At 70.1% G+C, this 50,913-nt stretch carries 45 protein-coding genes (1 of these 45 only partly in view); 35 read left to right on the plus strand and 10 right to left on the minus strand.

What is annotated here, in order from left to right; all coding sequences use genetic code 11:
* Nucleotides 1–1,956, plus strand: partial view of a threonine--tRNA ligase gene (gene thrS / locus ACIQBL_RS41635; protein WP_401952351.1) — the 3' portion only. 21 nt of this gene lie to the left of the window's left edge; only the last 1,956 of its 1,977 coding nucleotides appear in the window; the start codon falls outside the window, past its left edge; the stop codon is at nt 1,954–1,956.
* Between the two features lie 44 nt (nt 1,957–2,000).
* Here the strand turns inward: thrS and ACIQBL_RS41640 are convergent, their stop codons facing one another.
* On the minus strand, nt 2,001–2,657 hold the full coding sequence (locus ACIQBL_RS41640) for an ion channel (RefSeq protein ID WP_401952353.1): 657 nt from the start codon (nt 2,655–2,657) through the stop codon (nt 2,001–2,003).
* A 67-nt stretch (nt 2,658–2,724) separates the two neighbouring features.
* Between ACIQBL_RS41640 and ACIQBL_RS41645 the strand changes: the two genes are divergently transcribed.
* Nucleotides 2,725–3,285 carry an HIT family protein gene (locus ACIQBL_RS41645; RefSeq protein ID WP_400977942.1) on the plus strand — a complete coding sequence of 187 codons (561 nt, stop codon included), beginning with the start codon at nt 2,725–2,727 and terminating at the stop codon, nt 3,283–3,285.
* Nucleotides 3,286–3,302: 17 nt separating this feature from the next.
* Here ACIQBL_RS41645 and ACIQBL_RS41650 read toward each other — a convergent pair whose 3' ends face one another.
* The gene (locus ACIQBL_RS41650) at nt 3,303–4,970 is read right to left on the minus strand and encodes a hypothetical protein (RefSeq protein ID WP_401952356.1); all 1,668 of its coding nucleotides are present in this window, start codon (nt 4,968–4,970) and stop codon (nt 3,303–3,305) included.
* A gap of 153 nt (nt 4,971–5,123) precedes the next feature.
* Nucleotides 5,124–7,322 (minus strand): elongation factor G-like protein EF-G2, encoded by a 2,199-nt coding sequence (locus ACIQBL_RS41655; RefSeq protein ID WP_401952358.1) that lies wholly within the window; start codon nt 7,320–7,322, stop codon nt 5,124–5,126.
* Between the two features lie 232 nt (nt 7,323–7,554).
* On the opposite strand from ACIQBL_RS41655, the gene pgsA reads away from it, so the two are divergent.
* From pgsA to ACIQBL_RS41730, 15 genes are all read left to right on the plus strand, one after another.
* On the plus strand, nt 7,555–8,289 hold the full coding sequence (gene pgsA / locus ACIQBL_RS41660) for a phosphatidylinositol phosphate synthase (protein WP_401952692.1): 735 nt from the start codon (nt 7,555–7,557) through the stop codon (nt 8,287–8,289).
* Nucleotides 8,286–9,197, plus strand: coding sequence for a phosphatidylinositol mannoside acyltransferase (locus tag ACIQBL_RS41665; RefSeq protein WP_401952361.1), 912 nt, complete (start codon nt 8,286–8,288; stop codon nt 9,195–9,197). The genes pgsA and ACIQBL_RS41665 overlap by 4 nt, the downstream gene beginning before the upstream one ends.
* A complete protein-coding gene (locus ACIQBL_RS41670) occupies nt 9,194–10,354 on the plus strand; it encodes a glycosyltransferase family 4 protein (RefSeq protein ID WP_401952363.1) in 1,161 nt (386 codons plus the stop codon). Before ACIQBL_RS41665 ends, ACIQBL_RS41670 begins: the two co-directional genes overlap by 4 nt.
* Nucleotides 10,355–10,801: 447 nt before the next feature.
* Nucleotides 10,802–11,344: a hypothetical protein gene (locus tag ACIQBL_RS41675; protein ID WP_401952366.1), complete on the plus strand. Its 543-nt coding sequence runs from the start codon at nt 10,802–10,804 to the stop codon at nt 11,342–11,344.
* 305 nt (nt 11,345–11,649) lie between these two features.
* Nucleotides 11,650–12,561 (plus strand): pyridoxal 5'-phosphate synthase lyase subunit PdxS, encoded by a 912-nt coding sequence (gene pdxS, locus ACIQBL_RS41680; RefSeq protein WP_401952368.1) that lies wholly within the window; start codon nt 11,650–11,652, stop codon nt 12,559–12,561.
* A gap of 20 nt (nt 12,562–12,581) precedes the next feature.
* Complete coding sequence (gene pdxT, locus ACIQBL_RS41685; RefSeq protein ID WP_401952371.1) at nt 12,582–13,187, plus strand: pyridoxal 5'-phosphate synthase glutaminase subunit PdxT; 606 nt, start codon at nt 12,582–12,584, stop codon at nt 13,185–13,187.
* Nucleotides 13,188–13,238: 51 nt separating this feature from the next.
* Nucleotides 13,239–13,991 carry a YebC/PmpR family DNA-binding transcriptional regulator gene (locus tag ACIQBL_RS41690; protein WP_401952373.1) on the plus strand — a complete coding sequence of 251 codons (753 nt, stop codon included), beginning with the start codon at nt 13,239–13,241 and terminating at the stop codon, nt 13,989–13,991.
* A gap of 138 nt (nt 13,992–14,129) precedes the next feature.
* Entirely contained in the window at nt 14,130–14,714 is a 585-nt protein-coding gene (gene ruvC / locus ACIQBL_RS41695) for a crossover junction endodeoxyribonuclease RuvC (protein ID WP_401952695.1), read from the plus strand.
* On the plus strand, nt 14,711–15,319 hold the full coding sequence (gene ruvA, locus ACIQBL_RS41700) for a Holliday junction branch migration protein RuvA (protein WP_401952375.1): 609 nt from the start codon (nt 14,711–14,713) through the stop codon (nt 15,317–15,319). Before ruvC ends, ruvA begins: the two co-directional genes overlap by 4 nt.
* A gap of 11 nt (nt 15,320–15,330) precedes the next feature.
* Nucleotides 15,331–16,401, plus strand: coding sequence for a Holliday junction branch migration DNA helicase RuvB (gene ruvB / locus ACIQBL_RS41705; RefSeq protein ID WP_401952377.1), 1,071 nt, complete (start codon nt 15,331–15,333; stop codon nt 16,399–16,401).
* A 164-nt stretch (nt 16,402–16,565) separates the two neighbouring features.
* Nucleotides 16,566–17,072: a preprotein translocase subunit YajC gene (gene yajC, locus ACIQBL_RS41710; RefSeq protein ID WP_401952379.1), complete on the plus strand. Its 507-nt coding sequence runs from the start codon at nt 16,566–16,568 to the stop codon at nt 17,070–17,072.
* Nucleotides 17,073–17,215: 143 nt separating this feature from the next.
* The gene (gene secD, locus ACIQBL_RS41715; protein WP_401952382.1) at nt 17,216–19,012 is read left to right on the plus strand and encodes a protein translocase subunit SecD; all 1,797 of its coding nucleotides are present in this window, start codon (nt 17,216–17,218) and stop codon (nt 19,010–19,012) included.
* 1 nt (nt 19,013) lies between these two features.
* On the plus strand, nt 19,014–20,138 hold the full coding sequence (secF, locus tag ACIQBL_RS41720) for a protein translocase subunit SecF (RefSeq protein WP_401952385.1): 1,125 nt from the start codon (nt 19,014–19,016) through the stop codon (nt 20,136–20,138).
* Nucleotides 20,135–20,674: an adenine phosphoribosyltransferase gene (locus tag ACIQBL_RS41725; protein WP_401952387.1), complete on the plus strand. Its 540-nt coding sequence runs from the start codon at nt 20,135–20,137 to the stop codon at nt 20,672–20,674. Before secF ends, ACIQBL_RS41725 begins: the two co-directional genes overlap by 4 nt.
* 714 nt (nt 20,675–21,388) lie before the next feature.
* Nucleotides 21,389–23,929 carry a RelA/SpoT family protein gene (locus tag ACIQBL_RS41730; RefSeq protein ID WP_401952390.1) on the plus strand — a complete coding sequence of 847 codons (2,541 nt, stop codon included), beginning with the start codon at nt 21,389–21,391 and terminating at the stop codon, nt 23,927–23,929.
* Nucleotides 23,930–24,007: 78 nt separating this feature from the next.
* Here ACIQBL_RS41730 and ACIQBL_RS41735 read toward each other — a convergent pair whose 3' ends face one another.
* On the minus strand, nt 24,008–25,237 hold the full coding sequence (locus tag ACIQBL_RS41735) for a DUF349 domain-containing protein (RefSeq protein WP_401952392.1): 1,230 nt from the start codon (nt 25,235–25,237) through the stop codon (nt 24,008–24,010).
* Between the two features lie 135 nt (nt 25,238–25,372).
* Complete coding sequence (locus tag ACIQBL_RS41740; protein ID WP_401952395.1) at nt 25,373–26,197, minus strand: peptidylprolyl isomerase; 825 nt, start codon at nt 26,195–26,197, stop codon at nt 25,373–25,375.
* Nucleotides 26,198–26,376: 179 nt separating this feature from the next.
* Here ACIQBL_RS41740 and ACIQBL_RS41745 point away from each other — a divergent pair, with 179 nt between their 5' ends.
* Together ACIQBL_RS41745 and hisS are read left to right on the plus strand one after the other, a co-directional pair.
* The gene (locus tag ACIQBL_RS41745) at nt 26,377–27,087 is read left to right on the plus strand and encodes an MBL fold metallo-hydrolase (RefSeq protein ID WP_401952397.1); all 711 of its coding nucleotides are present in this window, start codon (nt 26,377–26,379) and stop codon (nt 27,085–27,087) included.
* A gap of 13 nt (nt 27,088–27,100) precedes the next feature.
* On the plus strand, nt 27,101–28,363 hold the full coding sequence (gene hisS, locus ACIQBL_RS41750; protein WP_401952400.1) for a histidine--tRNA ligase: 1,263 nt from the start codon (nt 27,101–27,103) through the stop codon (nt 28,361–28,363).
* A gap of 218 nt (nt 28,364–28,581) precedes the next feature.
* On the opposite strand, the gene ACIQBL_RS41755 is transcribed toward hisS, so the two are convergent.
* Genes ACIQBL_RS41755 through ACIQBL_RS41770 form a run of 4 tightly spaced genes read right to left on the minus strand, consistent with a single transcriptional unit; the run spans nt 28,582 to nt 32,112 of the window.
* Nucleotides 28,582–29,205 (minus strand): response regulator, encoded by a 624-nt coding sequence (locus tag ACIQBL_RS41755; RefSeq protein WP_401952403.1) that lies wholly within the window; start codon nt 29,203–29,205, stop codon nt 28,582–28,584.
* A complete protein-coding gene (locus ACIQBL_RS41760; RefSeq protein WP_401952405.1) occupies nt 29,202–30,401 on the minus strand; it encodes a sensor histidine kinase in 1,200 nt (399 codons plus the stop codon). The genes ACIQBL_RS41755 and ACIQBL_RS41760 overlap by 4 nt, the downstream gene beginning before the upstream one ends.
* Nucleotides 30,398–31,249, minus strand: a complete 852-nt coding sequence (locus tag ACIQBL_RS41765) for an ABC transporter permease (RefSeq protein ID WP_401952408.1) — start codon at nt 31,247–31,249, stop codon at nt 30,398–30,400. Before ACIQBL_RS41765 ends, ACIQBL_RS41760 begins: the two co-directional genes overlap by 4 nt.
* Nucleotides 31,246–32,112, minus strand: coding sequence for an ABC transporter ATP-binding protein (locus ACIQBL_RS41770; RefSeq protein ID WP_401952411.1), 867 nt, complete (start codon nt 32,110–32,112; stop codon nt 31,246–31,248). The genes ACIQBL_RS41765 and ACIQBL_RS41770 overlap by 4 nt, the downstream gene beginning before the upstream one ends.
* Before the next feature lie 142 nt (nt 32,113–32,254).
* On the opposite strand from ACIQBL_RS41770, the gene ACIQBL_RS41775 reads away from it, so the two are divergent.
* From ACIQBL_RS41775 to rpsD, 3 genes are all read left to right on the plus strand, one after another.
* On the plus strand, nt 32,255–32,911 hold the full coding sequence (locus ACIQBL_RS41775) for a vitamin K epoxide reductase family protein (RefSeq protein WP_401952413.1): 657 nt from the start codon (nt 32,255–32,257) through the stop codon (nt 32,909–32,911).
* A gap of 46 nt (nt 32,912–32,957) precedes the next feature.
* Nucleotides 32,958–34,313 (plus strand): replication-associated recombination protein A, encoded by a 1,356-nt coding sequence (locus ACIQBL_RS41780; RefSeq protein ID WP_401952415.1) that lies wholly within the window; start codon nt 32,958–32,960, stop codon nt 34,311–34,313.
* A 316-nt stretch (nt 34,314–34,629) separates the two neighbouring features.
* Entirely contained in the window at nt 34,630–35,244 is a 615-nt protein-coding gene (rpsD, locus tag ACIQBL_RS41785) for a 30S ribosomal protein S4 (protein WP_365308108.1), read from the plus strand.
* 31 nt (nt 35,245–35,275) lie between these two features.
* Here the strand turns inward: rpsD and ACIQBL_RS41790 are convergent, their stop codons facing one another.
* A complete protein-coding gene (locus ACIQBL_RS41790; protein ID WP_401952418.1) occupies nt 35,276–37,447 on the minus strand; it encodes an ATP-binding protein in 2,172 nt (723 codons plus the stop codon).
* A 152-nt stretch (nt 37,448–37,599) separates the two neighbouring features.
* Between ACIQBL_RS41790 and ACIQBL_RS41795 the strand changes: the two genes are divergently transcribed.
* The 13 genes from ACIQBL_RS41795 (at nt 37,600) to nusB (ending at nt 50,702) form a co-directional block, all read left to right on the plus strand.
* Entirely contained in the window at nt 37,600–38,040 is a 441-nt protein-coding gene (locus tag ACIQBL_RS41795) for a DUF948 domain-containing protein (RefSeq protein ID WP_401952421.1), read from the plus strand.
* A 7-nt stretch (nt 38,041–38,047) separates the two neighbouring features.
* Entirely contained in the window at nt 38,048–38,407 is a 360-nt protein-coding gene (locus tag ACIQBL_RS41800; RefSeq protein ID WP_401952424.1) for a hypothetical protein, read from the plus strand.
* On the plus strand, nt 38,407–41,079 hold the full coding sequence (alaS, locus tag ACIQBL_RS41805; RefSeq protein WP_401952426.1) for an alanine--tRNA ligase: 2,673 nt from the start codon (nt 38,407–38,409) through the stop codon (nt 41,077–41,079). Before ACIQBL_RS41800 ends, alaS begins: the two co-directional genes overlap by 1 nt.
* A 15-nt stretch (nt 41,080–41,094) precedes the next feature.
* Entirely contained in the window at nt 41,095–41,559 is a 465-nt protein-coding gene (gene ruvX, locus ACIQBL_RS41810; protein WP_043683963.1) for a Holliday junction resolvase RuvX, read from the plus strand.
* A gap of 122 nt (nt 41,560–41,681) precedes the next feature.
* Nucleotides 41,682–43,436: an endolytic transglycosylase MltG gene (gene mltG / locus ACIQBL_RS41815; RefSeq protein ID WP_401952430.1), complete on the plus strand. Its 1,755-nt coding sequence runs from the start codon at nt 41,682–41,684 to the stop codon at nt 43,434–43,436.
* Nucleotides 43,417–44,256: a shikimate dehydrogenase gene (locus ACIQBL_RS41820; protein WP_401952432.1), complete on the plus strand. Its 840-nt coding sequence runs from the start codon at nt 43,417–43,419 to the stop codon at nt 44,254–44,256. The genes mltG and ACIQBL_RS41820 overlap by 20 nt, the downstream gene beginning before the upstream one ends.
* Nucleotides 44,257–44,602: 346 nt before the next feature.
* Entirely contained in the window at nt 44,603–45,787 is a 1,185-nt protein-coding gene (gene aroC / locus ACIQBL_RS41825) for a chorismate synthase (protein ID WP_401952435.1), read from the plus strand.
* The gene (locus ACIQBL_RS41830; protein ID WP_401952438.1) at nt 45,784–46,302 is read left to right on the plus strand and encodes a shikimate kinase; all 519 of its coding nucleotides are present in this window, start codon (nt 45,784–45,786) and stop codon (nt 46,300–46,302) included. Before aroC ends, ACIQBL_RS41830 begins: the two co-directional genes overlap by 4 nt.
* Nucleotides 46,299–47,390, plus strand: a complete 1,092-nt coding sequence (aroB, locus tag ACIQBL_RS41835; RefSeq protein WP_401952441.1) for a 3-dehydroquinate synthase — start codon at nt 46,299–46,301, stop codon at nt 47,388–47,390. Before ACIQBL_RS41830 ends, aroB begins: the two co-directional genes overlap by 4 nt.
* A gap of 164 nt (nt 47,391–47,554) precedes the next feature.
* On the plus strand, nt 47,555–48,385 hold the full coding sequence (locus tag ACIQBL_RS41840; protein WP_401952444.1) for a Pro-rich N-terminal domain-containing protein: 831 nt from the start codon (nt 47,555–47,557) through the stop codon (nt 48,383–48,385).
* Nucleotides 48,386–48,524: 139 nt separating this feature from the next.
* Entirely contained in the window at nt 48,525–49,637 is a 1,113-nt protein-coding gene (locus tag ACIQBL_RS41845; protein WP_401952446.1) for an aminopeptidase P family protein, read from the plus strand.
* A 61-nt stretch (nt 49,638–49,698) separates the two neighbouring features.
* Nucleotides 49,699–50,265 (plus strand): elongation factor P, encoded by a 567-nt coding sequence (gene efp / locus ACIQBL_RS41850; protein WP_043683951.1) that lies wholly within the window; start codon nt 49,699–49,701, stop codon nt 50,263–50,265.
* Nucleotides 50,266–50,267: 2 nt separating this feature from the next.
* A complete protein-coding gene (gene nusB / locus ACIQBL_RS41855) occupies nt 50,268–50,702 on the plus strand; it encodes a transcription antitermination factor NusB (protein WP_200712616.1) in 435 nt (144 codons plus the stop codon).
* The last annotated feature ends 211 nt before the right edge of the window (nt 50,703–50,913 follow it).

Raw genomic sequence — 50,913 nt, forward strand, 5'->3', positions numbered from 1 at the left:
ATCCAACGCGATTCCGAGCGGGAAGAGCGCACGGTGACGACGGGCACGACGGCCGCGGAGCTCTTCGCCGGCGAGCGCTCGATCATCGCCGCGCGCGTGGCCGGAGAGCTCAAGGACCTGGCGTATGTCGTCTCCGAGGGGGACGCGGTCGAGGGCGTCGAGATCTCCTCCGCCGACGGCCTGAACATCCTGCGCCACTCCACCGCGCACGTCATGGCGCAGGCCGTGCAGGAGCTGTTCCCCGAGGCCAAGCTCGGCATCGGCCCGCCGGTCAAGGACGGCTTCTACTACGACTTCGACGTCGAGCGGCCGTTCACGCCCGAGGATCTCAAGGCCGTCGAGAAGAAGATGCAGGAGATCCAGAAGCGCGGGCAGCGGTTCTCCCGCCGTGTGGTGACCGACGAGGACGCCCGCGAGGAACTGGCCGCCGAGCCGTACAAGCTCGAACTGATCGGCATCAAGGGCTCCGCCTCGACCGACGACGGCGCGGACGTCGAGGTCGGCGGCGGTGAGTTGACGATCTACGACAACCTCGACGCCAAGACCGGCGACCTGTGCTGGAAGGACCTCTGCCGAGGCCCGCACCTGCCCACCACCCGCAACATCCCGGCGTTCAAGCTGATGCGCAACGCGGCGGCCTACTGGCGCGGCAGCGAGAAGAACCCGATGCTCCAGCGCATCTACGGCACCGCCTGGCCCTCCAAGGAGGAGCTGAAGGCGCACCTCGACTTCCTGGTCGAGGCCGAGAAGCGCGACCACCGCAAGCTGGGCAGCGAGCTCGACCTGTTCTCGATCCCCGAGCAGATCGGTTCCGGTCTCGCCGTGTTCCACCCCAAGGGCGGTGTCGTCCGCCGGGTCATGGAGGACTACTCGCGCCGCCGCCACGAGGAGGAGGGCTACGAGTTCGTCTACACCCCGCACGCGACGAAGGGGAAGCTCTTCGAGACGTCCGGGCACCTGGACTGGTACGCCGACGGCATGTACCCGCCCATGCAGCTCGACGAGGGCGTGGACTACTACCTCAAGCCCATGAACTGCCCGATGCACAACCTGATCTTCGACGCGCGCGGCCGTTCCTACCGTGAACTGCCGCTGCGGCTCTTCGAGTTCGGGACCGTGTACCGCTACGAGAAGTCGGGCGTCGTGCACGGACTGACCCGCGCGCGCGGCTTCACGCAGGACGACGCGCACATCTACTGCACACGCGAGCAGATGGCCGACGAGCTCGACAAGACGCTCACCTTCGTCCTCAACCTGCTGCGCGACTACGGCCTGACCGACTTCTACCTGGAGCTGTCCACCAAGGACCCGGAGAAGTTCGTCGGCTCGGACGAGGTCTGGGAAGAGGCCACCGAGACGCTGCGACAGGTCGCCGAGAAGCAGGGGCTGCCGCTCGTCCCCGACCCGGGCGGTGCCGCGTTCTACGGCCCGAAGATCTCCGTCCAGACGAAGGACGCGATCGGCCGGACCTGGCAGATGTCGACGGTCCAGCTGGACTTCAACCTGCCGGAGCGCTTCGACCTGGAGTACACCGGCCCCGACGGCTCCAAGCAGCGGCCGGTCATGATCCACCGTGCGCTGTTCGGTTCCATCGAGCGGTTCTTCGCGGTGCTGCTTGAGCACTACGCGGGCGCCTTCCCGGCGTGGCTGGCGCCGGTGCAGGCGGTCGGCATCCCGATCGGGGACGCGCACGTCGAGTACCTGGAGAAGTTCGCCGCAGCCGCCAAGAAGAAGGGGCTGCGCGTCGAGGTCGACTCCTCCTCGGACCGGATGCAGAAGAAGATCCGCAACGCGCAGAAGCAGAAGGTGCCGTTCATGGTCATCGTCGGCGACGAGGACATGAACGCCGACACGGTGTCCTTCCGCTACCGCGACGGCTCGCAGGAGAACGGCATCGCGTTCGACGCGGCCATCGCGAAGATCGAGCAGGTCGTGGCGGATCGCGCGCAGGTCTGAGTCCGTCGCTTCGGTTTCGGGAGGCCCCCGGGGAGTTCAGCAGTTCAGCTCCCCGGGGGCCTCCCGTCGTCCTCCCGTGCGAAGACCTGGAGCAGCCAGGAGGCGAAGGTTCCGGTGACCGCGCCCAGCAGGGCCAGACCGATGGCCATCATGCCTACGGCGATCAGGCGGCCGAGCGGGGTGATCGGCGCGACGTCGCCGTAGCCAACGGTCGCGAAGGTCGCGCAGGTCCACCAGACGGCGTCGCCGAAGGTCCTTATCGTCGCGCCGGGGGCGGTGTGCTCCTCCTGGTAGACCGAGAGGGCGCCCGCGAAGCCCAGCAGGACGGTGGACAGGCCGGCGTAGACGATCACGCGCGCGTGCAGCGCGAGCCGGGGCCGGCCGTGCCGGCGCTGCACGGTCTCGTACACCTTGACCACCCGCAACGGGCGCAGGAGTGGCAGGACCAGCACCAGCGTGTCCAGCAGGTGCGTCCGTACGAAACGCAGCCGCTGCCCGCTCAGCCACCAGCGGACCGCGTAGTCGACGGCGAAGAGCGCCCAGGCGGCGAACAGTACGGCGAGGCAGAGGTCCTGCCCGTCGCCCGACAGGCCGTGCGCCAGGATGCTGACCGCGTAGGCGGCGAGGTAGACCATCGACGCCACGGCGAGCGGCACCTCGGTACGCCGCTCCCAGCGGGCCCTGCGGCTGTCGTCGTCCATCGGTCCAGCTTGGCGGCGGCCACCCGTCCCGCAACCCCGGCGACACGCCGCGAACGAGCGAAGCCATATGCTGACTTGCATGACGAGTGAGCCGGAGCAGCAGATCGGAGTGGGGACGCCGGACGCGTTCCAGCGCCTCTGGACCCCCCACCGGATGGCCTACATCCAGGGTGAGAACAAGCCGACCGGCCCCGGGGCCGACGACGGTTGCCCCTTCTGCTCGATTCCGGCGAAATCGGACGAGGACGGGCTGATCGTCAGGCGCGGTGAGCTGGTGTACGGGGTGCTCAATCTGTACCCGTACAACGGCGGCCATCTGATGGTCGTGCCCTACCGCCACGTCGCCGACTACACCGACCTGACCGACGCGGAGACCGTGGAGCTCGCGGCGCTCACCAAGCAGGCGATGACGGCCCTGCGGACCGCGTCCGGCGCCCACGGCTTCAACATCGGTATGAACCAGGGGAGCGTGGCAGGCGCGGGCATCGCCGCCCACCTGCACCAGCACATCGTCCCGCGCTGGGGCGGCGACACCAACTTCATGCCGGTGGTCGGCCACACGAAGGTGCTGCCCCAACTCCTCGCGGACACACGGAAGATGCTGGCGGACGCGTGGCCCACGGTGTGAGCCACACGACCGGCTGACTACGCGTCGTAGAGGTCGGCCTTTCGCGGCGACGCGTCCTGCACGTTCGTGCTGAGGAACGACGACCGGTTGCCGAACTTCTCCGTGTCCACGCCGTTCTCGTCCAGGACGCGGATCGCGGCGGCGTGCACCACCCGCAGGACCGGTGTCGCGGCGCGCAGCGCGTCGTCCGCCATGAAGCGGTGGCGCCAGGGCTGGTCGGCCCAGGCGTGCCGCAGGCCGAACGGCTCGGGCAGGGATATCGAACCGCCGAGCCAGTTCAGCAGCGGCGGGTACCAGGTGATCGGGGCGCGGACCGCGAGACGTACCACCTCGTCGGTGGGGACCAGCGGGAGATTGACCTTGCGGGTCTCCCACGGCTTGAAGGTCTTCTGGACGTCCTTGGAGGGGGCCTCGGGCTTGCCGGTGAACAGCGAGTTCACGGGGCCCAGGGCGTGCCCGGTGATCTCGATGCGCAGCGTCTTGTGCAGCACGGTCACCGTGATCATCATCGTGATGACCAACTGCCCTTCCCAGAGCGTCCATTGGACACCCAGGTAGTGGCGGTCGCCGGCGCCGAACTGCTGCTTGTTGCAGATGTCCTGTATCGCGTGCGACTTCACCTGGTACGCGTCCACGTCCGTGCCCTCGGGCCGGGACACCGCCTTGGCGCCCTCACCGATCGGCGTGACGACCCAGTGGCGTATGGACGCCTTCGGGAAGCCGCCGGTGTTGATCGTGTTCCGCTCCAGCATGCGCAGGTCGTCGTGGATGTTCCGGATGACGTCCCAGCTGCGGAAGGGGTGGATCTCCCGGTCGGCGTCGCGCGCGATCAGGTCCTCGGCGAGCTGCCAGCTGCCCCAGCGGGTGCCCATGCCCAGGATGCCCTTGGGACCCGCGTAGAAGATCGAGTTCGACTGCTGCTCGGCACTGAGCTTGGCCAGGGACTGGCGGAGCTGCTCGGCCTGGGTCTCGCCGGGGCTGGTCGGGACCGCCTCGGGGACCTTGGCGCCGACGCTGCTGCCGGAGAGCAGGCTGTCCCAGCGCCCGCGCAGGTCCTTCGCGGTGTTCTCGCAGATCTGCTTGGCCCACAGCCAGCCGACCACCGGGAGGACGACGCACGCGCGTGCGTACCAGGCCCAGAAGCCCGTGAACGGCATCTTGATCAGGAAGATCACGGCGACCGCGCCCACCCCGACGAGCAGGGTCGTGGCGAGGGCACCGGCCCGCTTGTTCTTCTGGGTGCGCTTGTCTATCTGGCTGCGGAGCTGGAAGACCAGCAGCCAGATCAGGAGCCCGGGCAGGAAGAGCAGGCCGCACAGCACCATGACCATGGACAGCCGGTTGTCCCGGGCCCGGCGGATGTTGTTGGCCGCCAGGGCGTGCTCGACGACCGCCTGCGGTTCGGTGCCGAACGACTGGATGAGCGGCTTGCGTCCGGGGCCGAGCATGCGGGCCACCACGGCTCCGGAGAACGCCTCGCCGAGGTTGGGGCGGAAGATCGTCGCCCACTTGCGGCCCTCGTTGACGGCCGTCTGGTGCCATTCGTTGTCGGCCTTCTTGATGTCCGCGACCGGGTTGTCCCGGTAGGCCGCCGAGGCCAGCGCGAAGGTCGCCGTCTGGCCCTCGTCGCCCGTACGCGGCACCTGTGGTCCGAAGATGTCCGCGTAACCGCTGTCAACGGTCATACCCGCCCCCGATCGCCGCTGTTCCCGCTTCTGCGGCTTTCCCGACTTCCGTGCTCCGCACACCTGTTGATCAGGTCATCAGCGTATCGGGAGCTACTGACATTCGTCGGCGGACGGCTGAAAGCCGCCCGCCGACACCGAAGGTTCTCCGAACTACGGGGCGTCGCCCGCCTCTTCGCGGATTCGCTCCGCGATCTGCGGAGGCATCGGCTCGTGCCGGGCGTACGCGCGGTTGAAGCGGGCCGTGCCGTGCGACAGGGAGCGGAGGTCCACGGCGTAGCGGCCGATCTCGATCTCGGGGACCTCGGCCCGGATCAGGGTGCGCCCGCCGGTCGTCTGTTCGGTGCCGAGCACACGGCCCCGGCGCCCGGACAGGTCGCTCATCACCGCGCCCACGTAGTCGTCGCCGACCAGCACGGTCACCTCGGCCACCGGTTCGAGGAGATGGATCTTCGCGTCGGCCGCGGCCTCCCGCAGGGCCAGCGCGCCGGCCGTCTGGAACGCGGCGTCCGAGGAGTCCACCGAGTGCGCCTTGCCGTCCAGCAGCGTGATCCGTACGTCGAGGAGCGGATGCCCGGCGGCAACTCCCTTGGCGGCCTGGGCCCTTACGCCCTTCTCCACCGAGGGGATGAACTGGCGCGGCACCGCGCCGCCGATGACCTTGTCCACGAACTCGATCCCCGTGCCGCCCGGCAACGGCTCGACCTCGATCTCGCAGATCGCGAACTGCCCGTGCCCGCCGGACTGTTTGACATGCCGGCCGCGCCCCTGCGCCTTGGCGGCGAACGTCTCCCGTAGGGAGACCTTGTGCGGTACGAGGTCGACCTGGACGCCGTAGCGACTGCGCAGCCGTTCCAGCGCCACGTCCGCGTGGGCCTCGCCGAGGCACCACAGGACGACCTGGTGGGTGTCCTGGTTCTGTTCCAGGCGCATGGTCGGGTCCTCGGCGACGAGCCTGCTCAGGCCCTGCGAGAGCTTGTCCTCGTCCGCCTTGCTGTGGGCCTCGATGGCGAGCGGCAGCAGCGGGTCGGGCATCTCCCAGGGCTCCATGAGGAGCGGGTCGTCCTTGGCGGAGAGGGTGTCGCCGGTCTCCGCGCGGCCCAGTTTCGCCACGCACGCGAGGTCGCCCGCGATGCAGTGCGTGAGGGCCCGCTGCTGCTTGCCGAAGGGCGCGGACAGGGAGCCGACGCGTTCGTCGACGTCGTGGTCCTCGTGCCCGCGGTCGGCGAGTCCGTGCCCGGAGACGTGGATCGTCTCGTCGGGGCGCAGGGTGCCCGAGAAGACGCGGACCAGGGAGACCCGGCCGACATACGGGTCGGAGGCGGTCTTCACGACCTCGGCGACCAGCGGACCGTTCGGGTCGCACGGCTTCAGCTCCCGCGCCCTGCCGTCGACCGTGGTGACCCCGGGCGCCTCGCGCTCCAGCGGGGTCGGGAAGCCGCCCGTGATCAGCTCCAGGAGCTCGACCGTGCCGAGGCCCTGCTTGGAGCCCTCGACGGCCGGGGCGGCGGCCAGCACGGGGAAGAACACCCCGCGCGCGACGGCCCGCTCCAGGTCCCCGATCAGCGTCCTGACGTCGATCTCCTCGCCGCCGAGATAGCGGTCCATGAGGGTCTCGTCCTCGCTCTCCGCGATGATCCCCTCGATGAGCCGGTTACGCGCCTCCTCGATCCGCGGCTGCTGGTCGGGCCCGGGCTCGGACTCCTTGCGCTCCCCGGACGCGTAGTCGAACAGCTTCTGCGACAGCAGCCCGACCAGACCCGTCACGGGCGCGTGCCCGTCGGGCCCCGGCGCGCCGTGCAGCGGCAGATACAGCGGGAGTACGGCGTCGGGGTCGTCCGCCCCGAAGGCCTCCGCGCAGGTCCGGGTCATCGTCTCGAAGTCCGCGCGCGCGGACTCCAGATGTGTGATGACGAGGGCGCGCGGCATGCCGACCGCCGCGCACTCCTCCCACACCATGCGGGTCGAGCCGTCCACGCCGTCGGAGGCCGAGACGACGAAGAGGGCCGCGTCCGCCGCTCGCAGACCGGCCCTCAACTCGCCGACGAAATCGGCGTATCCGGGGGTGTCGAGAAGATTGACCTTGTACCCGTCCCAGTCGACGGGCACCAGGGAGAGCTGCACCGAGCGCTGCTGCCGGTGCTCGATCTCGTCGTAGTCGGAGACGGTGCCGCCGTCCTCCACGCGGCCCGCCCTGTTCACCGCCCCCGCGGTCAGCGCGAGGGCCTCCACCAGAGTCGTCTTGCCCGATCCGGAGTGGCCGACCAGCACCACATTCCGTACGGACGCGGGGTGGTCGGCCGCTGTAGCCCTGCCGGCGGCTCCGGGGTGTGCGTTCGCCTTGTCGCCCATGGCCTTGCCTCCCGTGCACGGTGAGGTCACTGTGGGCGCGGACACACGCAGCCGCGTGCGGTGGCGGCTCCGATGACGCCCGCGGTGCTTCGAGCTTTCCACTCCCGTCACGGTGCGTCCATACAGCGGACGCGATCCGGCCGTGACACCGACGGCATCGCGTCGTGCCGCAGCCATTCACAACATGGGCGCGCGGGTGCCCGGCCGTCGCTCACGCGTGCGCGTGGCTACGATGGGCCAGCCGGTGGCCAGCAGGGGCCGCGCGGCGACACCGACCCTCGGGAAGGCCATGCTGAACAAGTACGCGCGTGCATTCTTCACGCGTGTCCTCACGCCGTTCGCCGCGTTTCTGATCCGCCGGGGTGTCAGCCCCGACACGGTCACCCTCCTCGGCACCGCCGGAGTGGTCGCGGGCGCGCTGGTCTTCTACCCCATGGGCGAGTTCTTCTGGGGCACGGTCGTGATCACACTGTTCGTGTTCTCGGACCTCGTCGACGGCAACATGGCCCGCCAGCTGGGCCGCTCCAGCCGCTGGGGCGCCTTCCTGGACTCCACGCTCGACCGGGTCGCCGACAGCGCGGTCTTCGGCGGCCTGGCTCTCTGGTATGCGGGCGGCGGCGACAACATCGCCCTGTGCGCGGTCTCCATCTTCTGCCTGGCCAGCGGCCAGGTGGTGTCGTACACCAAGGCGCGCGGCGAGTCGATCGGCCTGCCGGTGGCCGTCAACGGCCTGGTCGAGCGGGCCGAGCGCCTGGTGATCTCCCTCGTCGCGTGCGGTCTCGCCGGTCTGCACAAGTTCGGCGTCCCCGGCATCCAGTGGCTGCTGCCCGTCGCGCTGTGGATCGTCGCCGTGGGCAGCCTCGTCACGCTGATCCAGCGGGTCGTCACGGTCCGTCGGGAGGCCGCCGAGGCCGACGCCGCCGCAGCCCAGGAGACCGAGCAGCACAGCACCGGGGCGACTCCGTGAGCAGTGCCCGGGAGCGGCTGACGGACGCGCTGTACGGCCTCGGCTGGAGCACCGTCAAGAAGCTCCCCGAGCCGGTCGCGGCACGGCTCGGACACGCCATCGCCGACCTCGCCTGGAAGCGGCGCGGCAAGGGCGTACAGCGGCTGGAGAGCAACTACGCGCGCGTGGTGCCCGACGCGAGTCCCGAGCGGCTCGCCGAGCTCTCGCGCGCGGGCATGCGGTCGTACCTCCGCTACTGGATGGAGTCCTTCCGGCTCCCCGCCTGGAGCGCCGAGCGCGTCAGGACGGGCTTCGACCCCAAGGACGTGCACCACCTGACCGAGGGCATCGCCTCCGACCGGGGCGTCATCCTCGCGCTGCCGCACCTCGCCAACTGGGACCTCGCGGGCGCCTGGGTCACCACCGCCCTGGAGACACCGTTCACGACGGTCGCCGAACGCCTCAAGCCGGAGACGCTCTACGACCGCTTCGTCGCCTACCGCGAGGGCCTCGGCATGGAGGTCCTGCCGCACAGCGGCGGCACCGCCTTCGGCACACTCGCCCGGCGACTGCGGGACGGCGGCCTGGTCTGCCTCGTCGCCGAGCGCGACCTGTCCGCCTCCGGGGTCGAGGTCAAGTTCTTCGGCGAGGCCACCCGCATGCCCGCGGGACCTGCCCTCCTCGCCCAGCAGACGGGCGCGCTGCTGCTCCCGGTGACGCTCTGGTACGACGACTCGCCGGTCATGCGGGGCCGGGTCCATCCACCGGTCGAGGTGCCCGAGTCAGGCGACCGGGCCGAGAAGACGTCAGTCATGACACAGGCGCTGGCCGACGCCTTCGCCACCGGCATCGCCGACCACCCGGAGGACTGGCACATGCTCCAGCGGTTGTGGCTCGCGGATCTCGATCCCACGAAGGGACCCTCGTGAGGATCGGCATCGTCTGCCCCTACTCCTGGGACGTGCCCGGCGGCGTCCAGTTCCACATCAGAGACCTCGCCGAGTACTTCATCCGGCTCGGCCACGAGGTGTCCGTCCTCGCCCCGGCCGACGACGACACCCCGCTGCCGCCGTACGTCGTCTCGGCGGGCCGCGCGGTCCCGGTGCCGTACAACGGCTCGGTGGCCCGGCTGAACTTCGGCTTCCTGTCGGCCGCCCGGGTCCGACGCTGGCTGCACGACGGCGAGTTCGACGTCATCCACATCCACGAACCGACCTCGCCGTCGCTGGGCCTGCTGGCCTGCTGGGCGGCCTCGGGCCCGATCGTGGCGACCTTCCACACCTCCAACCCGCGCTCCCGGGCGATGATCGCCGCGTACGCGATCCTCCAGGCCGCGCTGGAGAAGATCAGCGCCCGGATCGCCGTGAGCGAGTACGCGCGCCGCACGCTCGTCGAACACCTCGGCGGGGACGCGGTCGTCATCCCGAACGGCGTCGACGTCGACTTCTTCGCCCGCGCCGAACCCAAGCCGGAATGGCAAGGGGAGACCATCGGCTTCATAGGGCGCATCGACGAGCCCCGCAAGGGCCTCCCGGTGCTGATGAGCGCCCTGCCGAAGATCCTCGCCGAGCGCCCGAACGCCAGGCTCCTGGTCGCCGGGCGCGGCGACGAGGAGGAGGCCGTCGAGACGCTGCCGAAGGAACTGCGCTCGCGCGTCGAGTTCCTCGGCATGATCAGCGACGAGGACAAGGCCCGCTTCCTGCGCAGCATCGACCTCTACGTAGCCCCCAACACCGGCGGCGAGAGCTTCGGCATCATCCTTGTGGAGGCCATGTCCGCGGGCGCCCCGGTGCTCGCCTCCGACCTGCCCGCCTTCGCCCAGGTACTCGACCAGGGCGCGGCCGGCGAGCTGTTCACCAACGAGGACGCGGACACCCTCGCCGAGGCCGCCGTACGGCTCCTGGGCGACCCCGGGCGGCTGGCGCAGCTGAGCCGGCAGGGGAGCGCGCATGTCCGGCGCTTCGACTGGTCCACCGTCGGGGCCGACATCCTGTCCGTGTACGAGACGGTGACCACCGGAGCGGCGGCCGTCGCCACCGACGAACGCACCGGACTCCGGGCGCGGTTCGGACTGGCCCGGGACTGAGGATGCCGGGCGGGGGCGTGCTGCTCTCCCCGCGCGCGGGGAGATCGGTTCGGATTTCCAACTGACCGTGCCCGTCGGCGGATCCGCCGACGGGCACCCGCGCGACCGCCCTGCCCGGCGGTGCGTTCCGTATGGGCGACGCGTACGACGAGGGCTACCCGGAGGACGGGGAGGGGCCGGCTCCGGCGTCACGGATCGCGCCGACCACCCCGACGGACGAAAGGACGGGGCGCGGGCGAGGTTCGGGTTGGCGCGGGACTGAGGGGCGGCGACTTCTCGTTGGTCGCCGGTACATCCAGCCCGTCCGGCGTTTGAGGACGAGGCAGTCCAGGCCGAAGCGGGGGCCCGGGGGCGGCAGCCCCCGGAACGCCCACACCGACAACCCCACCAACACTCCGTACGACACCCGGCCAACCCCGGTGGAACGGCCCGGTAGCCTTGCCGCCCGTGACTCCCACCCTGATCTGGATCCTCGTCGCCCTCGTGGCGATCGGCCTGTACCTGAGCTGGACCGCGGGCCGGCTCGACCGGCTGCACGTCCGGATCGACGCGGCCCGCGCGGCGCTCGACGCCCAACTGCTGCGCCGCGCCTCGGTGACCCAGGAGTTGGCCACCTCCGGAGTACTCGACCCGGCCGCCTCGATCGTCCTCTACGAGGCCGCGCACGCCGCCCGGCAGGCCGAGGAGGAGCAACGGGAGGTCGCCGAGAGCGAGTTGAGCCAGGCCCTGCGCGCCGTCTTCGCGGAGGCCCAGCAGGTCGAGGGCGTCCGCGAGGCACCCGGGGGAGAGGAGGCGGCCCGGGAACTGGCGGAGGCGGTACGGCGCGTCCCGATGGCCCGGCGCTTCCACAACGACGCGGTGGGCGCGGCCCGGCGTCTGCGGGAACACCGCAAGGTCCGCTGGTTCAGGCTCGCCGGACACGCCCCCTTCCCGATGGCCTTCGAGATGGACGACGAGCCACCGGCGGCACTGGTCGACCGGGCCGCGTAGGCAGGGAACCGAGGGGACCGACCGGCTCGGGCGAGCCGCGTGTGGTGCCTCCGGCCGAGCGGCGGAGGAGGCCGTGGCACCGGCCGCTGCTACGGCGGGCGGCGCGACAGGGAGCCGGTGACCGGCGACAACACGGCAGGCGGGCGCACCTGTACCCACGCCCGCGACACGATTCACCGGTGGGGCGCCGGGGCACACCGGTTCGAAAATGATCCACCGCCTACCCATTGGCCCTTGCTGTGGCCTGCGCCTCTCGCGTTTCCTCGGTACTGCAGCAACCCTCTTTCACCGAGTGAGGTCACCCCGTGTCCAGCACCCCCAGCTCCGCCCAGACTCCCGAGACCGGCACCGCGCGCGTGAAGCGCGGTATGGCCGAGCAGCTCAAGGGCGGTGTGATCATGGACGTGGTCAACGCCGAGCAGGCGAAGATCGCCGAGGACGCCGGTGCCGTGGCCGTCATGGCCCTGGAGCGGGTCCCCGCCGACATCCGCAAGGACGGCGGCGTGGCCCGGATGTCCGACCCGACGATGATCGAGGAGATCATCGAGGCGGTCTCCATCCCGGTCATGGCCAAGTCCCGCATCGGCCACTTCGTCGAGGCCCAGGTCCTGCAGTCCCTCGGCGTCGACTACATCGACGAGTCCGAGGTCCTCACCCCGGCCGACGAGGTCAACCACTCCGACAAGTGGGCCTTCACGACCCCCTTCGTGTGCGGTGCCACCAACCTGGGCGAGGCCCTGCGCCGCATCGCCGAGGGCGCCGCGATGATCCGCTCCAAGGGCGAGGCCGGCACCGGCAACGTAGTCGAGGCGGTTCGCCACCTGCGCCAGATCAAGAACGAGATCGCCAAGCTGCGCGGCTTCGACAACAACGAGCTGTACGCCGCCGCCAAGGAACTGCGCGCCCCGTACGAGATCGTCCGCGAGGTCGCCGAACTCGGCAAGCTCCCGGTCGTGCTGTTCTCCGCCGGTGGCGTCGCCACCCCCGCCGACGCCGCGCTGATGCGCCAGCTCGGCGCCGAGGGCGTCTTCGTGGGCTCCGGCATCTTCAAGTCCGGCGACCCGGCCAAGCGCGCCGCCGCCATCGTGAAGGCGACCACTTTCTACGACGACCCGAAGATCATCGCGGACGCGTCCCGCAACCTCGGCGAGGCCATGGTCGGCATCAACTGCGACACCCTCCCCGAGGCCGAGCGCTACGCCAACCGCGGCTGGTAAGACCAAAGGGTTTCGCACACATGACCGACGCACCTGTCATAGGCGTCCTGGCCCTCCAGGGCGACGTACGGGAGCACCTCATCGCCCTGGCCGCGGCCGACGCCGTGGCCAGGCAGGTCAGGCGCCCCGAGGAACTCGCCGAGGTGGACGGCCTCGTCATCCCCGGCGGCGAGTCGACCACCATCTCCAAGCTGGCCGTCCTCTTCGGCCTCATGGACCCCCTTCGCGCACGCGTGCGTGCCGGTATGCCCGTCTACGGCACCTGCGCCGGCCTCATCATGCTCGCCGACAAGATCCTCGACCCGCGCTCGGGCCAGGAGACGATCGGCGGCATCGACATGATCGTGCGCCGCAACGCCTTCGGACGGCAGAACGAGTCCTTCGAAGCCGCGCTCGACGTCAAGGGCGTTCCGGGCGATCCTGTGGAGGGCGTCTTCATCCGTGCCCCCTGGGTCGAGTCCGTCGGTGCCGAGACGGAGGTCCTCGCCGAACACGAGGGCCACATCGTCGCGGTCCGCCAGGGCAACGCGCTCGCCACGTCGTTCCACCCGGAACTGACCGGCGACCACCGCGTGCACTCCTTGTTCGTCGACATGGTGCGCGCGAACCTGGCTCCGGGGTCCTAGTAGGATCTCTGGGGTTCGTAAAGAGTTGGGTTACGCGAAGGAGACAGGCAGATGTCCGGCCACTCTAAATGGGCTACGACGAAGCACAAGAAGGCCGTGATCGACGCCAAGCGCGGCAAGCTCTTCGCGAAGATGATCAAGAACATCGAGGTCGCGGCCCGTACCGGTGGTGCCGACGTGTCCGGCAACCCGACGCTGTTCGACGCCATCCAGAAGGCCAAGAAGAGCTCGGTCCCGAACAAGAACATCGACTCCGCGGTCAAGCGCGGCGCCGGTCTCGAAGCCGGTGGCGCCGACTACGAGACGATCATGTACGAGGGTTACGGCCCCAACGGTGTCGCGGTGCTCATCGAGTGCCTCACCGACAACCGCAACCGCGCCGCCTCGGACGTGCGTGTCGCCATGACCCGCAACGGCGGCAACATGGCCGACCCCGGTTCCGTGTCGTACCTCTTCAACCGCAAGGGCGTCGTCATCGTCCCCAAGGGCGAGCTGGGCGAGGACGACGTCCTCGGTGCCGTGCTCGACGCGGGCGCCGAAGAGGTCAACGACCTGGGTGACACCTACGAGGTCATCTCCGAGGCCACCGACCTGGTCGCGGTCCGCACCGCCCTCCAGGACGCCGGCATCGACTACGACTCCGCCGACGCCAACTTCGTCCCGACCATGCAGGTCGAGCTCGACGAAGAGGGCGCCCGCAAGATCTTCAAGCTGATCGACGCCCTGGAGGACAGCGACGACGTGCAGAACGTCTTCGCCAACTTCGACGTCAGCGACGAGGTCATGGAGAAGGTCGACGCGTAACGCTGCCGCGAGCTGAGCGGTATCGGCGGGCCGGATGGGACACACGTCCCCCGGCCCGCCGCCGTTGTCGGTGGCAGCGGATAGCCTGGCGTGAAGTCAAAGATCACGTGCGGCTACGAAGAGGCGAAGGGGGGCGCGGTGCGGGTACTCGGAGTCGACCCCGGTCTGACGCGCTGCGGTGTCGGTGTCGTCGAGGGCGTCGCCGGCCGGCCGCTCACCATGGTCGGCGTCGGTGTCGTACGGACCCCGGCGGACGCCGAGTTGGGCCTGCGCCTGGTCGCCATCGAGCAGGGCATCGAGGCGTGGCTGGACGAGCACCGGCCCGAATGCGTCGCAGTGGAGCGGGTGTTCAGCCAGCACAACGTGCGCACGGTGATGGGCACCGCCCAGGCCAGCGCCGTCGCCATGCTCTGTGCCGCCCGGCGCGGCATCCCGGTCGCCCTGCACACCCCCAGCGAGGTCAAGGCCGCCGTCACCGGCAGCGGACGCGCCGACAAGGCACAGGTCGGCACCATGGTGACCCGGCTGCTCCGGCTCGACGCGCCCCCCAAGCCCGCCGACGCGGCCGACGCCCTCGCGCTCGCGATCTGCCACATCTGGCGGGCCCCCGCACAGCACCGCCTCCAACAGGCGGTCGCCCAGAACCGACTCCAGCAGGCCGTCGCCCTGCACGCGGCCGGAACATCGAAATCACCGAACGCCTCGAAAGGCCGTACCGCATGATCGCCTTCGTCAGCGGCACGGTCGCCGCACTCGCTCCCGACGCCGCGGTGGTCGAGGTCGGCGGTGTCGGCATGGCCATCCAGTGCACGCCGAACACCCTGTCCACGCTCCGGCTCGGCAAGCCGGCCAAGCTCGCCACCTCCCTGGTCGTGCGCGAGGACTCCCTGACCCTGTACGGCTTCGTGGACGACGACGAGCGCCAGATCTTCGAGCTGCTCCAGACCGCGACCGGCGTCGGCCCCCGGCTCGCACAGGCGATGCTGGCCGTGCACACTCCGGACGCGCTGCGCCGGGCGGTCGCCTCCGGTGACGAGAAGGCGCTGATGGCCGTGCCGGGCATCGGCAAGAAGGGCGCGCAGAAGCTGCTGCTGGAGTTCAAGGACCGCCTCGGCGCCCCCGTGGGGTCCGCCCCCGCGATCGGCGCCCCGGTCACCAGCGGCTGGCGCGACCAGCTGCACGCGGCCCTCATCGGCCTCGGGTACGCCACCCGCGAGGCCGAAGAAGCCGTAGCCGCTGTGACTCCCCAGGCGGAGGCCGCCGACGGTGCGCCGCAGGTGGGCCAGTTGCTGAAGGCGGCCCTGCAGACCCTGAACCGCGCCCGCTAGGAGACCTTTCAGTGAACTGGGACGACACGACCGACGAGACCGCCGCCGAGCGGCTGGTGGGCTCGGTCGCCGACCGCGAGGACCAGGCCGTCGAGGCCGCCCTGCGCCCCAAGGACCTGGGCGAGTTCATCGGCCAGGAGAAGGTCCGCGAACAGCTGGACCTGGTGCTGCGCGCCGCACGCGCGCGTGGCGCCACCGCCGACCACGTGCTGCTCTCCGGCGCCCCCGGCCTCGGCAAGACCACCCTGTCGATGATCATCGCGGCCGAGATGGGCGCCCCCATCCGCATCACCAGTGGCCCCGCCATCCAGCACGCCGGCGACCTCGCCGCGATCCTCTCCTCCCTCCAGGAGGGCGAGGTCCTCTTCCTCGACGAGATCCACCGCATGTCCCGGCCCGCCGAAGAGATGCTCTACATGGCGATGGAGGACTTCCGCGTCGACGTCATCGTCGGCAAAGGCCCCGGCGCCACCGCGATCCCCCTCGAACTGCCGCCGTTCACCCTGGTCGGCGCCACCACGCGCGCGGGACTGCTGCCGCCCCCGCTGCGCGACCGCTTCGGCTTCACCGCGCACATGGAGTTCTACGAACCCACCGAGCTGGAGCGCGTCATCCACCGCTCGGCCAACCTCCTCGACGTGGAGATCGACCCCGCCGGGGCCGCCGAGATCGCCGGCCGCTCCCGCGGCACCCCCCGCATCGCCAACCGGCTGCTGCGCCGCGTCCGGGACTACGCGCAGGTCAAGGCCGACGGCTTCATCACCCGGGACATCGCGGGCGCCGCCCTCAAGGTGTACGAGGTCGACGGCCGCGGCCTCGACCGGCTCGACCGCGGTGTCCTCGAAGCCCTGCTCAAGCTGTTCGGCGGTGGCCCGGTCGGTCTGTCCACGCTCGCGGTCGCCGTGGGGGAGGAGCGCGAGACCGTCGAAGAGGTCGCCGAACCCTTCCTCGTACGGGAGGGTCTGCTGGCCCGTACCCCGCGCGGACGCGTCGCCACCCCCGCCGCATGGGTGCATCTCGGCCTCACCCCGCCCCGCTCGTCAACCGGGGGAAACGGACAAGGGGACCTGTTCGGGGCGTGACGGCGGGGGCACTGGCCGGGTCAGGAACCCCGGTGCCATGCTGAGCGTTGTTCCATCAGCGTGGACTCGCTTAGACTCCGCCGATGCCGCCTTTGTGGGCGGCGCCGACCACCCCCATCCACCAGGCCGCTCCCGCCGCGGTCGTGCGAAGGAAATTCCGGCCCGTGAATATCGTGACCCTCCTCCCGTTCATCGTGCTCATCGGGGCCATGTTCCTGATGACCCGCTCTGCCAAGCGCAAGCAGCAGGCGGCCGCGTCGATGCGTAATGACATGCAGCCCGGCACCGGCGTCCGCACGATCGGGGGCGTGTACGCGACGGTCAAGGAGGTCAACGAGGAGACGGTTCTCCTCGACGCCGGCCCCGGCGTCGAGCTCCTCTTCGCGAAGAACGCGATCGGCGCCGTCCTCACCGACGACGAGTACAACCGCATCGTCCACGGCATCGAGCACGACCTGAAGGACGACGCCGACATCGTCCCGGACGACGCCTCCTCCCTCACCGAGACCGACGAGCCCGCCGCCGACTCTTCCGACGACAAGCCCATCGACCTCGGCAAGAAGGACGCGGCCGACGAGCCGGCCGACGCCACCGAGGAGCCGGCCGAGGCCGCCGAGGCCAAGACGGACGAAGAGCCGAAGAAGACCGACGGCGACTCCGACGCGAAGTAGTCACGTCCCGGGAGCGCGGCGCGACCCGCTCGCGCCCCGCGCACCCAGGGCACGTGCGTCGCTCGCACGGGATCCCGACACCATGTCATGGCCGCAGGCCGCGCTGACCCGGCGCGCAGCGGCCCGAGAGGGAGTACGAGAAGGTGGCAGCACCTAAGAGGGGCCGTAGCGCGAGCGCCCAGAGCAAGCCAGGGCGCTCGCTGGCCCTCATCCTGATCGCCATCGTGGCGCTCACCGGTGGCATGTTCGCATCCGGGCACACCACTCCGCGTCTCGGCATCGACCTGGCCGGCGGCACGAGCATCACCCTCCGGGCCGTCCCGGAGAAGGGCCAGGAGTCCGCGGTCAACAAGACCAACATGGACACCGCGGTCGACATCATGAACCGCCGTGTCAACGGTCTGGGTGTCTCGGAGGCCGAGGTCCAGACGCAGGGCACCAGGAACATCATCGTCAACATCCCCAAGGGCACGAACTCGGAGGAAGCGCGGCAGCAGGTCGGTACCACGGCCAAGCTGTACTTCCGCCCGGTCCTGGCCACGGAGGCCTCCGCGGGCGCCGCGACGGCGAGCCCGTCGCCCAGCGCGTCCAGCAGCGCCTCCAGCAGCTCGTCGAGCTCGGCCAGTCCCAAGGCGACCGGTTCCTCGTCCAGTCCCAAGGCGACCGGTTCCTCCACGACCCCGTCGGCCACCACCACCTCTCAGGGCCGTGCCGCCAGTGACGCCCTGAAGGCGGACTCCACCTCGTCCGCGAGCCCCAGCGCCACGGCCTCGGCGAGCGCCACCCCTTCGGCGACCAGCAGCAGCGCCGCCAGCGCGGCCGCCGCCCAGCTGGAGGCCCAGTACACGGCGCTCGACTGCTCCAAGAAGTCGGTCCAGAACACCGCCGGCAAGGACTCCAAGGCCACCGACGCGACCGTGGCCTGCGGCAAGGTCTCCGGCGTCTGGTACAAGTACCTGCTCGGACCCGCCGCCGTGGACGGCACCGACGTCAAGAAGGCCTCGGCCGTCTTCAACACGACGACGGCCGCCGGCTGGCAGGTCACCATGGACTTCACGGGCGGTGGCTCCAAGAAGTTCGCCACGATCACCGGCGAGCTGGCGAAGAACACCTCCCCGCAGAACGAGTTCGGCATCGTCCTGGACGGCCAGGTCGTCTCCAGCCCGTACGTCAGCTCGTCCATCACCGGCGGCAACGCGGAGATCTCCGGCAGCTTCACCCAGACCGAAGCCCAGAGCCTCGCCAACATGCTGTCGTACGGCGCCCTGCCGCTGACCTTCAAGGAGGACAGCGTCACCACGGTGACCGCGGCCCTCGGCGGTGAGCAGCTGCACGCCGGTCTGATCGCGGGCGCGATCGGCCTCGCGCTGGTCGTCCTCTACCTGCTGATCTTCTACCGCGGTCTGTCGGTCATCGCGATCCCCTCGCTGCTGGTCTCCGCGATCCTCACGTACGTGATCATGGCGCTGCTCGGCCCGGGCATCGGCTTCGCGCTGAACCTGCCGGCCGTCTGTGGTGCGATCGTCGCGATCGGTATCACCGCGGACTCGTTCATCGTGTTCTTCGAGCGCATCCGGGACGAGATCCGCGAGGGCCGCTCGCTGCGTCCCTCCGTCGAGCGGGCCTGGCCCCGTGCCCGGCGCACCATCCTGGTCTCCGACTTCGTGTCGTTCCTCGCCGCCGCGGTGCTGTTCATCGTCACCGTCGGCAAGGTCCAGGGCTTCGCGTTCACGCTCGGTCTGACCACCGTGCTCGACGTGGTCGTCGTCTTCCTCTTCACCAAGCCGCTGATGACCATCCTCGCCCGCAGGAAGTTCTTCGCGGACGGCCACAAGTGGTCCGGCATCGACCCGAAGGCGCTGGGCGCCAAGCCGCCGCTGCGCCGCACCCGCCGCCCCGCCGGTTCTGCCGCGGGCCCTGTCGACCCGAAGGAGGCGTGACATGTCGAAGCTCGGCAACCTCGGCGCCCGACTGCACCGTGGCGAGGTCGGGTACGACTTCGTCGGCAATCGCAAGATCTGGTACGGCATCTCGATCCTGATCACCATCACGGCCATCCTCGGTCTGACGGTGCGCGGCCTGAACATGGGCATCGAGTTCCAGGGCGGCGCCGCCTTCACCACGCCGAAGGGCATGAGCGCCTCGGTCAGCCAGGCCGAGAAGTACGCCCAGGACGCCTCCGGCCACGACGCGGTCGTCCAGAAGCTCGGCGACGGCAGCCTGCGCATCCAGATCGCCGGCATCGACACCGACAAGTCCGACGGCATCAAGGCGCAGCTGGCGAAGGACCTGAACGTCAGCTCGGAGAACATCGCCGCGGACCTGGTCGGCCCCAGCTGGGGTGACCAGGTCGCCAACAAGGCCTGGGAGGGCCTGGCGATCTTCATGGTGCTGGTCGTGATCTACCTGGCGATCGCCTTCGAGTGGCGCATGGCCCTGGCCGCGCTCGTCGCCCTGATCCACGACATCACCATCACCATCGGCATCTACGCCCTCGTCGGCTTCGAGGTCACGCCCGGCACGGTGATCGGTCTGCTCACGATCCTCGGTTACTCGCTCTACGACACGGTCGTCGTCTTCGACAGCCTCAAGGAGCAGACCAAGGACATCACCAAGCAGACCCGCTGGACCTACAGCGACATCGCCAACCGCTCGATCAACGGCACGCTGGTGCGTTCCATCAACACCACGGTCGTCGCGCTGCTGCCGGTCGCGGCCCTGCTGTTCATCGGCGGCGGCTTCCTCGGCGCGGGCGTGCTCAACGACATCTCGCTGTCGCTGTTCGTCGGCCTCGCGGCCGGTGCGTACTCCTCGATCTTCATCGCCACGCCGCTCGTCGCCGACCTCAAGGAGGCCGAGCCGCAGATCAAGGCGCTCAAGAAGCGCGTCCTCGCCAAGCGCGCCCAGGCCGCCGCGCAGGGCGAGCAGCCGGAGCCCGAGGTCACCGACCGCTCGGACGACGACTACGACGACGAGCCGGAGGACGCGGCGGCGGTCGTGGGCCCGCGCACGCAGCCGGCGTCGCGCAACCGCGGCCGTGGCCGTCCCTCGGGGAAGCGCCGATGACGGACATCCAGGAGCTGCTGCTCAGCCGTATCCGGGATGTCGCGGACTACCCGGAGCCGGGGGTGATGTTCAAGGACATCACCCCGCTCCTGGCGGACCCGGCCGCGTTCACGGCGCTCACGGACGCGCTCGCCGAGATCGTCGTGAGCACCGGCGCCACCAAGGTCGTAGGCCTGGAGGCGCGCGGCTTCATCCTCGGTGCCCCGGTGGCCGTCCGCGCGGGCGTCGGCTTCATCCCCGTACGCAAGGCGGGCAAGCTCCCCGGAGCCACCCTCAGCCAGGCGTACGACCTGGAGTACGGCTCCGCCGAGATCGAGGTGCACGCGGAGGACCTGTCGGTCGGCGACCGCATCCTGATCGTCGACGACGTCCTGGCCACGGGCGGCACCGCCGAGGCCTCGATCCAGCTGATCCGCAGGGCGGGCGCCCAGGTCGCCGGCCTCGCGGTCCTGATGGAACTGGGCTTCCTCGCGGGCCGCGCCCGCCTGGAACCGGCCCTGGACGGCGCCCCGTTGGAAGCGCTGCTGGTGGTCTGAAGCCGACAGCACGTCCTGCGGCGCTATTCGTGAACGGCCGTCCCGGTACCACCGGGGCGGCCGTTCACATACCGCCAGGGGCACTGTGCGGCTCCGCCGCGTGGACGCGACGGGCCGCGATGCTGCGCCGGTAAGGCGCCTCCGCCCCCCCTGTTGCTCGCCGTGCGGCGGGTCATGATGGTGCCGTGGTCGATCAGGCACATCCGCCCCCCGGCGTCGCTCGCGGCGCAGCGGACCACGAGGCCGCCGCGGTCCGCCGGACACCTCCACGCCTCCCTGTGTCGCTCGCCGTGCGGCGGGCCACGAGGGTGCCGCGGTCGGTCAGACACCTTCGCCCCCGCCTGGCCCGCCGTGCGCTTCCGCCAGCTGTGTCGCTCGCCGTGCGGCGGGCCACGAGGGTGCCGCGGTCTGTCAGACACCTTCGCCCCCGCCTGGCCCGCCGCGCGCCTCCGCCCCCCGCCTCGCTCGCAGCGCGACGGGCCGTGCCGTGGTCGGCCAGGCACCTCTGCCTCCTCCGTCGCGCGCCCCGAAACACCCCCGCCGGACACCTTCAAGGCGCCCCCACGTCACCTCCGGAATGCCGGCGGCAGCCCCTCGTGTTTCATCGGTAGACGGCCCTCACATCGGCCTGAAGGCGAGCTCGGAGCCCGGGATCGCTACCATGGGCACTCCGGAGCCTGACCGGGGGACCCGGATCGCGCACGAGGAGTCCTCTTGGCAGACGAGGCCCAGCCCCTGACCGCCGCCAAGCCCGAGCCCACCCCGGGCCCCGCGGCGGAGCCCGCGCCCGGCGCGACGACCGCGCCCAGCGAGCCGCGCGGGACGGCGGAGCACGCCCAGACGGCGCCCGCAGACAAGGTGGCCGAACCTCCGCGTCCCAAGCCGGACCAGCCCGAGCGCCCGGCGGCCACCCCCGCGCCCCGGCCCACCGCCGGTCAGCCCGCACGCACCGGCGGCGGCTCCTCCAACCGCGTCCGGGCCCGCCTGGCCCGCCTCGGCGTCCAGCGCTCCAACCCGTACAACCCGGTCCTGGAGCCCCTGCTGCGGATAGTGCGCAGCAACGACCCGAAGATCGAGACGGCCACCCTCCGTCAGGTCGAGAACGCCTACCAGGTCGCCGAGCGCTGGCACCGCGGGCAGAAGCGCAAGAGCGGCGACCCGTACATCACGCACCCGCTGGCCGTGACGACGATCCTGGCCGAGCTGGGCATGGACCCGGCGACCCTGATGGCCGGCCTGCTGCACGACACCGTCGAGGACACCGAGTACGGCCTCGAACAGCTCCGCCGCGACTTCGGCGACTCCGTCGCCCTCCTCGTCGACGGCGTCACCAAGCTGGACAAGGTCAAGTTCGGCGAGGCCGCGCAGGCCGAGACCGTGCGCAAGATGGTCGTCGCCATGGCCAAGGACCCTCGGGTTCTCGTCATCAAGCTCGCGGACCGGCTGCACAACATGCGTACCATGCGCTACCTCAAGCGCGAGAAGCAGGAGAAGAAGGCGCGCGAGACCCTGGAGATCTACGCGCCGCTCGCCCACCGCCTGGGCATGAACACCATCAAGTGGGAGCTGGAGGACCTCGCCTTCGCGATCCTCTACCCCAAGATGTACGACGAGATCGTCCGGCTGGTGGCCGAGCGGGCACCGAAGCGTGACGAGTACCTGGCCATAGTGACCGACGAGGTCCAGACCGACCTGCGCGCCGCCCGCATCAAGGCGACCGTCACCGGCCGCCCGAAGCACTACTACAGCGTCTACCAGAAGATGATCGTCCGCGGTCGCGACTTCGCGGAGATCTACGACCTGGTGGGCATCCGCGTCCTCGTGGACACCGTCCGCGACTGCTACGCGGCCCTCGGCACCGTGCACGCGCGATGGAACCCGGTCCCCGGCCGGTTCAAGGACTACATCGCGATGCCCAAGTTCAACATGTACCAGTCGCTGCACACCACGGTGATCGGCCCCAACGGCAAGCCCGTCGAGCTCCAGATCCGCACGTTCGACATGCACCGCCGCGCCGAGTACGGCATCGCCGCGCACTGGAAGTACAAGCAGGAGGCCGTCGCCGGCACCTCCAAGGTGCGCTCGGAGACGCCCAGGACCACCGGCAAGGACGACCACCTCAACGACATGGCGTGGCTGCGCCAGTTGCTCGACTGGCAGAAGGAGACCGAGGACCCGGGCGAGTTCCTGGAGTCCCTGCGCTTCGACCTGTCCCGCAACGAGGTCTTCGTCTTCACGCCGAAGGGCGACGTCATAGCGCTCCCGGCCGGAGCGACCCCGGTGGACTTCTCGTACGCGGTGCACACCGAGGTCGGCCACCGGACCATAGGAGCACGGGTCAACGGGCGGCTCGTACCGCTCGAATCCACCCTGGACAACGGCGACTTGGTGGAGGTCTTCACCTCCAAGGCACCCGGCGCCGGCCCCTCCCGCGACTGGCTCGGCTTCGTCAAGTCGCCGCGCGCCCGCAACAAGATCAGAGCCTGGTTCTCCAAGGAGCGCCGCGACGAGGCGATCGAGCAGGGCAAGGACGCCATCGCCCGCGCGATGCGCAAGCAGAACCTGCCGATCCAGCGCATCCTGACCGGCGACTCCCTCGTCACGCTCGCGCACGAGATGCGCTACCCCGACATCTCCTCGCTGTACGCGGCGATCGGCGAGGGCCATGTCGCCGCGCAGAACGTCGTACAGAAGCTGGTGCAGGCGCTCGGTGGCGAGGAGGCGGCCACCGAGGAGATCGACGAGAGCGTGCCGCCGGCGCACGGCCGCGGGCGCAAGCGCCGGTCCAATGCCGACCCGGGTGTCGTCGTCAAGGGCGTCGACGACGTGTGGGTCAAACTGGCCCGTTGTTGTACGCCCGTTCCCGGCGACCCCATCATCGGTTTCGTCACGCGCGGTAGCGGCGTATCGGTTCACCGCAGCGACTGCGTCAACGTGGAGTCACTGTCCCGCGAACCGGAGCGCATCCTGGAAGTCGAGTGGGCGCCCACCCAGTCGTCGGTCTTCCTGGTCGCCATCCAGGTCGAGGCCCTGGACCGCTCCCGGCTCCTCTCGGACGTCACCCGTGTCCTGTCCGACCAGCACGTCAACATCCTCTCCGCGGCCGTCCAGACCTCCCGCGACCGTGTCGCCACCTCCCGCTTCACCTTCGAGATGGGCGACCCCAAGCACCTGGGCCACGTCCTGAAGGCCGTCAGGGGCGTCGAGGGCGTCTACGACGTCTACCGCGTGACGTCGGCGCGCAACAAGTCGTAGAGCGTACGCGGAAGGGGCTCCCGTACGTGATGTACGGGAGCCCCTTCTCCGTGCCTACGACGCGTGTCTACGACCGTGTCAGCCGCCGAACTCCTGGAGGCCCTTCAGAGCCTGGTCCAGCAGGGCCTGGCGGCCCTCCAGCTCGCGCTCCAGCTTGTCGGCGCGGGAGGTGTTGCCCTGGTTCCGCGCCTGCTCGATCTGGCCCCTGAGCTTGTCCACGGCGGCCTGGAGCTGACCGGTCAGACCCTCGGCACGCGCGCGTGCCTCCGGGTTCGTCCGACGCCACTCGGTCTCCTCGGACTCCTGGAGGGCCCGCTCGATCGTGTGCATCCGGCCCTCGACCTTCGGGCGGGAGTCACGCGGCACATGGCCGATGGCCTCCCAGCGCTCGTTGATCGAGCGGAAGGCCGCGCGGGCCGCCTTCAGGTCGGTGACCGGCAGGAGCTTCTCGGCCTCCTCGGCCAGCTCCTCCTTGAGCTTCAGGTTCTCCGTCTGCTCGGCGTCCCGCTCGGCGAAGACCGAGCTGCGGGCGGCGAAGAAGACGTCCTGGGCACCGCGGAAGCGGTTCCACAGATCGTCCTCGTGCTCGCGCTGGGCGCGGCCCGCCGCCTTCCAGTCCGCCATCAGTTCGCGGTACCGCGCGGCCGTGGGACCCCAGTCCGCCGAGGCCGACAGACCCTCGGCCTCGGCGACCAGCTTCTCCTTGGTCTTGCGGGCCTCCTCGCGCTGCGCGTCCAGCGACGCGAAGTGCGCCTTGCGGCGCTTGGAGAAGGCCGACCGGGCGTGCGAGAAGCGGTGCCACAACTCGTCGTCCGACTTGCGGTCCAGGCGCGGCAGACCCTTCCAGGTGTCCACCAGGGCGCGCAGCCGCTCACCGGCCGCCCGCCACTGGTCGGACTGCGCCAGCTCCTCCGCCTCGACGACCAGCGCCTCCTTGGAGTGCCGGGCCTCGTCGGACTGCTTGGCGCGCTGCTGCTTGCGCTCCTCGCGGCGCGCCTCGACGGTCTCCACGAGCTTGTCCAGCCGGACCCGCAGCGCCGCGAGGTCGCCCACCGCGTGGTGGGCGTCGACCTGCTCGCGCAGATGGTCGACGGCGGCCTGCGCGTCCTTCGCCGACAGGTCGGTGGTCTTCACTCGCTTCTCGAGGAGGCCGATCTCGACAACCAGGCCCTCGTACTTGCGCTCGAAGTAGGCCAACGCCTCGTCGGGGGAGCCGGCCTGCCAGGAACCGACGACCTGCTCGCCGTCGGCCGTACGCACGTACACGGTCCCCGTCTCGTCGACGCGTCCCCACGGGTCGCTGCTCACAGCGCCTCCTCCACATGATGCCTGCACAGGGCCTCTGTGCCCCCGGGCATCGTCCACAGTTTCGTCACGGCCAACATAGGCGACCGGCGGGTTGCCTGTCCGCATCCCGCGCGACCGAAATTTCGCTGTTGACGGTCAGGATTTGGTGACGGTCGCCTTGTTGATCACGACCGTCGCGTTCGGTGCCCCGTCGCCCGCGCCCGTGCTCTCACCGGCCGCCGCGATCTTGTTCAGGACCTTCATCCCGGAGGCCGAGATGGTACCGAACGGGGTGTAACTGGCCGGGAGCTGGCTGTCCTTGTAGACGAGGAAGAACTGGCTGCCGCCGGTGTGCTTCTGACCGGTGTTGGCCATCGCCACTGTCCCCGCAGGGTAGTTCCCGCCCTTGAGGCTCGTGTCCTTCAGGTTCTCGTCCGGGATCGTGTAGCCGGGACCGCCGCTGCCCGCGCCCGTCGGGTCGCCGCACTGCAGCACGTAGATGCCGCTGGTGGTGAGCCGGTGGCACTTCGTGTGGTCGAAGAAGCCCTTGCCCGCAAGGAAGTTGAACGAGTTCACGGTGTGCGGCGCGGCCGACGTCTTCAGCGCGATGTCGATGTCACCGCAGGTCGTCGCCAGCTTCATCGTGTACTTGGCCGACTTGTCGATCGTGACCGCCGGTTCCTTCTTCCAGGTCTCCGTCTTGATCTTGCCGGCCGCCGGCTTCGCGCACGGGTCCGGTGCCTTCTTCGTCGCCGAGGCACTGGGCGTGGGCGTCACGTCCGCGCTCGCGTTGGACTTGTCGTCGTTCTTCATGACCCCGGTCGTGTACAGCGCCACGCTGCCGATCACGATCACGCCGAGCACCGACGCGATCACCGAGTTGCGCGCACGCGCCTTGCGTCGAGCGGACGTACGCCGCTGCTGCTGCCGCAAGAACTTCTCCCGCGCGAGCTGCCGCTTCCGCTGTTCCTGGGTGACCACCGGATTCTCTCCTCATGCGTCTCGTACGTCGACTGGGACGCGTGCGTCTTGTGAGCCGACCGCCTGCGTGTGCCCCGTACCGTATATGGGTTCGCTGAGGATTCGGCAGCGCCGGTAGGCTCTGACCACTGACGCAGGGATCCTTATTCCCTCCCGTATCGACACAACGAAGGACGATCGTGCTCATTGCCGGGTTCCCCGCCGGGGCCTGGGGGACGAACTGTTATCTCGTCGCCCCCGCCGTCGGTGAGGAGTGCGTGATCATCGACCCGGGCCATCAGGCCGCCCAGGGAGTCGAGGAAGCGCTCAGGAAGCATCGGCTCAAGCCCGTCGCGGTCGTCCTCACCCATGGCCACATCGACCATGTGGCCTCGGTCGTCCCGGTGTGCGGCGCGCACGACGTGCCGGCCTGGATCCACCCCGAGGACCGGTTCATGATGAGCGACCCCGAGAAGGCGCTCGGCCGCTCGATCGGGATGCCGCTGATGGGCGAGCTGACCGTGGGGGAGCCCGACGACGTCAAGGAGCTGACCGACGGCGCACGGCTGGAGCTGGCGGGCCTGGAGTTCTCGGTCGCGCACGCGCCCGGCCATACCAAGGGGTCGGTGACGTTCCAGATGCCGGAGAACCCGGAGATCCCCTCCGTGTTCTTCTCCGGGGATCTGCTCTTCGCCGGCTCCATCGGACGCTCCGACCTGCCCGGCGGCTCCCACGCCGAGATCCTCGACTCGCTGGCCCGTGTGTGCCTGCCGCTCGACGACTCGACCGTGGTGCTGTCCGGCCACGGCCCCCAGACGACCATCGGCCAGGAGCGTGCCACCAACCCGTACCTGCGGGAAGTGGCCGCCGGCGGCCAGGGAGCCCAGGACGCTCCCCGACGAGGAATGTGACGAGAGACTTTTCGTGAGTACTTTCCAGGCCCCCAAGGGCACGTACGACCTGATTCCGCCGGAGTCGGCCAAGTACCTCGCCGTGCGCGAGGCCATCGCCACCCCGCTGCGCAACTCCGGCTACGGCTACATCGAGACGCCCGGCTTCGAGAACGTCGAGCTGTTCGCGCGCGGTGTCGGTGAGTCCACCGACATCGTGACCAAGGAGATGTACGCCTTCGAGACCAAGGGCGGCGACAAGCTCGCCCTGCGCCCCGAGGGCACGGCCTCCGTACTGCGCGCGGCACTTGAGGCCAACCTGCACAAGCTGGGCAACCTCCCGGTCAAGCTCTGGTACTCGGGCTCCTACTACCGCTACGAGCGCCCCCAGAAGGGCCGTTACCGCCACTTCTCCCAGGTCGGTGCCGAGGCGATCGGTGCCGAAGACCCGGCGCTGGACGCCGAGTTGATCATCCTGGCGGACCAGGCGTACCGCTCGCTGGGCCTGCGCGACTTCCGCATCCTCCTCAACAGCCTGGGCGACAAGGAGTGCCGTCCGGTGTACCGGGAGGCGTTGCAGAATTTCCTCCGGGGTCTGGACCTCGACGAGGAGACGCTGCGCCGCGCGGACATCAACCCGCTCCGGGTCCTGGACGACAAACGCCCGGACGTCCAGAAGCAGTTGACGGACGCCCCGCTGTTGCGCGACTACCTCTGCGACGCCTGCAAGGCGTACCACGAGGAGGTCCGCGAGCTGATCACGGCGGCGGGCGTCGCCTTCGAGGACGACCCGAGACTGGTCCGGGGCCTGGACTACTACACCCGCACGACCTTCGAGTTCGTCCACGACGGTCTGGGTTCCCAGTCCGCGGTGGGCGGCGGCGGTCGTTACGACGGCCTCTCCGAGATGATCGGCGGTCCCGCACTGCCCTCCGTGGGCTGGGCGTTGGGCGTCGACCGCACGGTCCTCGCCCTGGAGGCGGAGGGCGTCGAACTCCAACTCCCCGCGTCCACCAGCGTGTTCGCGGTCCCGCTGGGCGAGGAGGCCCGCCGCGTCCTCTTCACCAAGGTGACCGAACTGCGCAAGCTGGGCATCGCGGCCGACTTCTCCTACGGCTCCAAGGGGCTCAAGGGCGCGATGAAGAACGCCAACCGGAGTGGCGCCCGCTACACGATCGTCGCCGGGGAGCGTGACCTTGCCGAGGGGGTCGTGCAGCTCAAGGACATGGAGTCCGGGGAGCAGTCGGCGATTGGCGTGAACGAGATCGTGGCTGAGCTGGAGTCGAGGCTGGGGTGAGGTGGAGTGGGGGCGGGGACTGTTTTCTTCGCCCCCGCCGCCCCTACCCGTCCCATCCTTCTGGGGCTCCGCCCCAGACCCCGCTCCTCAAACGCCGGAGGGGCTGGATTTTCAGCCCGTCCGGCGTTTGAGGACGAGGCCCCTTCAGGGCCGAAGCGGGGGTCTGGGGGCGCAGTCCCCAGGGACGGGACGGGTAGGGGCGGCGGGGGCGAAAAACTTCAGTCCAGCAACCCGTACCGCATCGCACTCGTCACCGCAGCCGTCCGATCATCGACCCCCAACTTCCCGAAGACCCGTAGCAGATGGGTCTTCACGGTCGACTCCCCGATGTACAACCGCCGCCCGATCTCCGCGTTGGTGCACCCCTCCGCCACCAACCGCAGCACCGCGGTCTCCCGCTCCGACAACCGAGGCCGCTCCGGCTTCGTACGCAACTGGTCCACCAGCCGCGCGGCCACCGAAGGCGCGAGCACCGTCTCGCCGCGCGCCGCAGCGCGTACGGCGTTCGCGAGTTCACCCCGGGGCAGGTCCTTCAACAGGTAGCCCGCGGCCCCCGCCTCCACGGCACGCAGGATGTCCCGGTCCGTCTCGTACGTGGTGAGGACGATCACCCGGCACGGCAGCCCGGCCGCGCTCATCCGCACGATGGAGTCGACACCCCCGCCGCCCGGCATCCGCAGGTCCATCAGCACGATGTCGGGCCGGAGTTCAGCGGCCAGGGCCTCCGCCTGCGGTCCGTTCGACGCGTCGGCGATCACGTCGAGGTCCGGTTCTGCACTGAGCATGGCACGCAGGCCCTCCCGCACGACGGGATGGTCGTCGGCCAGCACGATCCGGATCATCGGGGACTCCTCAAAGGCGATACCGGCAATTGGACCGTCACCGTCGTCCCCTCACCCGCCGCGCTCCGCACCCGCGCCGTCCCGCCCGCCTCGGCGACCCGCGCCCGCAGCCCCGCCAGACCGTAGCCGTCGGACACCGCGCCCGGGTCGAAGCCGCACCCGTCGTCCCGTACCGACACGGTGAGCGTCTCGTCGGCGTACGCCAGCGTGAGGCTCAGCGCCGCCGGACTCCCCGCGTGTTTGCGGGCGTTGGCGAGGGCCTCCTGGCAGGAGCGCAGGGCGACCACCTCGGGCCCGGCGGGCAACGCGCGTACCGGGCCGGTGACTTGGAGCGTCGCGTCATGGCGTGCGGCGAGCCGGCGCAGTGCGTCCGGCAGTGACGCGTCCGCGAGGTCGGCCGGTGTGCCGCCGGCGACCAGGGCGCGGGCCTCGGCGAGGTTCTGCCGGGCGGTCTCGTCCATCAGGGCGAGGTGGCGGCGGGCCTGCGGGAGGTCGTCGTCCAGCTCGGCCTCCACCGCCTGGACCAGCATCAGGAGGCTGGTGAAGCCCTGGGCGAGGGTGTCGTGGATCTCGCGGGCCATGCGTTCCCGCTCGGCCAGCGCGCCGTGCGCGGTCGACAGCCGCGCGACCTCGTGGCGGCTCGCGTCCAGTTCGGCGATCAACTCGGCGCGCTCCTCGCTCTGTTCGATGACACGGATGATCCAGGTGCCGAGGGCCATCGAGAAGACCAGGGTGACCACCGCGAACACCGCGTTGAAGAACACGTCATGGGTGCTGGGCCACCACAGCAGCGCCCAGCCGATCACGGGCGCGATGTTGATCACGGTCACCGCGATCAGCGCCCAGCGCAGGCGCAGCATCATGAAGCAGGGCGGGACGAGGGCGAAGGCCATCAGCCGGGTCTCGCCCACCAGGACCGCCGACGGCAGGAACAGCGCCATCTCCGCGACGAGGTAGCCGACGGCCCGCCGCTCGTCGGGCGGATCGCCCCGCAGGACAGGGCGCCCGAACCAGACGTACAGCGGAACCAGCGGGACGAGCAGGCCGGCCGCCGTGACGCGTACCGGCCACCCCGGATGGTTCGTGCCGAGGACGAACACCAGGGTGGCCAGCCAGATCAGGGCGAAGTACGTGTCCCAGAGCCGGAAGGTGCGGTCCCAGGTGTACGAGCTCTTCACCGGGGCGGGGCCGGTCATCCGTCGCGCCGGTTCTTCCACCGGAAGGTCAGCAGACACAGCACCAATCCTCCGACGCACCAGGCCCCGAGCACCAGCGCGACCTTCCCGAACTCCCAGCTCCCGGCCTGCTCCAGCACCTGCGCCGACGAGGGCAGGAACACCCCGCGCAGCCCCTGGCACATCCACTTCAGCGGGAACAGGGCGCCGATGTTCAGCATCCAGTCCGGGATGGTGTCGATGGAGATGTACACCCCGGAGATGAACTGCAGGACCAGGAACGGCAGGACGACCACGGAGGTCGCGCTCTTGCCGGACTTCGGGACCGAGCTGACCGCGATGCCGAGCAGGGCGCAGGCCGTCAGACCCAGCACGAAGATCCATCCGAAGTCCAGCCACTTCACCGCGGACGAGGGCAGATCCACGTCGTAGAAGGTGGTGCCGACCAGGAGCAGGATCGCCGTCTCCGCCAGCCCCGTGACCAGAACCAGCCAGATCTTGCCGAGGAAGTACGCGGCCGGTGGCATCGGCGTGCCGCGCAGCCGGCGCAGCACCTTCTCGTCGCGTTCGATCGCGATCGAGATGCCGAGGGACTGGAAACTCGTCGACATGATGCCGGCGGCCATCATCGCCGGGACGTACAGCTGCGAGGCGTTGACGCCCGCGCCCCGGACGTCGTCCTTGAAGATCGACGCGAAGAGGAACAGGAAGACGACCGGGAAGGCGAAGGTGAACACCACCTGGTCGCGCTGCCGGAAGAACTGTGTGAGTTCCAGGCCCCCGCGTCGCAGGCCGAGTCCCCAGGCGCCGGGCAGCCGCTCCCCGGAGGTCCTCGTCCGGGCCCCTGCGACGGTCGTGGTCGTGGTCATCGCGCGTCCTCCTGTCCGGTCAGCTGGAGGTAGACGTCCTCCAGGGTGGGGCGGCTCACCAGCAGCCCGGGGATCTCGCCGTCGAAGCGGTGCATGAGTTCGGCTACGACCCTGGTCGGAGTCTCGGTGTGCTCCGCGCGCGGGGTGCCGTCCGGTTCCGTCCACTCGACGGTGGCCCCGGTGCTGTGCCGATCGCGCAGGGCGGCCGGTTCGCCCTCCGCGACCACACGGCCCCTGGCGACGATGGCCAGCCGGTCGGCGAGGTTCTCCGCCTCCTCCAGGTAGTGGGTGGTGAGGAGGATCGTGGTGCCCTCGTCGGCGAGCTTGCGGATCAGGTCCCAGAACTGGCGCCGCGCCGCCGGATCGAAGCCTGTCGTCGGCTCGTCCAGGAGGAGGAGTTCCGGATCACCGATCACTCCGAGGGCCACGTCGAGACGCCTGCGCTGTCCGCCCGAGAGCGCCTTGATACGGCTGTCCACCTTGGCCTCCAGACCGACCAGGCCGATGACCTCCTCGGGGTCGCGCGGGCGCGGGTAGTAGCGGGCGAAGTGCCGTACGGTCTCGCCGACCGTCAACTCCGCGGGTGCCGATTCGTCCTGCCAGACGATGCCGACCCGCGAACGCCACGCGCGCGTGCCCGTCGCCGGGTCCGAGCCGAGCACGGACACCTCGCCCGCGTCCCGGCCGCGGTTGCCCTGGAGGATCTCGACCGTGGTGCTCTTGCCCGCGCCATTGGGCCCGAGCAGGCCGAACACCTCTCCCGTGCGGATTTCGAGATCGATTCCGTCTACGGCGGTCACGTCCCCGTACTGCTTGCGCAGCCCCCGCACATCCACTGCGAGTTCGTTCGCCTGTGTTGTCATGCCTTGAGCATCGTCCGGAATCGAGCGCTCAGGCACGACCGTGCGTACTTCCTTATGTCCACCGAACGGTGGACACAGGTGCGCGTGCGGCACAATGGCCGTGCCCGAAGAAGGTCCAACTCTCCAGTGACGGATCGGCGTGATGAGCAAGACGACAGTGAAGGACGTCTCCACCGACTCCGAGCCGGAGCACACGGCCGGAGAGCCGCGCACGGTCGGCAGCAGCCGCGCCTTCGCCGTGCTGCTGGTGATCACCGGTGCGGCCGGACTGCTCGCCGCGTGGGTCATCACGATCGACAAGTTCAAGATCCTCGAAGGCAAGCTCGCGGGCAAGACCTTCACCCCGAGCTGCAGCATCAACCCGATCGTGTCCTGCGGCAGCGTCATGGAGAGCAAGCAGGCCGCCGCCTTCGGCTTCCCGAACCCGATGATGGGCCTGGTCGCCTACGGCATCGTCATCTGCGTCGGCATCAGCCTGCTGACCCGGGTCAAGTTCCCGCGCTGGTACTGGCTGACCTTCAACTTCGGCACGCTCTTCGGGGTGGGCTTCTGCACCTGGCTGCAGTTCCAGTCGCTGTACCGGATCAACGCGCTGTGCCTGTGGTGCTCGCTGGCCTGGGTCGCCACGATCACGATGTTCTGGTACGTCACGTCGTTCAACATCCGCAACGACTTCCTGAAGGCCCCGCGCCCGGTCAAGAACTTCCTGGGCGAGTTCACCTGGGTCCTCCCGGTCACCCACGTCGGCATCATCGCCATGCTGATCCTGACCCGCTGGGGCACCCAGCTCTGGGCGTGACCCGGCGCCGACCGCGTTGTCAGTGGCGTGACATAGGGTTTTGGACGTGGAGCCCGACCTTTTCACCGCCGCAGCCGAAGAACGCCAGGAGAGGGACCCGTCCGGCAGTCCCCTGGCGGTACGGATGCGCCCGCGCACCCTCGACGAGGTCGTGGGCCAGCAGCACCTGCTGAAGCCGGGCTCACCCCTGCGCAGACTGGTCGGCGAGGGCGCGGGCGGCCCCGCCGGACCGTCCTCGGTGATCCTCTGGGGCCCGCCCGGCACCGGCAAGACGACCCTCGCGTACGTCGTCTCCAAGGCCACCAACAAGCGGTTCGTGGAGCTGTCCGCGATCACCGCCGGGGTCAAGGAGGTCCGCGCGGTCATCGACAGCGCCCGCCGCGCCACCGGAGGCTTCGGCAAGGAGACCGTCCTCTTCCTGGACGAGATCCACCGCTTCAGCAAGGCCCAGCAGGACTCCCTCCTCCCGGCCGTCGAGAACCGCTGGATCACCCTGATCGCGGCGACCACGGAGAACCCGTACTTCTCGGTGATCTCCCCGCTCCTGTCCCGCTCCCTGCTCCTCACCCTCGAACCCCTCACGGACGACGACCTGCGCGCCCTGCTCCGCCGCGCCCTGTCCGACGAGCGCGGCCTCAAGGACGCGGTGACTCTCCCCGAGGACAGCGAGAACCACCTGCTGCGCATCGCCGGCGGCGACGCCCGCCGCGCGCTCACCGCCCTGGAGGCCGCCGCCGGTGCCGCCCTCGACAAGGGCGAGCCGGGCATCACCCTCCAGACCCTGGAGGAGACGGTCGACCGCGCGGCCGTGACGTACGACCGGGACGGCGACCAGCACTACGACGTCGCCAGCGCCCTCATCAAGTCCATCCGGGGCTCCGACGTCGACGCGGCCCTGCACTACCTCGCCCGCATGATCGACGCCGGCGAGGACCCCCGCTTCATCGCCCGCCGCCTGATGATCTCGGCCAGCGAGGACATCGGCCTGGCGGATCCCAACGCGCTGCCGATCGCGGTCGCCGCCGCCCAGGCCGTAGCGATGATCGGCTTCCCGGAGGCGGCGCTCACCCTCAGCCACGCCACCATCGCGCTCGCCCTGGCCCCCAAGTCGAACGCGGCGACCATGGCGATCGGCGCCGCCATGGAGGACGTACGCAAGGGGCACGCGGGCCCGGTGCCGATGCATCTGCGGGACGGGCACTACAAGGGCGCGGCCAAGCTCGGGCATGCCCAGGGGTACGTCTACCCGCACGACCTGCCCGAGGGGATCGCCGAGCAGCGGTACGCCCCGGAGGAGCTGAAGGACCGCGAGTACTACGAGCCCACCCGCCACGGGGCCGAGGCGCGGTACGCGGACGCCGTGGAGTGGACCAGACAACACCTTGGTCGTAAGCGGTCCTGAGCACCCTGTAGAATCCCTCGAAGCGCTGTGTCCCGTGCGGTCAGAACGGGACGGTCAGCCGGAACCAGTCAAAGGACCCAGTCCTCGGACCGGCTCCAAGAGCGTCGCGCACCGTTCGAATGGTGTCGCGGGCAGCCCACCACCACCCGTCGCAGGACGGGATCGGTCGGTGGGCCACTCGCGTGCTGCACGTATGTGCCCAGATCAGGGGAGCGGCTGCCCACCAGGTCCCGCAAGGGCCCCGGCGGGTTTCCCCCGGCTGCGGATGCGACCTCTCTCACCACCCTGACAAGCCGATAACCAGGAAAGAGACATCGTGGCGAATCAGTCCCGCCCCAAGGTCAAGAAGTCGCGTGCCCTCGGCATCGCGCTGACCCCGAAGGCCGTCAAGTACTTCGAGGCCCGTCCCTACCCGCCGGGTGAGCACGGTCGTGGCCGCAAGCAGAACTCGGACTACAAGGTCCGTCTGCTGGAGAAGCAGCGTCTGCGTGCGCAGTACGACGTGTCCGAGCGCCAGCTCGTCCGCGCCTACGAGCGTGCTTCCAAGGTCCAGGGCAAGACCGGTGAGGCCCTGATCATCGAGCTGGAGCGTCGTCTCGACGCGCTGGTCCTTCGTTCGGGCATCGCCCGCACGATCTACCAGGCCCGCCAGATGGTCGTCCACGGCCACATCGAGGTCAACGGTGGCAAGGTCGACAAGCCGTCGTTCCGCGTCAAGCCCGAAGACGTCGTCATGGTCCGCGAGCGCAGCCGCAGCAAGACGCTGTTCGAGGTCTCCCGCGCCGGTGGCTTCGCCCCCGACGGCGAGATCCCGCGCTACCTCCAGGTGAACCTCGGCGCCCTGGCGTTCCGCCTGGACCGCGAGCCGAACCGCAAGGAGATCCCGGTGATCTGCGACGAGCAGCTCGTCGTCGAGTACTACGCCCGCTGATCACCTCACGGACGTAGCACCACATTTCGCGTCAGCCCGCCGTCTCCCCGCCCTTCCGGGTGGGCGAGGCGGCGGGTTTTCGCATGTCCACGCGGACCGCCGCGTGGCGCACCGCCCCGCGCGGCACCGGCACCGCGGCGAGCGCCGGCGGCTGCCCCAACGCCCGCGCCACGGCCGCCTCCCGGCCGAGCAGCGCCCCCTCCCGTACGCACTCCGCGTACCGCTCGCCGCCCAGCCGCTCCCGGGCCAGCGCCTCGCACAGCTCGTGCGGCGCGTTGTAGCACGCCGAACCGAACAGCGGCAGCCCCACCGACGGCCACATCCCGCCCGCCGCGCCCTGCAACAGCGCGGCCTCGGCGGCATCGCCCTCCGCCACCGTGACGAGGGCCAGCAACTCGACCGCGAGCACCGAGCCCAGCAGATCGCGGAAACCGTGCGCGCTGCCCAGACAGTCCGCCAACAGGTCCCGCGCGTGCGGGAGTCGACCCTCGCTCCAGGCGACGTAGGCCAGGACGTACAGCGCGTACGCCCGGGTCCACCGCTCGCCGTGGTCCTCGCACACCTGCCGGACGTCCTCGCACAGCTTCACCGCGTCCGCCAGATCGCCCTGGAACGCCCGTGTCATCGCCAGCTCGACCTGGCCCATCAGGACATTGCTGTTCAGCTCGCCGATCTGCTGATAGCGGGCCAGCGCCGAGCGCAGCAGGGTCTCCGCGCGCGGCATGTCGTCCGTGACCAACGCCAGGCACCCGGTGCGGTGTTCGGCGTACGCCACCGCCGTGGGGTTGGCGGCCTCCTCCGCCTCCTCCCGGCACTCCTGGAGCGCGGCCAGCGCGGGCACGGTGTCGCCCTGGAGGATCGCCACATAGCCGAGCACCCACAGGGCCTTGAGCCGCGACTGGTCGTTGGCCGTGTTCTCCGCGTCGAGTCGGACCGCCTGCTCCAGCCAGTGCCGGCCCTCCGAGAGCCGCCCGCAGCCCGCCCAGTAGAACCACAGGGAGCCCGCCAGGTACTGGCCCAGGTGCGTCTCGTCCGGCTCGGTCAGGCAGTAGTCCAGGGCGCCGCGCAGATTCGGCAGCTCCGCCTCGATCCGCGCGGCGACCTCGCGCTGGCGCGGCGAGAACCAGTCCAGCTCGCACCAGGTGGCCAGCCCCAGATACCAGTCGCGGTGCCGCCGCCGCAGCCGGGCCGCGTCCCCGGTCGCCGCCAGCCAGTCGGCGCCGTAGGCCCGGATCGTGCCGAGCATCCGGTAGCGCACGCCCGTCGGTGTCTCCTCGCGGGCGATCACGGACTGCGCGAGGAGTTCGGACAGCACGTCGAGGACGCCGTCGGAGGGCAGTCCGTCGCCGCCGCACACGTACTCGGCGGCCTCCAGGTCGAAGCGCCCGGCGAACACCGACAGGCGTGCCCACAGCAGCCGTTCCTCGGCCGTGCACAGCTCATGGCTCCAGCCGATCGCCGTCCGCAGCGTCTGGTGCCGGGGCAGTGCGTCCCTGCGCCCGCCCGCAAGCAGCCGGAACCGGTCGTCGAACCGCGCCAGCACCTCCCCGGGCGACAACGCCCGCAGCCGCCCCGCCGCCAACTCGACCGCAAGGGGAATCCCGTCGAGCCGCCGGCACAACTCCCGTACGTCCGCGTCGTCTTCCCCGAGAACGACCCCCTGCTGCGCGGCCCGGTCGGCGAACAGCTCCACCGCCTCGTCCGCACCCAACGGCGCCAGCGCCACCACCCGCTCGCCCGCCAGCTCCAACGGCCGCCGCCCCACCGCGAGCACCCGCAGCCCCGGCACCCGCCCGAGCAACTCGGCCACCAGCGAGGCACACACGTCCACCAGATGCTCGAACCCGTCCAGCACCAACAGCACTTGACGGTCCATCAGATGCGCGAGCAGCGCCTCGCGCGGCAACCGCGTGGTGTGATCCGTCAGCCCCAGCGCCTCTACGACGGCGAAGTCCACGAGTTCCGGGTCGCGCACCGGCGCCAGCTCCACCCGCCACACCCCGTCCGGGGGTGCGCACCGGGCCGCCGCACGGGCCGCGAGCCGCGACTTGCCGACCCCGCCGGGCCCGGTCACCGTGACCAGCCGCGAGACGTCCAGCGCCCGCGCCAGTTCGGTGAGTTCGGCCGAGCGGCCCACGAACCGGTCGGGTTCGAGGGGCAGATTGCCGTCCGCGGTGACGCCGCCGCCAGGGGAAGCTCGCATGGAACACGGAGCGTACTGAACCGTATTCAGTCCGTACAGTCGCTTCGCCCGACTCCACCGCGCGCGGGGCGGTAATGCGGTACGGAGCGCCACCCCCGGCGCGATAGGCTCGGGACCAGTTATCTACAGGTGTTCATGAGAGAGGGTGTCGGGTGTCCGGTGGAGAGGTTGCCGGGATCCTGGTGGCCGTCTTCTGGGCGATCCTGGTCTCCTTCCTCGCCGTCGCACTGGTGAGGCTGGCCCAGACGCTCAAGGCGACCACCAAGCTCGTCGCGGACGTGACCGACCAGGCCGTCCCGCTGCTGGCGGACGCCTCCTCGGCGGTGCGCTCGGCGCAGACCCAGATCGACCGGGTCGACGCGATCGCCTCGGACGTCCAGGAGGTCACGTCGAACGCCTCCGCCCTGTCGACCACCGTCGCCTCCACCTTCGGCGGCCCCCTCGTCAAGGTCGCGGCCTTCGGCTACGGCGTCCGCCGGGCCCTGGGCGGCCGACGCGAGGCCGAGCCCGCCAAGGTGTCCCGCCGTACCGTGATCGTGGGCCGTACGGTCCCTGCCGCGCGGCGGGTCAAGCGCACCCGGAAGAAGGACTGACCGAGCGATGTTCCGCCGTACGTTCTGGTTCGGCACGGGCGTGGCCGCCGGTGTCTGGGCGACCACCAAGGTCAATCGCAAGCTGAAGCAGCTGACCCCCGAGCACCTCGCCGCGGTCGCGGCCAACAAGGCGCTCGAAGCGGGCCACAAGCTCAAGGACAGCGCGGTGCACTTCGCGCTCGACGTCCGCGCGGGCATGGCCCAGCGGGAGGCCGAACTCGGCGACGCGCTGGGGATCAACGCCCCGGTCGACCCCGAACTCCCCGCGCCCAGGCAGCACATCGCCATCGAGAACCGCAGCAACCCCAGGTCTGTCGAAAGAACAGACAGGACGACGTACTCGTACAACCGGAATGAGGACCACTGATGGAGTCGGCTGAAATCCGCCGCCGCTGGCTGAGCTTCTACGAGGAGCGCGGCCACACCGTTGTCCCCTCGGCGTCGCTCATCGCGGACGACCCGACTCTGCTCCTGGTCCCCGCCGGCATGGTCCCCTTCAAGCCGTACTTCCTCGGCGAGGTCAAGCCGCCGTGGCCGCGCGCCACCAGCGTGCAGAAGTGCGTGCGCACCCCCGACATCGAAGAGGTCGGCAAGACCACCCGGCACGGCACGTTCTTCCAGATGTGCGGCAACTTCTCCTTCGGCGACTACTTCAAGGAAGGCGCCATCACCTACGCCTGGGAGCTGCTCACCTCGCCCCAGGACAAGGGCGGTTACGGCCTCGACCCCGAGCGCCTGTGGATCACGGTCTACCTCGACGACGACGAGGCCGAGACCATCTGGCGCGACAAGATCGGCGTCCCCGCCGAGCGCATCCAGCGCCTCGGCAAGAAGGACAACTACTGGTCGATGGGCGTACCCGGACCCTGCGGCCCGTGCTCCGAGATCAACTACGACCGCGGCCCCGAGTTCGGCGTCGAGGGCGGCCCCGCCGTCAACGACGAGCGGTACGTGGAGATCTGGAACCTGGTCTTCATGCAGTACGAGCGCGGCGAGGGCATCGGCAAGGAGGACTTCGAGATCCTCGGCGAGCTGCCCAGCAAGAACATCGACACGGGCCTCGGCCTGGAGCGCCTCGCGATGATCCTGCAGGGCGTGCAGAACATGTACGAGATCGACACCTCCATGGCCGTCATCAAGAAGGCCACCGAGCTGACCGGTGTCGAGTACGGCGACTCGCACGAGTCCGACGTCTCCCTGCGCGTCGTGACCGACCACATGCGTACGTCCGTGATGCTCATCGGCGACGGTGTGACCCCCGGCAACGAGGGCCGCGGTTACGTCCTGCGCCGGATCATGCGCCGCGCCATCCGCAACATGCGGCTGCTCGGCGCCTCCGGCCTGGTCGTCAAGGAACTCATCGACACGGTCATCGCGATGATGGGCCAGCAGTACCCCGAGCTGGTCACCGACCGGCAGCGCATCGAGACCGTCGCCCTCGCCGAGGAGGCCGCCTTCGTCAAGACGCTGAAGGCCGGCACCAACATTCTCGACACCGCCATCGCCGACACCAAGCAGTCGGGCGGCAAGATCCTCGCCGGCGACAAGGCGTTCCTGCTCCACGACACCTGGGGCTTCCCGATCGACCTCACCCTCGAAATGGCCGCCGAACAGGGCCTGTCCGTGGACGAGGACGGCTTCCGCCGCCTGATGAAGCAGCAGCGCGACCAGGCCAAGGCCGACGCCCAGGCCAAGAAGACCGGCCACGCCGGCGTCGGCGCCTACCGCGAGATCGCCGACAAGGCCGGTGAGACCGACTTCATCGGCTACTCCGACACCCAGGGCGAGTCCACGATCGTCGGCATCCTCGTCGACGGCGTTTCCTCCCCGGCCGCCACCGAGGGCGACGAGGTCGAGATCGTCCTCGACCGCACCCCCTTCTACGCCGAGGGCGGCGGCCAGATCGGGGACACCGGCCGGATCAAGGTCGAGTCCGGTGCCGTGATCGAGATCCGCGACTGTCAGAAGCCGGTCCCGGGTGTCTACGTCCACAAGGGCGTCGTCCAGTTCGGCGAGGTCACCGTCGGCGCCAAGGCCGAGGCCGCGATCGACATCCGCCGGCGTACCGCCATCGCCCGCGCCCACTCGGCCACGCACCTCACCCACCAGGCGCTGCGCGACGCCCTCGGTCCGACGGCCGCGCAGGCCGGTTCCGAGAACCAGCCCGGCCGCTTCCGCTTCGACTTCGGTTCGCCGTCTGCCGTTCCCACGGCCGTGATGACCGACGTCGAGCAGAAGATCAACGAGGTGCTCGCCCGCGACCTGGACGTGCACGCCGAGATCCTCAGCCTCGACGAGGCCAAGAAGCAGGGCGCCATCGCCGAGTTCGGCGAGAAGTACGGCGAGCGGGTCCGCGTCGTGACCATCGGCGACTTCTCCAAGGAGCTGTGCGGCGGCACCCACGTCCACAACACCTCCCAGCTCGGCCTGGTCAAGCTGCTCGGCGAGTCGTCGATCGGCTCCGGAGTGCGCCGTATCGAAGCGCTCGTCGGTGTCGACGCCTACAACTTCCTCGCCCGTGAGCACACGGTCGTCGCCCAGCTCCAGGAGCTGGTCAAGGGCCGCCCGGAGGAGCTTCCGGAGAAGGTCTCCGCCATGCTCGGCAAGCTGAAGGACGCCGAGAAGGAGATCGAGAAGTTCCGCGCCGAGAAGGTGCTCCAGGCCGCCGCCGGTCTCGTCGAGTCCGCCAAGGACGTGCACGGCATCGCCGTCGTCACCGGCCAGGTACCGGACGGCACCAGCCCGGACGACCTGCGCAAGCTGGTGCTCGACGTGCGCGGCCGGATCCAGGGCGGACGGGCCGCGGTCGTAGCCCTGTTCACGGTCAACAACGGCAAGCCGCTCACCGTCATCGCCACCAACGAAGCCGCCCGCGAGCGCGGCCTCAAGGCCGGTGACCTGGTGCGCGCCGCCGCCAAGACCCTCGGCGGCGGCGGTGGCGGCAAGCCGGACGTGGCCCAGGGCGGCGGCCAGAACCCGGCCGCCGTCGGCGAGGCCGTCGACGCCGTCGAGCGACTCGTCGCCGACACGGCCAAGTAAGAAGCGGTCGAGAACATGCGAAGAGGCCGCCGACTCGCCATCGACGTCGGGGACGCCCGGATCGGGGTCGCCTCGTGCGACCCCGACGGGATCCTGGCCACTCCCGTCGAGACGGTCCCCGGCCGCGACATCCCGGCGGCGCACCGCCGGTTGAGGCAGCTCGTCGAGGAGTACGAACCGATCGAAGTGGTCGTCGGCCTCCCCCGTTCCCTCAAGGGGGGCGAGGGACCGGCCGCCGTGAAGGTCCGGGCCTTCGCCCAGGAGCTGGCCAAGGGCATCGCCCCGGTACCGGTCAGACTGCTGGACGAACGGATGACCACGGTGACGGCCAGTCAGGGACTGCGCGCCTCCGGGGTGAAGTCCAAGAAGGGCCGCTCGGTCATCGACCAGGCGGCAGCGGTCATCATCCTCCAGCAGGCGTTGGAATCCGAACGGGTGTCAGGTAAACCACCCGGCGAGGGCGTCGAAGTGGTCATCTGATCGCGATACGGTAACGTTCCGCGCGATGCGATGGTGTTCGAACAGCCATGGCACAGCAAGAGGCGGTACGGAAGCCGGAGCCGCAAGCGCCGCGACCGCCGCCTCGCGGCTCTAGGGGATCGATGACTGAGTATGGCCGGGGCCCAGGCTCCGAACCGTGGCATCCGGAGGACCCGTTGTTCGGGGACCTCGGATGGGAAGGACAGCAGGCCCAGGTGGGCCAGCAGTCCTCCTACGGCGGCCAGCCGCAGCACTATCCGGAACAGCCCCAGCAGCCGCAGTACGGCGACTGGGGCCATGGCCAACAGGCCGATTACGGTCAGGCGCAGCAGCAGTACCAGGTCTACGACGAGCAGGGCCACCCCCAGCAGTACCCCGACCAGCAGCAGTGGGCGGACCAGCAGCAGTACGCCGATCAGAGCCATCAGCAGTACGCCGATCAGCAGCAGCAGTACCAGCAGGGCGGCTGGGACGGCGGCCACACGCCCGCGCATGTTCCGTACGCCGCGGACCCCGGCGACCCGTACGGACAGCAGGCCGCCGCCTATGGCGAACAGCAGCCCGATTTCTACGGCACGCCCGACGCGTTCCCGCCGCCGGAGCCGCCGAGCAAGCGCCGCACCGAGCCCGAACCGGAGCAGACCGACTGGGATCCGGGCCCCGACCAGGGCGAACACGCGTTCTTCGCGGGCGGTGGCGACGACGAGGACGACGCCGACGACGAGGCGGAGGACGGGCGCGCACGTGGTGACCGCCGGGGCAAGGGCGGCAAAGGCAAGGGCAAAGGCGGCAAGGAGAAGAAACGCCGCAACGGCTGCGCCTGTCTTGTGGTCGTCATGGTGTTCGGCGGCGGTTTGGCGGGCGTCGGCTATCTCGGCTGGCACTTCTACCAGAACCGTTTCGGCTCGGCGCCGGACTACGCGGGCGACGGTACCGGTTCGGTGACCGTGACCATTCCCAAGGGTGCCTTCGGATCGGATATCGGGCAGAAGTTGAAAGAGGCGGGCGTCGTCAAGAGCGTGGACGCCTTCGTGGTCGCCCAGTCCCAGAATCCGGACGGGAAGAAGATCCAGGCCGGCGTCTTTCTGCTGAGGAAGAACATGTCCGCCGCGAGCGCGGTCAAGCTGATGCTCGACCCTACGAGCCAGGACAATCTCATCGTCGCCCCGGGCTGGCGAAACGCCCAGGTGTACGCGGCGATCGACAAGAAACTCCAGATTACCGACGGCACCACCAAGGCCGTCGCCAAGAAGGAATACAAGAGCCTCGGACTGCCCGGCTGGGCGAACGACAACAAGGAAATCAAGGACCCCCTGGAGGGCTTCCTCTTCCCGGGTACCTACGGTGCCGCCAAGGGCATGAAGCCCGAAACGGTCCTCAAACAGATGGTCGCCCAGGCCAATGACAAATACGACGCGATCGACCTCGCGGCGAAGGCCAAGGCGCTCAACCTGGAAAACCCGTTGCAGGTCATCACGGTCGCGAGCCTCGTCCAGGCCGAGGGCAAGACGCATGAGGACTTCCGCAAGATGGCGGAAGTCGTCTACAACCGTCTCAAGACCACGAACGACCAGACCAACCGGTACCTGCAATTCGACTCGACCTTCAATTACCTGAAGGGCCAGAGTAAGATCCACATCAGCGAGTCCGAGATCAACAGCAACAAGGACCCGTACAACACCTACACGCAAAAGGGCCTGCCGCCCGGTCCCATCGACAACCCCGGTGACGAGGCGCTCGCAGCAGCGCTGAATCCGACGCACAACGGCTGGATCTACTTCGTGGCGACCGACGGCGAGAACAAGACGGAATTCGCCAAGACGTACGCCGAATTCCAGGCACTCAAGGACAAGTTCAATGCCACCTCGGGCAACTGACGCCCGCCGGGCCGCCGTGCTCGGTTCACCCATCGCCCACTCCCTCTCCCCGGTGCTGCATCGCGCGGCATACGGGGAGCTGGGGCTCGACGCCTGGTCGTACGACCGCTTCGACGTCGACGAGGCCGGTCTCCCGGGGTTCTTCGACAACCTGGGACCGGAGTGGGCCGGGCTGTCACTGACGATGCCGCTGAAACGGGCCGTGATACCGCTGCTCGACGAGATCAGCGAGACCGCGGCATCGGTGGACGCGGTCAACACCGTCGTCTTCACGGAGGACGGCCGACGAGTCGGCGACAACACCGATATCCCCGGCATGGTCGCCGCCCTCCGCGAACACGGGATCGAACAGGTCGACTCCGCCGCGATCCTCGGCTCCGGCGCCACGGCCTCCTCGGCCCTCGCCGCGCTGTCCCGGATCTGCACGGGCGAGGTCGTCGCGTACGTCCGCAGCGAAGCGCGCGCCGCCGAGATGCGGCAGTGGGGCGAGCGGCTCGACGTGGAGGTGCGCACGGCGGACTGGGCGGACGCGGCCGACGGCCTGTGCGCCCCCCTGGTCTTCGCGACCACCCCCGCCGGCACCACGGACGCCCTCTCCTCCGCCGTACCGGAACGCCCCGCCACCCTCTTCGACGTCCTCTACGACCCCTGGCCCACGAACCTCGCGGCCCGCTGGTCCGGCTACGGCGGAGCCGTCGTCAGCGGACTCGACCTGCTGGTGCACCAGGCTGTGCTGCAGGTGGAGCAGATGACCGGCCGGCGTCCGGCACCGCTGGACGCGATGCGTCGGGCGGGGGAGAAGGCGCTGTCGGAGCGCTGACGCGGAAGCGGTGGGGTGGGTGAAAGGGCGCCGGACGGCTCCTGCCCTGCTCCGGCGGGGCGCTGCGACGCACGCACGGGTTGACCGCTGACCCTGCCTTGGCGGGCCGGCCCAGGAGATGTCGACGGGACCGCTGTCCCCACCCCAGCAGGGCGGACCGGGGACCCGCCCGCCGCCCATACACCCCAGCGCCGCGTCCGCTCCCTGGACCGTAGGCCAGGTCCACGCCCCGGACGTGGGAGGATCGGGGGCGGCGGGCCAGGGCCGCGCACCCGGTTTCGCCGTCGCCGTACGCGAGGACGCGCGTGCGCAGGGCAGTACCAGGGCGCGAGCATGAGGAGCACCGTTGAGCAGGTTGCGCTGGCTGACCGCGGGGGAGTCCCACGGTCCCGCACTCGTGGCGACGCTGGAGGGCCTTCCCGCCGGCGTGCCGATCACCACGGAGATGGTGGCGGACCACCTGGCCCGGCGCCGGCTCGGCTATGGACGTGGCGCGCGCATGAAGTTCGAGCGCGACGAGGTCACCTTCCTCGGCGGTGTCCGCCACGGCCTCACCCTCGGCTCCCCGGTCGCGATCATGGTGGGCAACACCGAGTGGCCCAAGTGGGAGCAGGTGATGGCGGCCGACCCGGTCGACCCGGAGATCCTGGCGGGGCTGGCCCGTAATGCGCCGCTGACTCGCCCCCGTCCTGGTCACGCGGACCTCGCCGGTATGCAGAAGTACGGCTTCGACGAGGCCCGCCCGATCCTGGAGCGCGCCTCCGCCCGCGAGACGGCGGCCCGTGTCGCGCTCGGCGCGGTGGCCCGGTCGTACCTGAAGGAGACGGCCGGTATCGAGATCGTCTCGCACGTCGTCGAACTGGCCTCCGCGAAGGCCCCGCGGGGTGTCCTGCCCACCCCTGCCGATGTCGAGAGGCTCGACGCGGACCCGGTGCGCTGCCTGGACGCGGATGCCTCGAAGGCGATGGTCGCGGAGATCGACCAGGCCCACAAGGACGGCGACACCCTCGGTGGCGTCGTCGAGATCCTGGCCTACGGCGTCCCCGTCGGACTGGGCTCGCACGTGCACTGGGACCGCAAGCTGGACGCCCGTCTCGCCGGTGCCCTCATGGGTATCCAGGCGATCAAGGGCGTCGAGATCGGCGACGGATTCGAGCTGGCGCGGGTGCCCGGTTCGCAGGCGCACGACGAGATCGTCAACACGGATGAGGGTATCCGCCGGGTGTCGGGCCGTTCCGGTGGTACCGAGGGCGGGCTGTCCACGGGTGAACTGCTGCGCGTGCGCGCCGCGATGAAGCCCATCGCGACCGTGCCGCGTGCCCTCCAGACCGTGGACGTGGTCACGGGTGAGGCCACGCAGGCCCACCACCAGCGCTCCGACGTCTCCGCGGTCCCGGCCGCCGGTATCGTCGCCGAGGCCATGGTCGCGCTCGTTCTCGCGGACGCCGTGGCGGAGAAGTTCGGCGGCGACTCGGTGCCCGAGACCCGCCGCAACGTCCGCTCGTACCTCGAGAACCTGGCCATCCGGTGACCCCGGCCCCGCTGGTCGTCCTGGTCGGCCCGATGGGGGTGGGCAAGTCGACGGTCGGACAGCAGCTGGCCGGGCGGCTCGGCGTCGCCTACCGGGACACCGACGACGACATCGTGGCCGCCGAGGGCCGCACCATCGCCGAGATCTTCGTCGACGAGGGCGAGCCCGTCTTCCGCGCGATCGAGAAGCGCGCCGTGCACCGGGCACTCGCCGGGCACGACGGCGTCCTCGCGCTCGGCGGCGGCTCGGTCCTCGACGCCGACACGCGCGCGCTGCTCGCCGGACACCGCGTCGTCTACCTCTCCATGGACGTGGACGAGGCGGTCAAGCGCACCGGCCTCAACGCGGCCCGCCCGCTGCTCGCGATCAACCCGCGCAAGCAGTGGCGCGAACTGATGGAGGCCAGGCGCCACTTGTACGCCGAGGTCGCGCAGGCCGTCGTACCGACCGACGGCCGCACCCCCGAGGACGTCACCCAAGCCGTCCTGGACGCACTGGAGTTGAAGGAAGCATGAGCGAGTCAGTGACGCGGATCCAGGTCGGCGGCACGGCGGGCAGCGACCCGTACGAGGTCCTGGTGGGCCGTCAACTCCTGGGCGAGCTGGGCGGGTTGATCGGCGACAAGGCCAAGCGGGTCGCCGTCATCCACCCCGAGGCGCTCGACGAGACGGGCGAGGCGCTGCGCGCCGACCTGGCCGGGCAGGGCTTTGAGGCCGTCGCCATCCAGGTGCCCAACGCGGAAGAGGCCAAGACCGCCGAGGTCGCCGCCTACTGCTGGAAGGCCCTGGGCCAGTCCGGGTTCACCCGCTCCGACGCCATCGTCGGTGTCGGCGGCGGCTCCACCACCGACCTGGCCGGATTCGTCGCCGCGACCTGGCTGCGCGGGGTCCGCTGGATCGCCGTACCGACGACCGTGCTCGCCATGGTCGACGCGGCGGTCGGCGGCAAGACCGGCATCAACACCGCCGAGGGCAAGAACCTCGTCGGCTCCTTCCACCCCCCGGCCGGCGTGCTCTGCGACCTGGCCGCGCTGGACTCCCTCCCGGTCAACGACTACGTCTCCGGGCTCGCCGAGATCATCAAGGCCGGCTTCATCGCCGACCCGGTGATCCTCGATCTCATCGAGTCCGACCCGGAGTCCGCGCGTACCCCGGCAGGCCCGCACACCGCCGAGCTCATCGAACGCTCCATCAAGGTCAAGGCCGAGGTGGTCTCCGCCGACCTCAAGGAGTCGGGCCTGCGTGAGATCCTCAACTACGGCCACACCCTCGCGCACGCCATCGAGAAGAACGAGCGCTACAAGTGGCGGCACGGCGCCGCAGTGGCCGTAGGCATGCACTTCGCGGCCGAACTGGGCCGTCTCGCGGGCCGGTTGGACGACGCGACGGCCGACCGCCACCGCACGGTCCTCGCATCGGTCGGCCTGCCGCTCAGCTACCGCTACGACCAGTGGCCCAAGCTGCTGGAGACCATGAAGGTCGACAAGAAGTCCCGCGGCGACCTGCTCCGCTTCATCGTCCTCGACGGCCTCGCCAAGCCGACGGTCCTGGAGGGCCCCGACCCGGCCGTGCTCCTCGCCGCGTACGGCGAAGTGGGCGAGTAGGTCCAGCGAAGCCCGTTCCCTCCGATATGCCTTGCGGGGACGGGCACTTCGGCCCCTCCCCAGCCGTTCACCAAATGGCGGCCGGGGAAGGTACCGTTCGGTACGGAGCGGGGTTCGGGCCCGCTGCCAGCGCCAATCGCCTGTACGAGATGGAGTGGCACCGGATGCAGCACGCAGTGGGGTCTCCGCTGCCGCCGCCCCACCAGCCGGGGCAGGGACCGGCCACCGGTTGGACGCCGACCGGACAACACCCGGGCCCGCACCATCCGGGTCCGCCCCCCGTGCCACCACCGGCCCCGGGCTTCGCGCCCACCCCACCGGTGCCGCACACGGTCCCGCGCCGCGTCCCGGACACCACGGGCCACGTCCAACTGCCGCCGGGCGGCCCTGTACCCATGCCCAGCGCCCCACCGGCGACGGCGGCCCCCGACCCGACCTCCACCACCCTCGCGGTGCTGCTCATCGGCCCCGCAGGCGCGGGCAAGACGAGCGTCGCCAAGTACTGGGCGGACCACCGCCGGGTCCCCACCGCCCACATCAGTCTCGACGACGTACGCGAGTGGGTCCGCTCGGGCTTCGCCGACCCCCAGTCGGGCTGGAACGACCACTCGGAGGCCCAGTACCGCCTCGCCCGCCGCACCTGCGGCTTCGCCGCCCGCAACTTCCTCGCCAACGGCATCTCCTGCGTCCTCGACGACGCGGTCTTCCCCGACCGCCCGGTCGTCGGTCTGGGTGGCTGGAAACGGCACGTAGGGCCCGGGCTCCTGCCCGTCGTCCTCCTCCCCGGCCTGGAAATAGTCCTGGAACGCAACGCCGAACGCTCCGGCAACCGCCGCCTCACCGACGACGAGGTCGCCCGCATCCACGGCCGCATGGCCGGCTGGTACGGCTCGGGCCTCCCGATCATCGACAACTCCCAGATGGACATTCAGCAGACGGCCCAGGTACTCAACGACGTCCTGGCCCGCTCGATAGCCAGTCCGCCCAGCTGGTGAGTGCTTTTTAGGGGCGCGGGGAACTGCGCGACCAGCCCCCACCGGCGCGCACCCGGCACACAACCGTGGAACCCACCCCGTCCCCCGAACGGCACTCTCCCAACCAGCACATTCCAGCCACCCCTCCTACGCTCGTCTCATGTCAGAGGTCTACGCAGCCCGCCGAGCGAGGCTGAGGGAACGCGCCCAAGCCGGCGGCAGCCAATCCGCCCTGGTCACCAGCCCGGCCAACGTGCGCTACTTGGCCGGCCCCGCCCCGCACGGCACCGTGCTGCTCCTGGGCAAGCGCGAAGACATGCTGGTCTGCACCGGCCCCCTCGACGAGCGCCCCGCCGGAGGCGAGGGCCGCCCCGACGAGACCCTCCGCGTCCACGCACTCTCCACCCCGGACGGCGACCCCGCCGTAGCCGCCGCAGACCTCGCGTCAGCGACCGGCGCCGAATCCATGGCCGTAGAAGAACACCACCTCACCGTGGCCCGCCACCGAGCCCTCCGCTCGGTCGCCCCGACCCTCCGCCTCACCGACATCGGCGGCGCGGTCGAGCAGCTGCGGGTCGTCAAGGACGAGGAGGAGATCTCCTGTCTGAGAATCGGCGCCGAGATCGCCGACCAGGCCCTCGGAGAGCTGCTGGAGTCGATCCTCGTCGGCCGCACCGAACGCCATCTCGCCCTCGAACTGGAACGGCGCCTCGTCGACCACGGCGCCGACGGCCCCGCCTTCGCGACCTCCGTCGCCACCGGCCCGCACTCCGGCAGACGCGGCCACCGGCCGACCGACCGCCGGGTGGAGGAGGGAGATTTCCTTTCTGTCTGCCTCGGCGCCACCTACCGCGGATACCGCTGCGAGATCGGCCGTACGTTCGTCATCGGCACCTCGCCTGCGGACTGGCAGATCGAGCTGTACGACCTCGTCTTCGCCGCCCAGAGGGCCGCACGGGAGTCGCTGGCGCCCGGTGCGGCCTACCGCGATGTGGACCGCGCGGCCCGCCAGGTGCTGGACTCCGCGGGGTACTCAGAGGGCCTCGCGGCCCTCACCGGCCACGGCGTCGGGCTCGAAATCGACGAGGAGCCGCAGCTGGCCCCCGCGGCCATGGGTAAACTGGACGCTTGCGTGCCGGTCACCGTCGAACCGGGGGTTCACCTCCCGGGCCGGGGCGGTGTCCGGATCGATGACACGCTCGTCGTGCGCCCTGAGGCGGACGGCGGACCCGAGCTACTCACCATCACGACCAAGGAGCTGCTCGCGCTCTAGCTCTGTCGAGCTGTGCGCGTGTCCCGTGGTCGTCCACGTCAGTCCAGGAGATTCCGCAACCGTGGCTTCCACGAACGACCTCAAGAACGGCCTGGTGCTCAAGCTCGACGGGGGCCAGCTCTGGTCCGTCGTCGAGTTCCAGCACGTCAAGCCCGGCAAGGGCCCTGCCTTCGTGCGCACCAAGCTCAAGAACGTGCTCTCCGGCAAGGTCGTCGACAAGACGTTCAACGCCGGCGTCAAGGTCGAGACGGCCACTGTCGACAAGCGCGACATGCAGTTCTCGTACATGGACGGCGAGTACTTCGTCTTCATGGACATGGAGACCTACGACCAGCTCATGGTCGACCGCAAGGCCGTCGGCGACGCCGCCAACTTCCTGATCGAGGGCTTCACCGCCACGGTCGCGCAGCACGAGGGCGAGGTGCTCTTCGTCGAGCTGCCGGCCGCCGTCGAGCTGACCATCCAGGAGACCGAGCCCGGCGTCCAGGGTGACCGCTCCACCGGTGGCACCAAGCCCGCCACCCTGGAGACCGGCTACCAGATCCAGGTCCCGCTCTTCATCACCACCGGTGAGAAGATCAAGGTCGACACCCGCTCCAGCGACTACCTCGGCCGGGTGAACAGCTAACCGTGGCTGCCCGCAATACGGCCCGCAAGCGCGCCTTCCAGATCCTCTTCGAGGGCGACCAGCGCGGAGTCGGCGTCACCACGGTCCTCGCGGACTGGATCCGGCTCTCCCGGGACGACACCCGGCAGCCGCCGGTCAGCGAGTACACGATGGAGCTGGTCGAGGGGTACGCGCAGCACGCGCGCCGTATCGACGAGCTGATCGCGCAGTACTCGGTCGGCTGGACGCTGGACCGCATGCCCGTGGTGGACCGCAACATCCTGCGCCTCGGCGCCTACGAGCTGATCTGGGTCGACGAGACCCCGGACGCCGTCGTCCTCGACGAGATGGTGCAGCTGGCCAAGGAGTTCTCCACGGACGAGTCGCCCTCGTTCGTCAACGGCCTGCTGGGCCGTTTCAAGGACCTGAAGCCGTCGCTGCGCCGGGACGAGGCGTAAACAGCACGCGAGCAGAACGCCGGAGGGCCCGCAGCGCGATCGCTGCGGGCCCTCCGGCGTCCGTGTACCCGTGAGGCCCCTGAGGCCCGCAGAAAGCCGCCGGGGGGGGGGGGGGCCGGGGGGCCGAGGCCCCCCCCCCGCGCCCGTGATGGTAGTAAGGGGGCGGGGCCCGTGAAGAACTGGGGGGCCGCCCGCCCCCCCGGCGCCCCAA

Origin of the sequence: Streptomyces sp. NPDC088350 (genome assembly GCF_044753545.1) — a bacterium.
Lineage (GTDB): Bacteria > Actinomycetota > Actinomycetes > Streptomycetales > Streptomycetaceae > Streptomyces.

Coding starts and splice junctions, on each gene's coding strand:
- ACIQBL_RS41690 (WP_401952373.1), top strand. CDS start 13,239: ATGTCCGGCCACTCTAAATGGGCTACGACGAAGCACAAGAAGGCCGTG.
- ACIQBL_RS41820 (WP_401952432.1), top strand. CDS start 43,417: ATGCCACCTCGGGCAACTGACGCCCGCCGGGCCGCCGTGCTCGGTTCA.
- mltG (WP_401952430.1), top strand. CDS start 41,682: ATGACTGAGTATGGCCGGGGCCCAGGCTCCGAACCGTGGCATCCGGAG.
- ruvX (WP_043683963.1), top strand. CDS start 41,095: ATGCGAAGAGGCCGCCGACTCGCCATCGACGTCGGGGACGCCCGGATC.
- ACIQBL_RS41765 (WP_401952408.1), bottom strand. CDS start 31,249: ATGACCACGACCACGACCGTCGCAGGGGCCCGGACGAGGACCTCCGGG.
- ACIQBL_RS41800 (WP_401952424.1), top strand. CDS start 38,048: ATGTTCCGCCGTACGTTCTGGTTCGGCACGGGCGTGGCCGCCGGTGTC.
- aroB (WP_401952441.1), top strand. CDS start 46,299: ATGAGCGAGTCAGTGACGCGGATCCAGGTCGGCGGCACGGCGGGCAGC.
- pdxT (WP_401952371.1), top strand. CDS start 12,582: ATGACCGACGCACCTGTCATAGGCGTCCTGGCCCTCCAGGGCGACGTA.
- ACIQBL_RS41840 (WP_401952444.1), top strand. CDS start 47,555: ATGCAGCACGCAGTGGGGTCTCCGCTGCCGCCGCCCCACCAGCCGGGG.
- ACIQBL_RS41790 (WP_401952418.1), bottom strand. CDS start 37,447: ATGCGAGCTTCCCCTGGCGGCGGCGTCACCGCGGACGGCAATCTGCCC.
- alaS (WP_401952426.1), top strand. CDS start 38,407: ATGGAGTCGGCTGAAATCCGCCGCCGCTGGCTGAGCTTCTACGAGGAG.
- pgsA (WP_401952692.1), top strand. CDS start 7,555: ATGGGCCAGCCGGTGGCCAGCAGGGGCCGCGCGGCGACACCGACCCTC.
- ACIQBL_RS41755 (WP_401952403.1), bottom strand. CDS start 29,205: ATGATCCGGATCGTGCTGGCCGACGACCATCCCGTCGTGCGGGAGGGC.
- ACIQBL_RS41645 (WP_400977942.1), top strand. CDS start 2,725: ATGCTGACTTGCATGACGAGTGAGCCGGAGCAGCAGATCGGAGTGGGG.
- ACIQBL_RS41845 (WP_401952446.1), top strand. CDS start 48,525: ATGTCAGAGGTCTACGCAGCCCGCCGAGCGAGGCTGAGGGAACGCGCC.
- ACIQBL_RS41770 (WP_401952411.1), bottom strand. CDS start 32,112: ATGACAACACAGGCGAACGAACTCGCAGTGGATGTGCGGGGGCTGCGC.
- ACIQBL_RS41650 (WP_401952356.1), bottom strand. CDS start 4,970: ATGACCGTTGACAGCGGTTACGCGGACATCTTCGGACCACAGGTGCCG.
- ruvA (WP_401952375.1), top strand. CDS start 14,711: ATGATCGCCTTCGTCAGCGGCACGGTCGCCGCACTCGCTCCCGACGCC.
- ACIQBL_RS41725 (WP_401952387.1), top strand. CDS start 20,135: ATGACGGACATCCAGGAGCTGCTGCTCAGCCGTATCCGGGATGTCGCG.
- ACIQBL_RS41655 (WP_401952358.1), bottom strand. CDS start 7,322: ATGGGCGACAAGGCGAACGCACACCCCGGAGCCGCCGGCAGGGCTACA.
- ACIQBL_RS41775 (WP_401952413.1), top strand. CDS start 32,255: ATGAGCAAGACGACAGTGAAGGACGTCTCCACCGACTCCGAGCCGGAG.
- ACIQBL_RS41640 (WP_401952353.1), bottom strand. CDS start 2,657: ATGGACGACGACAGCCGCAGGGCCCGCTGGGAGCGGCGTACCGAGGTG.
- secF (WP_401952385.1), top strand. CDS start 19,014: ATGTCGAAGCTCGGCAACCTCGGCGCCCGACTGCACCGTGGCGAGGTC.
- ACIQBL_RS41760 (WP_401952405.1), bottom strand. CDS start 30,401: ATGACCGGCCCCGCCCCGGTGAAGAGCTCGTACACCTGGGACCGCACC.